Origin of the sequence: Faecalicatena contorta (assembly GCF_022835095.1) — a bacterium.
GTDB lineage: Bacteria > Bacillota > Clostridia > Lachnospirales > Lachnospiraceae > Faecalicatena > Faecalicatena contorta.
Map to the genome: position 1 here is coordinate 3114262 of NZ_BQNQ01000001.1, position 57671 is coordinate 3171932.

The 57671-nt window shown below is 47.0% G+C and carries 50 protein-coding genes, 1 pseudogene and 1 CRISPR repeat array (2 of these 52 only partly in view); of the genes and pseudogenes, 12 read left to right on the forward strand and 39 right to left on the reverse strand.

Going from position 1 to position 57671, the window contains the following annotated elements; translation table 11 throughout:
• The 10 genes in view from iolD to MWG26_RS13915 are tightly spaced (at most 52 nt apart) and all read right to left on the reverse strand, a layout consistent with a single transcriptional unit that may run on beyond the window.
• A protein-coding gene (gene iolD / locus MWG26_RS13870) for a 3D-(3,5/4)-trihydroxycyclohexane-1,2-dione acylhydrolase (decyclizing) (RefSeq protein WP_025656983.1) crosses the window boundary here: on the reverse strand, positions 1 to 122 show its start. 1810 nt of this gene lie to the left of the window's left edge; 122 of the gene's 1932 nt are visible here — the first part of the coding sequence; the start codon lies at positions 120 to 122; its stop codon lies off the left edge, out of view.
• Positions 119 to 1171 (reverse strand): 5-dehydro-2-deoxygluconokinase, encoded by a 1053-nt coding sequence (iolC, locus tag MWG26_RS13875; protein ID WP_025656982.1) that lies wholly within the window; start codon positions 1169 to 1171, stop codon positions 119 to 121. The genes iolD and iolC overlap by 4 nt, the downstream gene beginning before the upstream one ends.
• 14 nt (positions 1172 to 1185) lie before the next feature.
• Entirely contained in the window at positions 1186 to 2697 is a 1512-nt protein-coding gene (locus MWG26_RS13880; protein WP_117440794.1) for a CoA-acylating methylmalonate-semialdehyde dehydrogenase, read from the reverse strand.
• A 30-nt stretch (positions 2698 to 2727) separates the two neighbouring features.
• A complete protein-coding gene (locus tag MWG26_RS13885; protein ID WP_025656980.1) occupies positions 2728 to 3669 on the reverse strand; it encodes a sugar phosphate isomerase/epimerase family protein in 942 nt (313 codons plus the stop codon).
• 2 nt (positions 3670 to 3671) lie between these two features.
• The gene (locus tag MWG26_RS13890) at positions 3672 to 4601 is read right to left on the reverse strand and encodes a sugar phosphate isomerase/epimerase family protein (protein WP_025656979.1); all 930 of its coding nucleotides are present in this window, start codon (positions 4599 to 4601) and stop codon (positions 3672 to 3674) included.
• 15 nt (positions 4602 to 4616) lie between these two features.
• Positions 4617 to 5633 carry a Gfo/Idh/MocA family protein gene (locus MWG26_RS13895; protein ID WP_044927225.1) on the reverse strand — a complete coding sequence of 339 codons (1017 nt, stop codon included), beginning with the start codon at positions 5631 to 5633 and terminating at the stop codon, positions 4617 to 4619.
• Between the two features lie 12 nt (positions 5634 to 5645).
• Positions 5646 to 8036: a glycoside hydrolase family 95 protein gene (locus MWG26_RS13900; protein ID WP_117440795.1), complete on the reverse strand. Its 2391-nt coding sequence runs from the start codon at positions 8034 to 8036 to the stop codon at positions 5646 to 5648.
• Between the two features lie 6 nt (positions 8037 to 8042).
• A complete protein-coding gene (locus MWG26_RS13905; RefSeq protein ID WP_025656977.1) occupies positions 8043 to 8867 on the reverse strand; it encodes a carbohydrate ABC transporter permease in 825 nt (274 codons plus the stop codon).
• A gap of 14 nt (positions 8868 to 8881) precedes the next feature.
• Positions 8882 to 9760 (reverse strand): carbohydrate ABC transporter permease, encoded by an 879-nt coding sequence (locus tag MWG26_RS13910; protein ID WP_025656976.1) that lies wholly within the window; start codon positions 9758 to 9760, stop codon positions 8882 to 8884.
• 52 nt (positions 9761 to 9812) lie between these two features.
• Positions 9813 to 11171, reverse strand: a complete 1359-nt coding sequence (locus tag MWG26_RS13915; RefSeq protein ID WP_117440796.1) for an ABC transporter substrate-binding protein — start codon at positions 11169 to 11171, stop codon at positions 9813 to 9815.
• 297 nt (positions 11172 to 11468) lie between these two features.
• Between MWG26_RS13915 and MWG26_RS13920 the strand changes: the two genes are divergently transcribed.
• From MWG26_RS13920 to MWG26_RS23180, 3 genes are all read left to right on the forward strand, one after another.
• Positions 11469 to 12464 carry a LacI family DNA-binding transcriptional regulator gene (locus MWG26_RS13920; RefSeq protein WP_025656974.1) on the forward strand — a complete coding sequence of 332 codons (996 nt, stop codon included), beginning with the start codon at positions 11469 to 11471 and terminating at the stop codon, positions 12462 to 12464.
• A 10-nt stretch (positions 12465 to 12474) separates the two neighbouring features.
• Positions 12475 to 13452 (forward strand): LacI family DNA-binding transcriptional regulator, encoded by a 978-nt coding sequence (locus MWG26_RS13925; protein WP_025656973.1) that lies wholly within the window; start codon positions 12475 to 12477, stop codon positions 13450 to 13452.
• Between the two features lie 184 nt (positions 13453 to 13636).
• Positions 13637 to 13948, forward strand: coding sequence for a type 2 periplasmic-binding domain-containing protein (locus MWG26_RS23180; protein WP_416388523.1), 312 nt, complete (start codon positions 13637 to 13639; stop codon positions 13946 to 13948).
• A 77-nt stretch (positions 13949 to 14025) separates the two neighbouring features.
• Here MWG26_RS23180 and MWG26_RS23185 read toward each other — a convergent pair whose 3' ends face one another.
• Complete coding sequence (locus MWG26_RS23185; protein ID WP_416388524.1) at positions 14026 to 14163, reverse strand: flavodoxin; 138 nt, start codon at positions 14161 to 14163, stop codon at positions 14026 to 14028.
• 150 nt (positions 14164 to 14313) lie between these two features.
• Complete coding sequence (locus MWG26_RS13935) at positions 14314 to 14457, reverse strand: hypothetical protein (RefSeq protein ID WP_162149283.1); 144 nt, start codon at positions 14455 to 14457, stop codon at positions 14314 to 14316.
• Positions 14458 to 14683: 226 nt separating this feature from the next.
• Here MWG26_RS13935 and MWG26_RS13940 point away from each other — a divergent pair, with 226 nt between their 5' ends.
• The 4 genes from MWG26_RS13940 to MWG26_RS13955 all read left to right on the forward strand — a co-directional run bounded on the left by MWG26_RS13940 (position 14684) and on the right by MWG26_RS13955 (position 17549).
• Complete coding sequence (locus tag MWG26_RS13940) at positions 14684 to 14926, forward strand: hypothetical protein (protein WP_117440797.1); 243 nt, start codon at positions 14684 to 14686, stop codon at positions 14924 to 14926.
• 223 nt (positions 14927 to 15149) lie between these two features.
• Positions 15150 to 15812, forward strand: a complete 663-nt coding sequence (locus MWG26_RS13945; RefSeq protein ID WP_025656969.1) for a DUF3298 and DUF4163 domain-containing protein — start codon at positions 15150 to 15152, stop codon at positions 15810 to 15812.
• Between the two features lie 42 nt (positions 15813 to 15854).
• The gene (locus tag MWG26_RS13950; protein ID WP_117440798.1) at positions 15855 to 17120 is read left to right on the forward strand and encodes a DNA polymerase Y family protein; all 1266 of its coding nucleotides are present in this window, start codon (positions 15855 to 15857) and stop codon (positions 17118 to 17120) included.
• 102 nt (positions 17121 to 17222) lie between these two features.
• A complete protein-coding gene (locus MWG26_RS13955; RefSeq protein WP_025656968.1) occupies positions 17223 to 17549 on the forward strand; it encodes a hypothetical protein in 327 nt (108 codons plus the stop codon).
• 24 nt (positions 17550 to 17573) lie between these two features.
• On the opposite strand, the gene MWG26_RS13960 is transcribed toward MWG26_RS13955, so the two are convergent.
• The 5 genes and pseudogenes from MWG26_RS13960 to tnpA form a co-directional block, all read right to left on the reverse strand.
• Complete coding sequence (locus tag MWG26_RS13960) at positions 17574 to 18194, reverse strand: TetR/AcrR family transcriptional regulator (protein ID WP_025656967.1); 621 nt, start codon at positions 18192 to 18194, stop codon at positions 17574 to 17576.
• 26 nt (positions 18195 to 18220) lie between these two features.
• The gene (locus tag MWG26_RS13965; protein ID WP_330639560.1) at positions 18221 to 19336 is read right to left on the reverse strand and encodes a radical SAM/SPASM domain-containing protein; all 1116 of its coding nucleotides are present in this window, start codon (positions 19334 to 19336) and stop codon (positions 18221 to 18223) included.
• Between the two features lie 272 nt (positions 19337 to 19608).
• Positions 19609 to 20361, reverse strand: a complete 753-nt coding sequence (locus tag MWG26_RS13970; RefSeq protein WP_025656965.1) for a GNAT family N-acetyltransferase — start codon at positions 20359 to 20361, stop codon at positions 19609 to 19611.
• Between the two features lie 237 nt (positions 20362 to 20598).
• Positions 20599 to 21942, reverse strand: a complete 1344-nt coding sequence (locus tag MWG26_RS22815) for a GNAT family N-acetyltransferase (RefSeq protein ID WP_025656964.1) — start codon at positions 21940 to 21942, stop codon at positions 20599 to 20601.
• A 127-nt stretch (positions 21943 to 22069) separates the two neighbouring features.
• Positions 22070 to 22378 (reverse strand): annotated as a pseudogene (tnpA, locus tag MWG26_RS13985) (IS200/IS605 family transposase); the annotation flags it as partial.
• A 423-nt stretch (positions 22379 to 22801) separates the two neighbouring features.
• A CRISPR array of direct repeats spans positions 22802 to 23712; the repeat unit is 33 nt; unit sequence ATTTCGATCCACACCGCATACGCAAGCGGTGAC.
• Positions 23713 to 24271: 559 nt separating this feature from the next.
• Between tnpA and MWG26_RS13990 the strand changes: the two are divergent.
• From MWG26_RS13990 to MWG26_RS14000, 3 genes are read left to right on the forward strand one after another with little or no spacing between them, the layout of a single operon-like run.
• Positions 24272 to 24628, forward strand: coding sequence for a PadR family transcriptional regulator (locus tag MWG26_RS13990; protein WP_055150517.1), 357 nt, complete (start codon positions 24272 to 24274; stop codon positions 24626 to 24628).
• The gene (locus MWG26_RS13995; RefSeq protein ID WP_025656962.1) at positions 24618 to 25286 is read left to right on the forward strand and encodes a permease prefix domain 1-containing protein; all 669 of its coding nucleotides are present in this window, start codon (positions 24618 to 24620) and stop codon (positions 25284 to 25286) included. Before MWG26_RS13990 ends, MWG26_RS13995 begins: the two co-directional genes overlap by 11 nt.
• Positions 25287 to 25295: 9 nt before the next feature.
• Positions 25296 to 26228: a DUF4097 family beta strand repeat-containing protein gene (locus MWG26_RS14000; protein WP_025656961.1), complete on the forward strand. Its 933-nt coding sequence runs from the start codon at positions 25296 to 25298 to the stop codon at positions 26226 to 26228.
• 167 nt (positions 26229 to 26395) lie between these two features.
• Here the strand turns inward: MWG26_RS14000 and MWG26_RS14005 are convergent, their stop codons facing one another.
• From MWG26_RS14005 to MWG26_RS14040, 8 genes are all read right to left on the reverse strand, one after another.
• The gene (locus tag MWG26_RS14005; RefSeq protein WP_025656960.1) at positions 26396 to 27334 is read right to left on the reverse strand and encodes a DUF4037 domain-containing protein; all 939 of its coding nucleotides are present in this window, start codon (positions 27332 to 27334) and stop codon (positions 26396 to 26398) included.
• Positions 27335 to 27374: 40 nt separating this feature from the next.
• Positions 27375 to 28586, reverse strand: coding sequence for a MalY/PatB family protein (locus MWG26_RS14010; protein WP_025656959.1), 1212 nt, complete (start codon positions 28584 to 28586; stop codon positions 27375 to 27377).
• 98 nt (positions 28587 to 28684) lie between these two features.
• A complete protein-coding gene (locus tag MWG26_RS14015) occupies positions 28685 to 29065 on the reverse strand; it encodes a RidA family protein (protein ID WP_025656958.1) in 381 nt (126 codons plus the stop codon).
• Between the two features lie 98 nt (positions 29066 to 29163).
• Positions 29164 to 30075 carry an NAD(P)-dependent oxidoreductase gene (locus MWG26_RS14020; RefSeq protein ID WP_025656957.1) on the reverse strand — a complete coding sequence of 304 codons (912 nt, stop codon included), beginning with the start codon at positions 30073 to 30075 and terminating at the stop codon, positions 29164 to 29166.
• Positions 30062 to 31285 carry an iron-containing alcohol dehydrogenase gene (locus tag MWG26_RS14025; RefSeq protein ID WP_049915819.1) on the reverse strand — a complete coding sequence of 408 codons (1224 nt, stop codon included), beginning with the start codon at positions 31283 to 31285 and terminating at the stop codon, positions 30062 to 30064. The genes MWG26_RS14020 and MWG26_RS14025 overlap by 14 nt, the downstream gene beginning before the upstream one ends.
• A gap of 55 nt (positions 31286 to 31340) precedes the next feature.
• Positions 31341 to 32456, reverse strand: coding sequence for a YkvI family membrane protein (locus tag MWG26_RS14030; protein ID WP_025656955.1), 1116 nt, complete (start codon positions 32454 to 32456; stop codon positions 31341 to 31343).
• 178 nt (positions 32457 to 32634) lie between these two features.
• Entirely contained in the window at positions 32635 to 35004 is a 2370-nt protein-coding gene (locus tag MWG26_RS14035; RefSeq protein WP_025656954.1) for a glycyl radical protein, read from the reverse strand.
• Positions 35005 to 35148: 144 nt separating this feature from the next.
• Complete coding sequence (locus MWG26_RS14040) at positions 35149 to 36093, reverse strand: glycyl-radical enzyme activating protein (RefSeq protein ID WP_025656953.1); 945 nt, start codon at positions 36091 to 36093, stop codon at positions 35149 to 35151.
• Between the two features lie 459 nt (positions 36094 to 36552).
• Here MWG26_RS14040 and MWG26_RS14045 point away from each other — a divergent pair, with 459 nt between their 5' ends.
• Together MWG26_RS14045 and MWG26_RS14050 are read left to right on the forward strand one after the other, a co-directional pair.
• Positions 36553 to 37446, forward strand: a complete 894-nt coding sequence (locus MWG26_RS14045; RefSeq protein WP_025656952.1) for a LysR family transcriptional regulator — start codon at positions 36553 to 36555, stop codon at positions 37444 to 37446.
• A gap of 361 nt (positions 37447 to 37807) precedes the next feature.
• Positions 37808 to 38458: a helix-turn-helix transcriptional regulator gene (locus MWG26_RS14050; RefSeq protein ID WP_025656951.1), complete on the forward strand. Its 651-nt coding sequence runs from the start codon at positions 37808 to 37810 to the stop codon at positions 38456 to 38458.
• 913 nt (positions 38459 to 39371) lie between these two features.
• Here MWG26_RS14050 and MWG26_RS14055 read toward each other — a convergent pair.
• The 14 genes from MWG26_RS14055 to MWG26_RS14120 all read right to left on the reverse strand — a co-directional run.
• Complete coding sequence (locus MWG26_RS14055) at positions 39372 to 40937, reverse strand: FGGY-family carbohydrate kinase (protein WP_025656950.1); 1566 nt, start codon at positions 40935 to 40937, stop codon at positions 39372 to 39374.
• A 48-nt stretch (positions 40938 to 40985) separates the two neighbouring features.
• Positions 40986 to 42725 carry an FAD-binding oxidoreductase gene (locus tag MWG26_RS14060; protein ID WP_117441263.1) on the reverse strand — a complete coding sequence of 580 codons (1740 nt, stop codon included), beginning with the start codon at positions 42723 to 42725 and terminating at the stop codon, positions 40986 to 40988.
• Positions 42722 to 43114, reverse strand: coding sequence for a DUF1667 domain-containing protein (locus MWG26_RS14065; RefSeq protein WP_025656949.1), 393 nt, complete (start codon positions 43112 to 43114; stop codon positions 42722 to 42724). Before MWG26_RS14065 ends, MWG26_RS14060 begins: the two co-directional genes overlap by 4 nt.
• On the reverse strand, positions 43111 to 44463 hold the full coding sequence (locus MWG26_RS14070) for an NAD(P)/FAD-dependent oxidoreductase (RefSeq protein ID WP_025656948.1): 1353 nt from the start codon (positions 44461 to 44463) through the stop codon (positions 43111 to 43113). The genes MWG26_RS14065 and MWG26_RS14070 overlap by 4 nt, the downstream gene beginning before the upstream one ends.
• Positions 44460 to 46196 carry an NAD(P)/FAD-dependent oxidoreductase gene (locus MWG26_RS14075; protein WP_025656947.1) on the reverse strand — a complete coding sequence of 579 codons (1737 nt, stop codon included), beginning with the start codon at positions 46194 to 46196 and terminating at the stop codon, positions 44460 to 44462. The genes MWG26_RS14070 and MWG26_RS14075 overlap by 4 nt, the downstream gene beginning before the upstream one ends.
• A 497-nt stretch (positions 46197 to 46693) precedes the next feature.
• On the reverse strand, positions 46694 to 48064 hold the full coding sequence (locus tag MWG26_RS14080) for a sodium-dependent transporter (RefSeq protein ID WP_025656946.1): 1371 nt from the start codon (positions 48062 to 48064) through the stop codon (positions 46694 to 46696).
• Positions 48065 to 48345: 281 nt separating this feature from the next.
• Entirely contained in the window at positions 48346 to 49320 is a 975-nt protein-coding gene (locus tag MWG26_RS14085; RefSeq protein ID WP_025656945.1) for an ABC transporter permease, read from the reverse strand.
• A gap of 12 nt (positions 49321 to 49332) precedes the next feature.
• On the reverse strand, positions 49333 to 50331 hold the full coding sequence (locus MWG26_RS14090; protein WP_025656944.1) for an ABC transporter permease: 999 nt from the start codon (positions 50329 to 50331) through the stop codon (positions 49333 to 49335).
• Positions 50328 to 51824, reverse strand: a complete 1497-nt coding sequence (locus tag MWG26_RS14095) for a sugar ABC transporter ATP-binding protein (RefSeq protein WP_025656943.1) — start codon at positions 51822 to 51824, stop codon at positions 50328 to 50330. Before MWG26_RS14095 ends, MWG26_RS14090 begins: the two co-directional genes overlap by 4 nt.
• A 244-nt stretch (positions 51825 to 52068) precedes the next feature.
• A complete protein-coding gene (locus tag MWG26_RS14100) occupies positions 52069 to 53133 on the reverse strand; it encodes an autoinducer 2 ABC transporter substrate-binding protein (RefSeq protein WP_025656942.1) in 1065 nt (354 codons plus the stop codon).
• 108 nt (positions 53134 to 53241) lie between these two features.
• Complete coding sequence (locus tag MWG26_RS14105) at positions 53242 to 54237, reverse strand: VOC family protein (RefSeq protein ID WP_025656941.1); 996 nt, start codon at positions 54235 to 54237, stop codon at positions 53242 to 53244.
• Between the two features lie 3 nt (positions 54238 to 54240).
• Entirely contained in the window at positions 54241 to 55239 is a 999-nt protein-coding gene (locus tag MWG26_RS14110; RefSeq protein ID WP_025656940.1) for a Gfo/Idh/MocA family protein, read from the reverse strand.
• A 423-nt stretch (positions 55240 to 55662) separates the two neighbouring features.
• Positions 55663 to 56640, reverse strand: a complete 978-nt coding sequence (locus tag MWG26_RS14115; RefSeq protein WP_025656939.1) for a LacI family DNA-binding transcriptional regulator — start codon at positions 56638 to 56640, stop codon at positions 55663 to 55665.
• Between the two features lie 238 nt (positions 56641 to 56878).
• On the reverse strand, positions 56879 to 57671 hold the end of the coding sequence (locus MWG26_RS14120; protein WP_117441265.1) for a HelD family protein. It continues 1292 nt past the right edge of the window; 793 of the gene's 2085 nt are visible here — the last part of the coding sequence; the start codon falls outside the window, past its right edge — the gene reads right to left on this strand; the stop codon is at positions 56879 to 56881.

Sequence of the window (57671 nt, forward strand, 5' to 3'; positions counted from 1 at the left end):
TGCCCGAAAATTGTAAATATCCCTTCTACGAACTTGGTCTCTTTCCCATCCATCACTACATATTGATTATCCAGAAACCTCACAATCGCCTGTGCAACAGTCAGTCTTACTGTTTTTCTCATTCTTCTCCCCTTCTCTGCTCTCTCACAATCATTTCTCCATATCTTTCTTTTTTATCCCGGATAAACGTAGCCACCTCTTCGGCATCCGGCAGCGAATCCGAACAGTTGTTGCTTCTCACCATCATAGAAGCCTCTGCTGAACCAAATTCCAGGCACTTCATCATATCCCATCCCTGATAGATTCCATATAGGAATCCTGCTGCATATCCGTCTCCGCCTCCGAACCCCTTCCTGGCCTCTACGGGAAATGGTTTTACGAAAAAGCTCTGTCCACCGCTGGTATATGCTGCCGATCCCTGTATTCCATGTTTTATGACAACAATCTTTGCACGGTATCCCATCCAAAGTGCCGCAGACATACAGTCATCGTTATCCACATTCAAAAATCGCTCTGTCAGGTTAAATTCTTCTCTGGACCCCATCAGGATATCCGCTTCCTTTGCGGCAATCGAATAATACACTGCAATCTCGTCACTATTCTTCCAGTTATATTCTCTATAGTCAATATCAAAGATAACCCGAGTGTCATGTTTCCTTGCAAGCATCACCGCTTTAAGTGCAGCCTCCCTTGAAGGGCTCTCTGAAAGTGCTGTTCCCGATATCAGGATTGCCTTTGCACTTTTTATATAATCCTCATCTATATCATCTACTTCCAGCTGCAGGTCTGCTGCCATATTTCGGTACATCAGAAGGCTACTTTCTTTCGGAGAAAGCATTTCCGTAAATGTCAGCCCTAGCTTTTCTCCGTGGCCGCATTTTGAAATATAAGAGGTATCAATTCCTTTTTCCTTGAGATACTCTACCACATATTCGCCGAATTGATCGTCAGACACTTTTCCTATAAATCCCGCCTTCAACCCATGCCTTGAAACGCCTACTGCGATATTCGCAGGAGAGCCTCCTACAAATTTCTCAAAAACATGAACTTTTTTTAGAGAATTGAACCCCTCTTTAACTGAGTCATTGTAGGCAGGATTGAAATCAATCGTCACACGCCCCAACAATATCAGATCCAATTTCCGATTTCTGTCAAAATTGATATACTCCATCTGTATCCTCCGCTTTAGATTGTACCATCCCACGTACTCACAGTGCCGACCTTCTTCTCCTCCTCGTCAAACCAACGGGTCGTCACTACTTTTCTCTCTGTAAAGAAAAGGTAACCATCTTTTCCGAGTGTATGAAGATCCCCAAAGAATGAATCCTTGTGTCCGTTAAATGGGAACATGCCTACCGGAACTGGAATCCCAACATTGACTCCGACCATTCCGCCGTGGGTATTCCTTGCAAATTCCCGGGCATAGTGGCCGTTTTGCGTGAAAATGACAGAACCATTGGCAAAGGGATTCCCATTCATCAATCTTAATCCCTCTTCAAAATCTTTTACTCTCTTTATGCAGAGTACCGGACCAAAGATTTCCTGATTCCCCACCTCCATGTCCTGCGTGACAAAATCCAGAATTGTTGGTCCTATATAAAATCCGTCCTCGTATCCCGGCACAGCCACATTCCGCCCATCCAGAATCATTTTCGCGCTTTCTTGAAGCCCTTTTTCTATCCAGCCAAGCACTCTTTCCTTATGTTCTCTGTTGATAACCGGTCCTAGTCCGGTCTTTGGATCATAGGCCGGTCCCACAACAAGTCCTCCCGCTTTCTTAACAATCTCCTCCACAAGCCTGTTTGCAATGCTTTCCTGCACTACAACCACCGGAAGCGCCATACACCGTTCTCCCGCACACCCGAATGCAGCATTGACAATCCCGGCCGCCGTCCTTTCAATTGGTGCATCCTCTAATACAAGCGCATGGTTTTTGGCTTCGCACAGTGCCTGTACCCGCTTTCCATTTGATGCAGCCACTGTATAAATATGTTTTCCCACAGACGTAGATCCTACAAACGTAATTCCTTTTATAGCCGGATGCTCAAGAAAGATTTCCGCCTCATTCCTGGAACATGTAACGATATTAATTACGCCGTCTGGAAGTCCGGCTTCTTTGTATATCTCTGCAATCCTCATGCATGTCTGCGGAGTAAAGGTTGCAGCCTTCAATACAATCGTATTACCACATGCAACACAGATTGGCGCCATCCACCCCATCGGAATCATAGCTGGAAAATTGAATGGGACAATCCCTGCGAAAACTCCCAGAGGCTCTCTGTATGACACAGTATCAAATCCACTGGAGGCATCCATCAGGCTTTCTCCCATCATCAGAGATGGAGCTGAAATCGCCTGTTCCGTTCCTTCTATTGCTTTTAGCACATCGCCTTCAGCCTCAGCCAGATTTTTCCCATTTTCCTTAGCAACAGAGAGAGTCAGTTCATCCAGATATTTCACTAGCAGCTCCCGTACATTGTATAAGATCTGGACTCTCTTTTTTACCGGCGTTGCAGCCCAGCCCGGGAAGGCCTCCTTTGCCGCCAAAATTGCTGCTTCTACTTCCTCAGCTGTACAGCATGGAACCTCCGCAATTACATCACCGGTGCTTGGATCATATGCTTTTTTATAAATCTTCGTCCTGGACTCTTTTACAGTCCCGTTTACAAAGTATCCCAATCTTTTAATCTCACACATTTTTGTTTCTCCTTTCGCAATCTCCGCATTTTATCTGCTGATACTCTGTCCCAAAGCCTCAATGGATGTCTCCAGACCAGCCATCACACTCATCGTTAGATCCTCCATTTCCAGAGATACATAACCGTCATATCCCGTCATTCGGGCCACAGAGAAAAATTCTCTCCACCATTGCAGATCTTTTCCACACCCGACTGCCACATAATTCCACGAACGTTGTGAAGACTCCGTCACAGCCCTTGTTTCCAGCAGCCCGTTTACATCGCACAAGCCGCGCTCCACTCTCGCGTCCTTACCATGGATATGGTATACTGCACCCTCCAGATTTCTGAGTCCGGCAATCGGATCTGCTCCCATGACAATTAGATGTGACGGATCCATATTCATTCCAATCATCGGTCCCACTGCATCCCGCAACTGCCACAATGTTGCCGGATTGTACACAAGCTGAGATGGAAATTCCTCAATTGCAATCTTTTCAATTCCCTGTTTTTCACAGTGTTCTACAAACTTCTTCCACCATGGAATTGCCACATCTTCCCACTGGTAACGCACGCACTCTGGCATATAATCTGGCCAAGACACAGTGGATGTAATCCAATTCGGAGTCATATCCGTTGGCGCTCCCGCCGGAAGCCCCGACATCATCACCAATTTTTTTACTCCTAGCCTGCCTGCCAGCACAGCAGTCTCATATGCCCCCGCCGTATGCCTTTCTCCCATTTCACCCGGGCTGAGCTGATTGCCCGAACAGTTCAATGCAGCGATTTCTATTCCCTTTTTTTCAAATAACCTTCTGAATTCTTCAAGCCTTTTCTCGTCATGGAGCAGTTTTTCTGCCGGAGCATGGGCGCAGCTTCCCCAGCCGCCCGCCGTCATCTCTACGGCATGAATCCCAAGAGACTTTACTTTATCAAGCATATCCTCCACACTTAGACTGCTAAATACATCTGTACAGATTGCCAGTTCCATAGTTACCTCCCATCATCCAACAGTTCTTTTTCTATCCGCATTCTAGCTTCTGGAGCTTGCACGTCCATTTTTTCCGGAAATCCGAACATGGAAACACATGCAATCGTATCTCCGCCAGCTTTTGGCGCATCTGTCCGCATCTGCCTATATGCAAAGTCCATTTCCCTCAGGGTCTCGAAGATCCCGTCAAAATCCACATCCCCTTCTCCCATTGCAAGATGTTGATGTATCGTCACATCTTTCCGCCCATGCTGGTTAAGCCAAGGCGGGTTGGCAATGTAGCGGCAGTCCAGAGTCTGGTTATATGTATCCGCGAACAGCACATGTGTCAGCTCATTACCTGCATATTTCAGCATAGAACGGACATCCCCTTTTCCCTCATCGTAGAAAAAGCCATGAGGCGCTGAATATACATATCCCAAATTGGGCAAGCGGAAGGATTTGACCAAATCGCAGGCTTCTTGATTCTGTTCGCAGAAATCGTATGGATGCGACTGTATCTCTACGCGAATCCCTTCCTTCTCAATCAGCGGAAGCAGCTCTTCCATTGACCGAAACCACATCCCGTTGCAGATTTCCTGCTGGTTCGGGTCTCCCGACAGCTCTGTATTAATTACCTTTACCCCCATATCTGCCGCAATCTCAATCATCCGCTTCCAATTTTTTACTGCAAATCTTCTTTCATCCTCCGTAGGGCCTGACCATCGGTATACCACAATAAAGGAAGAAATCTCAAGACCGGTTTCACGCAGGGCCTTCCGGTATTCTCGCTCACATTCCTCTGAAAACAGAGGATGCTTGTAAAATGGGTTAATCCGTGGATGGGGAGACTGCTCAATATATTTATACCCCCAATCCGCCACCTGATGTACCATCCAGTTAATATCCAACGACTGTTTTGCCAGTACATCTACATCAAATGCAATCTTCATAGTCCATCTCCTATTCTATTCCCTATAAAATTTAGGCCTCTCTTCTATTTCTATCTCCACAGTTTCTTGTTTGTCCCTTGCTTTAGATGCCGCTCCTGCCGTAACCTGTCCCACATATCCATCCCACGCTGTAGGACCGTCAATCCTTCCACGCCTCACTCCATCAATCCACTCCTGCAATTCTGTATCGTATGCCGCTTCAAATCTTTCGGACCAGTCGCCGTGAACTGCATATCCTCTTTTTCCATCTGCACACACCCGGATATTCGCTGGTTCCGGAAGGTTTAATATCCCGTCCTCACAGCATATCTCGCACTTGATATCATAGCAATGCCCTGTGTTCACAAACGCTTCAACGTCAATCCTTACCCCTGACTTTGTAGTGAGGATCATAGTCTGTGGATCCCTTAGCCGCTCATGTGCCCGCCGCGTATTCTTTGAAAATACAACTTCCACTGTAGCGTAATCCTCCTCCAGAAGCCACCTCAGAACATCAATCTCGTGTATCATAGAATTTTCTACTGCCATCTTAGTCGTATAGGATTCATCTACCGCCGGATTCCTATGTGCACAATGCAACAGCAGAGGCTCCCCATATATTCCACTTTTTACCGCCTCCTTTAACTGGCGGTATCCCATATCATATCGCCGCATGAAGCCCACCTGGACCAGGTGTCTTTTGCCTTTCATCTCCGCTTCCACAATACGCCGACATGCCTCAGGCTCCGGTGCCAGCGGCTTCTCACAAAATACATACTTATTCTGCTTCACAGCTTCCAACACATACTTTTCATGTGCCATGTCCGCCGTTGTAACAATTACTGCATCAATCTCAGCCGATGCAATCAAGGCTTCACCACTCTCATATAATTTGCATCCATATTGTTCAGCCACCGTCTGTCCTGCTTTCAGATTAGCATCTGTACACGCAGTCACCCAGCCGCCGTGCAGTTTCTTGTTAATCCTTTCCATATGAGATCTTCCGATTGCTCCCGTTCCGACGACTCCAATTCTGATATTCTCTTTTTTCATGCCATCACCCTTTCAAATGTCTGCTTTTTTGGCTGCAAGCACCTGATAAATGCCTCCCTTTACCGTATTACACATATATAGCTCTTGTTCCTCATTCCAGCCGCCTACCGGCATCCCTTTATGTGTGATTTGTATCTTTTTACCCGTCATAATTACCAAATTGCTCCCCCTAAGAGATTTAACAACCGCTTGCTTCAGTCTGCCGTCCTCCCACTGGATGTCCACCTCAAATCCGCCCTCTGCGCGTAGCCCCTTTACCGACCCCTTCTTCCAGCGCTCAGGCAACGCCGGAAGCAGCTTTAGGATTCCGCCTTGGCTCTGTAGTAGCATAAATGCGATTGCTGCTGCCGCACCCAGATTTCCGTCTATCTGGAAGACTTCCGTCTCATTTGGCGTCAGCCCCAGCGGGGGATGCAGGTCAAAAAAATTCGGCGCCGTCAAATCGGATAACAATACATAAAGATATTCCAATGACTTATCCCCTTCCCGAAGGCTTACATACAAGTTAATCAGCCATGCACAGCTCCAACCCGTATGTCCGCCTCCCGCCTCTACCCTTCGCTGGATTGACTTCCGGCAGGCTTCTACATATGCTTGGTCTAACTTTTCTATTCCGTAGTCTCCTGGAAACAAGCCATACAAGTGAGAGAAATGCCGGTGCCCCTGTTCAGATTCCTCAAAATCCTCATTCCACTCCTGGAGCTGTCCATATTTTCCTACCTTATAGTCCGGCATTTTATTCAATGCCGCTTCTATCCGTCTGGCAAATACCGGATCCATGTTCAGCCTTTGTTCAATCTCCAGCAGGTTTTCAAAGAGCTCTCGAACCAGCGCCTGATCCATTGCCGATGAACAGCTCACGGAGCATACATCGCCATCTGGAAGCCGAAATGCATTTTCCGGCGACGTGGAAGGACATGTCTGAAGCACGCCTTCATGTTCAACCATCCATTCCAGACAGAATTGTCCGGCACTCTTCATGACGGGATACGCTCTATGCATCAGAAATTCCAAATCCTGCTCATATTTATAATAGGTATAGAGATGGCTACACAGCCATACGCCTCCCATCGGCCAGAATCCATGCCGTGGGTTCACACATACCGGAGTGCTCATCCTCCAGAGATCTGTATTATGATTTGCCGTCCACCCAGAACACCGGAATGTCTTTTCTGCAGTCACCATGCCAGATATGCTCAATTCTTCAATCATTTTAAATAATCCGGCGGCGCATTCATTCAGGTTACATATCCCTGTCATCCAGTAATTCATCTGCGTATTAATGTTTATCGTATAATTACAGCTAAAATCTGGCCTGACAGACTCATTCCAGATTCCCTGAAGATTCGCCGGTTCCGAATTTCCCAGAGATGACGCAATCATTAAATATCTCCCATACTGAAAATAAACTTCCAATAGTTTATCGTCTCTGCCTCCCAGCCTGATGCGCTCCAGTCTTTTATCCAACGGCAGTTCAGAATAATCTGCCCCCTCTAGCTCTAGCTTGACCCGTCGAAACAGTTTCGCCCATGCTTCTGCATGTTCTTTTTGCAGGTTTTTGGCCAAGTTTCCCGACACCTTTCGGATTTGCTCTTTACATCGCTTATTCAAAAGCTTAAAATCCTCAACCCTCTCTTCCCGAAAACCTTTATATCCTGATTCCATGCATACGTACACTGTCAGTTCGTTTATATTTTCAGCTGTGATTTCGCCTTTTTTCAGAAGAACCTTCCCTTCATCTGATATTGCTTTAATTCCAACGCTCAGACAGATTCCTTTCCGATCCTCAAAATACTGGATTGGATCGTTATGCTCGACATAATTAGGCACCACATGCCCTGGCGCTTCATTCTGGAGAAACAAAATCTCTTCCGGTTTGTCTTCCGTAATCTGATGCTTCAGCTCTGATTCCAGCCAAATCCGTATGCCCTCCAGTTTTGTATCACTTTTTATATGTAAGATGACCGCCTTTTGAGGTATGGATGCATATGTCTCATAAGATATTCCTTTGTCTCCAATTCGGAATTCCGTTACTGCCCGTCCACGCTCCATGTCAAGATAACGACGATAACCCGAAATTTCGCCATCATCTTCAAACCGAAACCTTAAATTTCCTACCGGCATATAGGATTCCGTATAGGTCAAAGTCATATTCTCCCGGATCAGCTGTTCTGCTTCCCGAAATCTGCCGCCAAAAATTTTTTGTCTTATTTTATAAATCATTTGGTCCGAAACTTCCAGTTCCTTTTTTTCTCCCGTTCCCGACCAAAATGTATCCAGATTCAAAGATATCTTCTCTTCCCGGGCTCCTCCATAGACCATCGCACCCATACTGCCATTTCCAACCGGCAGCGCCTCTACAAATTTTCCGGCAGGTTTCTCAAACCATATCTCATTTTTCATCTTGCATTACCCCTTTACTGCCCCTGACAACATCCCTGCCTCAACCCTATTGTGGAACAGGATATAAATAATAACTGTCGGGATTATCGCCATGATTATAAATGCAAACTGTGGTCCATATTCCGCGGAATGCTCTCCCACAAAGCTCAAGATTCCTCTCGAAACCGTATACTTTGACTGATCAGTAATAAGTACCAGTGAAAAGATCAGTTCACTGTACGCATATACAAAGACAAACACTGCCTCTGTCATGATAATCGGCTTACTGACCGGTACCAGAACCTTCCACAGCAACCGAAAATCACCGCATCCGTCAATAATGGCTGCCTCATCCAATTCCCTGTCGATTCCATCTAAATATCCCGCATATAGATAGATTGCCTGAGGGAGGTTAAATGTAATGTAGATTAGGAAAAGGAATATATATGAGTTCTTTGCATTTAATGTTACTGCAATATTAGAGATTGGAACCATCGTACAGTGCACCGGAATCATAATTCCCAGCACAAAAAGAAGGTTCACATATTTCAGCCACTTAAGCCTTTTCCTCGAAATCACATACGCTGCCATCATTCCTACAATCGTTACCGCAAACGTTGTCGCCAGCCCCAGAATCAGCGAATTAGTAATCGATGTAGCAGCATGTGCAATGTCATTGGCCTTGATATAGTTTTCCCACCTCCAAATCTGGGGAAGGCTAAACAGCCCAAGACTAATCTCGCTATTATTTTTCAAAGACGAGAAAAATGTAATGATAAGCGGCAAAACCGTTATAATCATCCAAAAAACAGCAAAACCATAACAGATAATACTTGTTACTCTTTTTTTCATGCCCTGCTCTCTCCTTATAATTCTTCCTGCTTCAAAGCTCTATTTACCACAAGGCTCAGCACGATTCCCAGCACAATCATGATTACTCCTGTCGCGCTGCTCTTGCCATACAGCTTGTACTGGAACGCTTCATAATAAAGGAGGATTCCCGGAGACTCGCTGACTCCGTTAGGCCCGCCTCTTGTCATTGCCCAGATGATGTCGAATACCTTAATGCAGCCCGTAATACAGATAATAGAAAAAACCTTAAATGAATTTTTACAAAGTGGAATCGTCACATACCAGATTTTCTTTAACCCAGAGCAACCATCAATCTCCGCTGCTTCATAAAGCGAGGATGGAATAGCAACAATGCCTGACGCAAAAATCAGCATATTATAGCCCGCATACATCCATTCGTTTACGAGAACAACACACCAGATATTTACTGTAGGAGTCGCAAGCCAGTCCTGCACCCATTCTTCAAGTCCCAGCCACGACAGAATCTGTGCAAATACTCCCCAGCTCGGGTTCAGCATATATACCCACATAAGCGCTACTGCAGTAACCCCCAGCATTACCGGCATAAAATATGCCGTCTTCATAATCTTAGTGAACTTCATCTTGGACGTTATAATCAGTGCCAAGATAAACGAGAGCGGCATCAGGATTATAAAACCGCCTACAAGAAAATACATACAATTCTTCAGTGAATCCCAGAACCCCTGGTTTGTCAGTACGTTCTCGTAATTTTTTAGTCCGACAAACAACTTTGGTACATTCGCAATTCCTTTCCATGAATAGAAGGATAGGTATATGGTCTGTATCGTCGGATATACAATAAACACTGCCAGTAATATGATTGCCGGCATTAAAAACAGAACCGGAACAGCTAACTTTCTTTTTTTCCTCATTTTTATGCCCTCTGATGCGAACTGCCCGCATCAACGGGCAGTTCCTGAATGATTATTCGTATTCCGCTATCGTATCTACAATCTGCTTTCCAACTTCTTCCGGTGAATTTCCCATTGCCAGCCCTTGCAGCGCCGCTCTGACAGTTGTAATCATATGGCTGGCTGTATCATAATTTTGAAGGTCAGATTTACAAGCTTCGGTCTCACTTAAAATCGTATTAATGTCATTCAGCAGATAATTATCCACCTCGTAATTACTCTTGATTGCCATTGTATTGGCGTTAGCCTCCAACAGACCGTCAACATACTCTTCCGAAGTCAAATACTTCAGGAATACGACAGAAGCAGCGATTTCTTCATCTGTAGCTCCTAACGTTGAAATAAAGAAAGCATCTGCCGCACCTCCCATATCCACATTTGCATATTCTTGTGTTATTGCCGGAAATCTTGCAACACCCATTTTCCCTTCCTTAAATATGTCACTGTCCGCAGCCGTTCCTGCAAACCAGCTCCCATCATAATGGAATGCCGCTTCGCCTGCTTTGAACTTTGCATCCTCCTGATCCATGTCCATGTTCAGCAGGTTATCGCCTAGATATCCCTTGTCCACCATCTCTTTAATCATGGAATAGATCTCTATCTGTTCTTTACTGTCATAAGCCATCTCGCGTTTGGCAAGCTGTTCTGCAACATCCGGTCCATACTTTTTAAGGGAGAGAACTGTATGCAGATGCCCAAATCTAAAATCAGACTTTTCTCCTACCTGAAACGGCGCAATTCCATTACTCTTCAATGTTTCGCATGCATCCATCAGCTCATCAAACGTGGTGGGGACTTCTAATTTATTCGCCTCCAGAATCTCTTTGTTATAGTAGAGAACCACCTGATAACAGCTCCACGGCACTGCATAAATACCATCGTATCCGTAACTTGAATATGTGCCCGGCTCCCAGTAATCCAAAAATCTATCTCGCCACTGTGGATCAGCTTCTAGATAAGGCTCCAAATCAAGAATAGCTCCTGCAGCTACATAGTCCAGATCTCTCGATCCACCAAAATCATAAAATACATTCGGCGCATCTCCGGCCGCAAAGTCTGTACTGAGTTTATCAATATAGTCCTGTTCCGTTGTGATGTTGGTCATCTCAACCGTAATGCCATTATCCATTTCATTGAACTTCTTCACCATGGACTCATAGTACGCTGAATTTGCATCCTCCGCACCACCTCCCATTTTAGTCGCTACCCGAATAGTCACATCCTCAAATGTCATATCATCTACGTTGTACTTATCCGTATCCGATACTTTACTCTGAGCAGAATCCCCACTTTTTGCCCCCTCTTTTCCTGCACATCCTGTCATCGTAAGAAGCAGACTAAGACTGACAGCTACACTTAGAAACCTTTTCATAAATCTTTCTCCTTTCGTTTAAAAATATTTATGTTTTATGTATTTTATTATACATAAAACGAAACGTTTTTCAATATATTTTATTATATTTTGTTATATTTTATTCTTTTCGTCATTTTTTATATATTTATTAGTATTCATTTGTGCATATTTACTTTTTTAATAATTTTACTTGTTTTTTAATCGCGAAACGTTTCATTCATAATAACACCTTGCAAATGCCTATAAATACAGATATAATGAAGATAGTTTTAATTCTTTCCGTCTTTATCCGGCAGAAATGAAAGGAATGTATAAATGAAAGCTACATTAAAAGATATCGCCAAAGACACTGGTCTGTCTTTGGCCACGATATCAAAATACATCAATAACAAGCCAGTATCTCCCCGCAACCGTGAAAAGATCGAGGAATCCATCGCTAAATTTGGCTACACCGTCAACACTGCTGCCCGCAGTCTGCGCACCCGCAGAACACGGACAATCGGAATCATCTCTCCTGCAATTGGGCATCCCTACTGGGGAAGTGTTATTTCTTATGTTGAACAGTTTTTATGGGAACACGAATATTCCACTATTATTTGCACTCATAATGTAAACAGTATTAACGAGCAGCAGAGCGTACAGTTTCTGATTGACAAGCGGGTAGATGGAATTCTTTATATCGCCTATTCTCAGGATGATTCTTCTATAAAATTGATACAGGAACAGAACATCCCTATTGTATTCCTTGATAATAAGCCCGATACTGTAACTGCTGATTTTGTAACCTCCCAAAACAAAAACGGTGTTTTCGGGGCTGTTGAGTATTTGATCCAGCACAATCACCAGCGTATTGCCCTGATTACCACAAACTCGCTGTACACGACCGCCGAAAGGCTTTTCGGCTACAAACAGGCTTTAAAGCATTATAGCATCCCGGTCAAGGATAACTATATTATATACAATACGCCCAATTCTAACCTCGAAAACACTCAGCTACCGGGGCTACTGGCTTCTTCACTTCCCCCTACTGCGATTATAGCCTCTACATACGATACGGGCGTCGATATCATTACTTATGCACACAGACATGGGCTTACAATTCCTGATGACATTTCGTTAATCATCTTTGACGACAATAATATCTTCAAAGCTCTTAATATCACTGTGGTGCGGCAGGATTTCTTTCATTTAGTCCAGAACTCTGTCCGTCTTTTGATAGAACGAATCAATGAAAATACAGAGCTGCCTGTCCAGCATATTCAAGTTGACACTGACCTAGTCGTCCGCGGCTCTGTAAAATTTGTTAAATAGAGGTATAATGATGTCTATAACAATCAAGGATATTTCAAGAGAAACGAACTTGGCCGTGTCTACCATTTCAAAGTATATAAATGGCGGCAATGTCCGCACAAAGAATGCGAAGGCAATCGAAGCTGCAATCGCCAAGCTCGGTTACCGCCCGAACATCATGGCCCAGAGCCTGAGGAATTCACGCTCATATACCGTTGGGATCATTGTCCCGACTATGAATGATCCATTTTGCTCTAAGCTGGTCGAACAGATTGAGCAGATGCTTCAACTCGAGGGTTACTCCTGTGCACTCTGTTGCTATCATTCAAAAACTGCTATCCGGGAAAATACTATCGAATTTCTTCTCCAGAAAAATGTAGATGCGATATTATTTTTGGCAGATTATCAGATTCAGAGCAAAGAATTATATATACCAGACACCAGAGTGCCGCTGATTATCCTAAACCGTTACCTTGAGGGAATCCCTGCAGATTTTATCCTTCCGGATATTGCAGGAGGGATCTACACATGTACAGAATATCTGATTAAACATCAGCATAAAAAAATCGCCTTAATGACCGCATGCCGGCAGAACGATTCCGAAGACAATATAGGATACCGGCGCGCCCATGAAGATTATCATCTGACATACCATGAAGATTACACCGTCCATTCCACAGACAGGTTTTTAGCTCTGTTAAACAGCGACACGCCCCCGGATTCACTGATAATATCAGATTATCAGCTCTATACCGACGCTGTGTCCACCTTTTTTTCTATGGGATTAGAAATCCCAGATGAGTTCTCCCTGATTGCTTGTGATAATTCTGATTTCGGTCAGATCATGATGCCGCCGATTACAGTGCTTGATTATCCAATTAAAGAGATTGTAAATAAGACCATCCGCATCCTTTCTCAACGGCTGAATGGCGACTTTTCAGCCTTTCCATGCCTGTTCCGTTTGAAGACACAGCTTCACGTACGAGACTCTGTGCTGGATTGCCGGTAATCATAATATGGAAAAAGAAGATTATGAGCCCATCTTTCCAAAGCTCATAATCTTCTTTATAAAATAGGATTCCAAAGATCCTCTCAGCCATTCAGATAAGATACGGAATGAGTTTCACACCATAGATAACATTACAGACGGGGATATTTATATTAACTGCGCAGAGTCCTATCTGATCAAATATCTGGCTACAGCCGTAAAAAGGCTAAACGGGCGCTATCCCGGGATTCATTATCACATCACCAGCGGCGATACATCGATTGTAGCTGAACATCTTGACCGGGGACTGATTGACATGGCTTTTATTGCCAAGCCGCATGACCTCTCAGAATATGTTTATCTGGGAATACCGGAAAGTGATACCTGGGGTGTCCTTATTTATGTACAGGGACTGTCCGCTGGAGCAAAATTCAGAAATCTCACTGGACGATTTGATCCCGTATTCCATCTTCTGCTCGGAACAATCCATAAAGGCAGACCTGTGGGAAAAAAGTGACCAGCTTCAGATCACGGCCATCTTTAGCCGCTCCAATAATGTTGTCGTTTTTGTCCGGGAAGGGCCGAGCATTACCATTACTTCCGAAAGGCTGATTGAAACACACTGGAATGAAAACGCTTACCTTCCTTTAGATCTGCACCCTTGCAGAAGTTTTTAAATTCTTCATTTGTTTTTTTCCATCCCGCTCCTCCGGATATAGCAAAAGGAACGATTACCTTTCACTGCAGATTATAAGATTCCAGAAATGTGTTAATAATGGTTAGCGCTACATACACCAATAGGGGACATCAAATAGGGGACACCTCTGTTATATCTTTTTATCTTTTAATAGTTGCACATATTCTATATCATCAGACCCCCCTCTATTTTTTAGAAACAACTTTTTTCTGCTGTAAACAAGCAGCTATCCTATCAACAAATCCTCCATCTATATTAGAAAAATATCCGCTAATTTTTTTCTCTATTGTTTCCGTAAAATAAGTACATCTTAATAGATAGAATTTCATAATCTTTTTCCTTCATTTCTTCGTTTATGAAACGTTTCCTCCTCATGGATGTCTGCCCGATCATCTGTAAAAGCTGGATCATTAAAATGCCACTTTTTTCTATTCCGCTTCTATAGTTAAGATAAAGATAACTCAGCCGGCCGAAAATGCAGAAAGCCCCCCGGGCGTATACGCAGCCCAGGAGATTGAAGACGCCAAGCAGATTGTCCGTGACCAATTTACAGAAATGTTCACCGGCTGTACCCTGACCGGCCTGTGGTATGACGGAGAAATCAGCCGCAAACAGGCCGATGAATGGGCCGAACAGTATGAAGCCAAAGAAGCGCTCGTCCTGCTGTCTAATTTCGATGTAGACGCTTCCGGAGGAGACGGAAGCCTGAATCCCAATTCCACCTACACTGACTGGAACTGGATTCTCGTCCGCAATTCCGATAGCGAAGCATGGACCCTAAAGACATGGGGCTATTGATAAGCATAGATCCTCTTAATATCTCCCCTGCAGCTCTGAGTCCCATGGGAGCAGGATAAATATCACAAAATACTGGGAAGTTTTCCCGGCTGCTGCGGGAGCCCGGCGCCGGTCCGGGCGCTCTTTGCCAGCTTGTCCGTTCATGTGCAGGCCTATTCTCTGAGAGGTATATTTCTCCGCATTTTGCAATATAGTATATTAATTTTATTTTTTCGAGGGCGCCATGCAGACAGTTTTCCAAAAAACATTGGAAAGTACAATGTACTACCACAATATCCCTGTTTTTATCTACAAGATCCGTTATCCCTTTTTTACAACCACATGCAGCTCAGCTGCCGCCAGGAAGATCAACCAATACTATATCTGCCATTCCCGGGCGGCAGAAAATTACTGCCAAACAGTTCTTTTCCCCCAGGCCGTTGAGAGTGCCCGGTACATTCAAGATGATCATATTCCCTTTAATTCTTATGAGATGGATACCCAGTTCAAAATTACACTGAATCATGATTCTATCGCCAGCCTTTATAACGACCAGTATACCTACATGGGCGGGGCCCACGGCATGACCCGCCGGAACTCAGATACATGGGACTTTTCTACCGGTTACCGCATCTGCCTTCGGACGATATATTCCGGAAATTCTTCTTATCCGGAGAACATATTGGAAGAAATTGAGAGGCAGACCGCAGAGCGTTTGGCGGCCTCCCCCTCTTCTTATTTTGATAATTATCCGGCTCTTATACGGGAGCATTTTAATCCTCAAAGTTATTTTCTTGAACCGCGCAGTATTGTCATATACTATCAGCAGTATGACATTGCCCCCTATGCCACGGGAATCCCCGAATTCAGGCTTCCTTACCCGGAAAATATTACCTCTTGTATATAGAACATATGTTCTGATACAATCATTTTAAAGGAGGTAGTACCCATGAAGACTGTTATCTACCACATTGATGTGAACAGTGCGTTTCTCTCCTGGGAAGCCGCATACCGTCTTCATCATCTGGGCGGCACCCTGGATCTGCGCACCATTCCTTCCGCGGTCTCCGGGGATATGGCGGCAAGGCACGGCATTATTCTTGCCAAAAGTACTCCTGCAAAACGCTTCGGCATCCATACCGGGCAGACGGTCCTGGAGGCCCGTCAGAAATGTCCCGCCCTTTATATGGTTCCCCCCAATTATGGGCTTTACCAGAAATGTTCCGATGCCTTTATCAAGGTCCTGAATGAATATACGCCCACGGTGGAACAGTACAGTATTGACGAGGCCTTTATGGATATGAGCAGCACCCTGCACCTCTTTGGAAGTCCTGCCGGAACCGCCATGAGGATCAGGGACCGCATCCGTGAAGAACTTGGCTTTACCGTAAATATAGGGATTTCCAGCAATAAACTGCTGGCAAAGATGGCCAGCGGATTTCGCAAGCCTGACCGGGTCCACACCCTTTTCCCGGAGGAAATCCAAGAGAAAATGTGGCCTCTGCCCGTCTCGGATTTATTTTTTGTGGGCAGGGCCACGGCCTCCAAGCTCCTGAAGCTTGGTATCCGAACGATTGGCGAGCTTGCGGCAAGCGATCCCGAGCTTCTCTCCTCTCATCTGAAAAAACACGGCAAGGTTATCTGGGCTTTTGCCAATGGAATTGATTTTTCCTCTGTGGAGCCTGAACCGCCGCCGCAGAAGGGGTTCGGCAATTCTACCACCATTGCCTTTGATGTGACGGATGCTGGGATCGCCCACCTGGTACTTCTGGGGCTTGCCGAAACGGTGGGTTCCAGGCTCAGGGAGAATCAGGTGCAGGCAGAACTGATGTCTGTAGGAATCAAAAGCTTTGATCTGAGTTATGCCAGCCATCAGATGATTCTGGATAACCCCACTAACATTACCACGGAGCTGTACCGGTCTGCGTGCCGCCTGTTTGACCAGCTCTGGGATGGCAGAACAGCAATCCGTCATCTGGGCATCCATACAGGCAGGCTGCAGGATGGAACGGCCCTTCGGCAAATGAGCCTTTTTGATACAGCGGACTACGCAAAGCTGGAAGCATGGGACAGCACTATCGATTCCATCCGGAAGAGATATGGCATGGATGCGGTCCGGCGGGCCGCCTTTCTGGATACGCCGATCGACCATCTGGAGGGAGGCATTTCCCGGGAAAAGCGAGATGTAGACTATTCCCTCCTCTGCATCGAATAATTTTACTCCGGCAGATAGTTTTATTTTTTAATACAGGAGATTTGTTAAGAGATGAAAAAGCTGATGTGTATCTTACGCTATAAGACAGGAGGTATATAAGTTATGGGTATGGGAATCGGAATTAATGTTCATACACCGGATGCCGGAAAGATCCGGGGACGCCAGGAACCAGTGGCCTGCGGTGTCTGGTATACAAGCACCGGAACCGCTATCCCAAAACTGATCAAATTCCAGGGGGAGGACGGCGAGATCCGCACACTGACAAATCTGCATGTACTTTCCTTTGAAAAAAAGAATTACTGCGGCATTCCCACCGTAGAATACGAATGTGATGCAGTGGTCGATGCCCGCCGCTATCTCTTCCATCTGCTCTACTATGTAGAGCATCAGAAATGGACGGTGCTCTGGAAGTCCTCCCAGAGCATATAACCCGCCGAAACCTTTTTTACTGTTTCAGTTTTCCACCTGATAAATGCGTGCAAACTCTCTCACATGCCGCTCAAGAACCATAAGCGCTTCCTCTTCTTGCTCCGGCTCCTGGTCGTATTTATTAAGGAGGAAAAAAATGGGGGAATAAAAGTGAAGAGCCATCACTTCCGGATCTGCCTCTCTGAAGATTCTCCTCCTGCACATTTCTTCAAACAGGGCGCTCTGATAGGAGATGCTGGCTTCCATAAAGATCTGGCGGTATACTTTATATATGTCTTTGCTGCGGTACTGCTCTATCGTCAGCATCCTTCTGAACCTGGCAGCGAATTCGTCCTTCAGATAAAACAGAAAGATGCCCCTGCTAAGTGCCAGCAATGCCTCAAGCGAGAGACCGCCATACAATGCGGCGGCCTCTCCCATATCCGATTCACCCGGAAGGCCGAAATCCAGAGAGATCCGTTCCATCCTAAGGGACATCTCCTGTACAATCGTATCAAAAATCTCCTGTTTGCTTTTATAATGTTTATACAGAGAACTGTCTTTGATCCCCACTGCATCCGCAATATTCTTCACACTGGTTCCCTGATATCCCTTTTCCGCAAAGAGCGTCAACGCTTCCTCTATAATCCGTTCTTTCGTTGTCATACGTGTCTCCTCTAAATGTGCATGATTTATTCGCATTGCAGCAGCGCCTGTACTTCACGCTCCCGTCCAAACAGTACACAGCCGCCGCTGTGCTCTGCATCCAGCAGCCCACCGGCCTGAAGCCTCGCAAACAGAGGGGAACGCAGCACTTCCCGCAGACTTTTCCCCCGGATATTTGTATCTGAATATGGGGAAAACGGGCACGGTTCTGCCCCTCCGTCCGCGTTGATGTGGAAAAATCCCCTGCCCGCCGCCAGACAGCCGCCCGATGATTTCTCGTCTCCCGGGAAGGATATGTACAGCATGGACGTATTCCGGCTTCGAAGTTCTGCAAGCCTTTTATCCATAAATGCCCGGTCTGTATCATCCGGCGCCAGTTCCTGCGTCTTCCCGTCAGCGGGAACATATTCTACATAAATCACGGCTTTACACCCGGCCTTATCGAGTTCTTCTGTGAAATCGCAGGAAGTCACTTCTGCTATATTTTCTTTTGTCACAGTAATAGATGTGCCAAACAGAATTCCCGCTTTTTTCATCCGTTCCATGGAATCTGACAATATTTTATAAACGCCGTCTCCACGCCTCGCATCTGTTCTTCCCCGCTCTCCTTCAATACTGAAAACCGGCACCAGGTTCCTGTGATCGGAAAATAACTGTTCATAGGACGCATCCAGCATAGTCCCGTTTGTAAACACAGGGAATAAAATCCGTTTATGTACTGCCGCCTCTTCCAGGACATCCCGCCTTAATAACGGTTCCCCTCCTGCCAGCAGAATAAAGCCGATTCCGGTCTCCTCGGCCTGTGAAAAAAGGCTGCCCCACTCTTCCCGGGCCATCTGCCTCTTTGTAATCTCTTCCTCACACAGATGGTTTGCCCGTGCATAACAGCCTTTGCAGTGGAGATTGCACAGACTGGTAATACTTGCTATTAAAAACGGAGGAATATGTTCCCCTCCCGCTTCCGCTTTTTGGCGCAGTTTCCGCGCTGCCCTCGAAGCCGCTGCATACTGTACCATAAACGCACTTTCCTTCGGATTGTCCAGGGAAGCTTTCAGTATCCCCTTTATAATATTTTCTACACCACCGCTTAAATATTCTTCTAATTCAAATGTCTGCATCCTTTCCCTCTTTTCTTTCTGCAAATATCAACCTGCTCTGCACAGTAAACGGACAGGCTAATAACCACTCGCTTTACATTCTCAGTATAGCTAGCGGTTATTAGCCTGTCAAGAGCAGATAAGAATCTTTCTTTATTTGCAACAATTTGGTTACTGTTCGCTCCCCCAACCTATCAGCGTAGTGATGGGCTGGAGCAACAACGTAAAACAACCGATGAGCCTGCCCTCGCTGAAGGCAGCTTTAAATGAGCAGGCGGTGTTACTGTTTACAGGCTTGCCTGTGAACAGTAACACAATTAATTCTTTTTCTGTATCATACTCTCAAACTTCTTTTCCGACAATATCTCGTTTGTTACAAATTCACCATCATAGAAAAGACTGAAAGAGGTAAAGGGCGCCGGTGCACTTTGAGCCTGTTCTGCTGTTTCGATTTTTACCGAGTGCCACGGCACCTGATTTTTGAGTGCTGCCGCCTCCAGAATCGGAATATATTTTGCCGTAAACGGACATTGGTTTGTATAGTATGCTACATATCCTTTCTCGTCCACATGCGGCTTTTTTGCATGTTTCATAAATGCCGGTTTGTCCACATTTTCAGTAAATGGCAGATACATCAGCTCATAAAAGGGTTCTGCCGTGTCCACAGTTTCGAATCCCTTATACTTCAAATATCCTGGATCCATCAGAAATGGCCGTTTCTTTGCGGAAGACAGTACAACAAGCCCTTTCTTCCCCTTTTCTCGGCTGTCCCGAATACACTCTTCCAGCAGCTGACTGGAATATCCCTGTCCCTTAAACTTACCGGATACCCAGAAGCAGTCAATATACATATATCCCGGCGCTTTGACCGGCACCCAGGCCGACTCCGCGGGAATATATTCTATAAAGCATTTCCCCCGCACATCCCCCTTCAAAAATACCAGGCCTTCGTCCAGCCTGTCCCCCAGCCATGCCTTCTTGGAGGCAACCTGGCAGTCCTTATTGTTGGAAATTGCACAGCAGATATGTTCCTTCTCCAGATTTTCCTTTGTCAATGCAATCAATTTCATATATGTTTTTCCTCTTTTCTCCGCCACATAACCTGCGCAACGATTATTTTCTATATTTAGGTTAACATATAAAACATGACATCTGTATGTCATATATAACCCCTGCGAGGTAAAATGATGATCCGGCCACCCCATCACCTTAAGCGCATCATTAGAATCTAAATCGAGCAGTGCCTGTGATATTTCAATCAAATTTCTTCCAAGATCAAGTCTTCCATATATTCCTTCGCTTCATTCTCATTCTCCATTATTGCATCCATATCCCCAAATCTCATAAGCACTATAGGCATGGTCAAAATGATACCCCAGCTTTTCTGCCAATGCGGCAGACCCTTTATTCTGAGCATCCCAGCTGGGATACCAGTCCCGTTCCAGGCATTCTAAAATCAGCTTTGCACCGGCAGCATAAGCGAGACCTTGTCTGCGATATTCTTCCTTTGTATCAATCTCTATTTCGATTCCGCCTATATAGCCTGCATAAGAAGATGCACCGGAAACAATCTCATCTTCTTTCAAAATCACCACTCCCAAACCATGGTCCCGATACTCTGGATATTCCTTATATTGAGATACCAGATCCCGGCTCCATTCGAAAAGACTGCACTGCCTGAAAATGGATTCATCTATCATCTCTATACGATAATCCGCCGGCAGCCCGGCAACTGCTGCTTCTAATGCCGCTTTGTTGAAGACCTCTTTTTCCTTTTTAAAGGCATAGCGCACAACCTTTTTCGCCTTTTCCCCGTAATACTTTTCAATCACCCCGCTCCACTGATCAGTCTGCGGAATCATAATCATAAACTCTTGTTTGCAGCAATCGGGCTTATATGCGGCTAATTCTTCATCTGGTTTTCCCGCCAGAAAGCAAAAGTCTCCTAACATAGCCATGGCAGAGTTGGGCGCGTCTGTATTATCCACATATATGTGCCCCATCACATTCTGCAGGCATGACCAAATAAGCGTCTCATCCCAGCCTGCAAAGAGCGGTTCTGCTTTGTGACGCTGCTGCAACATATATGCCTTATTCTGCCGCTCTGCTGCAAACCTGCCCGCAGAGCATGCACTGAGGGGTGCCCCTGTGGATACTTTTTTACTGGCATTACGCAAATAATCATCTGCTTCTTTTCTTGATTTAAAAATAATGATCTCTTTTTCCTTCCGATATTTATTCAGCAGTTCATATATCTGCGGCAATTGTTTATCCGGAAAATCAATAATCCATTGTTTAAGTTCTTCATCAAATTCCGATTCGACCCATGGCATATCTTCGCGTTTTTTTCCTATCCGGGATTCTGCACCTGAAAGGCAGGTTTCCAGCGGATAATCCATTAGAAAAACAGTGTCGCATGCTTTCAGACGTTCTGCAAGTGTTCTCTGATAATTACCGTCAATAATCCAGCTGTCTTTTTTTATAATATCATTCGACAGCGTATCAAACTCTTCTCTTGTGATATTTGTTTGATCCGGCTTATGCCACAGCATATCCAGGTAATATAGCGGTAATCCGGTCAAATTTCTAAGTCTCCGGGCAAATGTACTTTTTCCTGCACCAGGACTTCCAATAACGATTGCTTTTAACATAATATTGTCCTTAATAATTGTTTTTTTCTTCTAAAGGTTAATTATAGTGAAACAAACGTGACATGCTCCCACCACTTAATCATAGATTTGAAGTGGGGGCTTCTTTCTCAATCGCCCTAAATGGGTTCCATAGTTTTTCGCGAATCTGTGGATATTCCTTCTTCAGTAGTCTACTACTGGCACTCTTATAAGCATTGATAAATTTGCTGATTTCACTCCTAGGCTCTGCACGGAATATCACATAAACATGATCTATGTCATGATTCCATTCTTCCAACGTAATTCCATACTTAGGCGCAATATATTCAAATATATCCCTGGCCCGATCCGATATATAATCATGGATCACTTTTCTCCGAGATTTTACTACCATAATCAGATGGTAACAGAGCAAATATGCTGAATGTGCATTACGGTCTAATTCCGTTACATTCACCACTCCTTCAATTTATCGACTGGTTACATTATATCATGCTTGCCATAACAGAACGAGTGTTCGTCCATAGTTTAGAAAAGAATTTTATCAAAGAATTTGATATTAGATTTCAGAAAAAATCTTCTGTACCAGATATGGTATATAGCTATTTTCGCCGATAGGCTAATTGCAATTCATCCTCCACCTAAAGAGGAAGGGGAATTCTTGCCTATAACATGTTAAAAATAGCATGTAATATTTTTTACTGTGGCGTCTCATTTAACTTACGACAAAAGAATAGATGCAGAGGATATATCAAGAAGATTTTAAACCATACTTAGTACATCGAAAATTTATCTCAGCTTAAAAGCAAATTAATTATTATTCGAGGTACTTGGATGGTGACTATGGCTTTTCCCGGTGGGTTAGCTGGTAATCTTATTTTTTTCGATCCACACCGCATACGCAAGTGGTGACTAGAGGACCCCAATCTGACTTTAATCTACATGATTATTTCAATCCGCACCGCATACGCAAGCGGTGACCGCAAAAATCATATGGTCGTACAAAAATGTTGGAATTTCGATCCACACCGCATACGCAAGCGGTGACTTCTGAAACTGCTGACAGCGATATCATTGATACGATTTCGATCCACACCGCATACGCAAGCGGTGACGATCCAGTGGTTGTAAAAATAATTCTCACAAGCGATTTCGATCCACACCGCATACGCAAGCGGTGACAACGCTGGCACGGGTGCCAGATAAATTTAAGCAGATTTCGATCCACACCGCATACGCAAGCGGTGACTCTATCCTATGACGGTATGGGAATATGACACAAAATTTCGATCCACACCGCATACGCAAGCGGTGACGAGACGCTTGGGGCAACAAAACTTTTACACAAAATATTTCGATCCACACCGCATACGCAAGCGGTGACATAGCACCTAAATAATATGTCACATGTGACAATCTATTTCGATCCACACCGCATACGCAAGCGGTGACGTGTGCCCGGAATTAATGGAGGAGTTGATTGTAATATTTCGATCCACACCGCATACGCAAGCGGTGACCGTCTACTACGTCTCCTTCCTTAAGAGCCGCAGGAACATTTCGATCCACACCGCATACGCAAGCGGTGACATTTTTGATGAGAATTATCGTTCGAAACTAAACATTTCGATCCACACCGCATACGCAAGCGGTGACTGACAGAAATCTATAATCCAGAGGGATTATATTGATTTCGATCCACACCGCATACGCAAGCGGTGACATAAATTGTGGAAGTATAGTATATCATTAGATACAATTTCGATCCACACCGCATACGCAAGCGGTGACAGCAAAACTAAATAAATTTGCTTTACTTCAAGATCATAATAATATACATTTACCACAAAATCAATTGATTCATCTCATTAAATTTGTATTTTTTCCATCTGTATCCCCTTCCGCTCCTTATTTTTAAGGTGCGAATCTCCCGGGAAATTCCTGTCCGCTACTGATTCGCACTTTATTATTTTAACACTTACTGCATTTCTACAACGCCATACCCCAATGCTGTTTTAGCCCCTAATCCATATATTTCCACCATGCATTTTACAGCTTCATCTATCCTTGTTTTTCCTGCTTCTTCAAACAGCTGCTACACCATATCTACTATATCAATAAGTACGGCAAACTTCCATGTAAAAAACTGAAAACTTCTAACAATACTTCAATACCTTATCACGGCGTTTGCATCCCCCGCTAATTTTTATGATATTGGAAATTTCAAAAGAGGTTTCTATACCATAAAACCACATGACATTTGTCATGAATATATTTTATTCCCATATATACATTGACAGGCGAGGTATGCTATGGTTAAATGTAAGTACAGAAAAGGAGGTATGAATATATGTCAATAGCATCCGATTTGATTCGCGGACATACGGACACAATCATTCTGGCCCATTTGACCGAAGAAGACAGTTATGGATATAAGATCAATAAAGACATTCAGATAAAGACAGACAATCAGTATGAGCTCAAAGAAGCCACCCTGTATACGGCATTTCGTCGGCTGGAAAGCGCGGGATATATCTGTTCTTACTGGGGGGACGAGAACACAGGCGCCCGAAGGCGTTACTATTCCATCACGCCGGAGGGGGATCTGGCTTACCAGCGGATGAAAGCGGAGTGGGAGGAAGCCAAAGGGCTCATTGATATTTTAATCAGGAGTGGTGAGAAGAAGGAGGATACACATGGAAAATAAATTAAGGGCATATATGGATCATCTGTTCCGGGATGTCAAACCGACCAGGAAGTCCGTAGAGTTAAAGGAAGAGATTCTGCAGAATCTGGTCGATAAATACCACGACATGATCGCAGAAGGCAGAACCCCCGAGGCGGCATACAACATAGCGGTTGCAAGCATCGGCGATATGGATGAGCTCCTGGCAGGGCTTCACGGCGCGCCATCCTCCGAAGGCCTGCCTATAACGAAAGAAGCGCTGGATAAGGGACGCAGGAAGTCGGCAGTCCTGATTTCTGTTGCAGTGATGATGTACATTATGAGCGTTCTCCCTCCTATCCTGCTCTCCGATACTATTTTCGAGAACAAACTAGCACCGGCTCTCATGTTTATTATGATTGCTGTCGCAACGGCACTTCTTATTTACAACAACCTGACCAAACCGCGCTACCAGAGAACCGATGACTCAATCGTGGAAGAGTTCAAGGAATGGCAGGAGCAGACGGATTCCAGCCGCAGGGCAATGAGAGCGCTCAGCAGCGCACTTTGGGCTGTCATTGTGGTCATTTATATCGTAGTCAGCTTCTGGACAATGGCATGGCATATCACTTGGGTCATATTCCTGATCGGTGTTGCAGTGGAAGGAATCCTAAAGGCTATATTTGAACTAAAAAAATAGGAGGCAATCATGAATAGAAGGCAATCGGCAGTCATCAGGATCATAGCCTGGACAATCGCGGCTGTGGCACTGATTGTAATACTTATTCTAGGTCTGTTCGGAAAGATCAACGTCATTTCCATTGGAATCAACAACGGTTACTACTATGCTGATTCAGGAAAATATAAAACAGGAAGTGCCCAGATCGACGGAAATGAAATAAAAGACCTGGAACTCAACTGGCTTGACGGGCGGATCCATGTGGCGGCATACGACGGCGAGACCGTACAGTTTTATGAAAAAGCATTACAGGACCTGAGCGAAAAACAACAGCTTCAATATTATGTTAAAAACGGCAAACTGATCATTCAATATCAGAAGGCACAGAAAAGGGTCTTTTTTAACAACTCCACTCTTCATAAGGAACTTTTTGTTAAAATTCCGGAGAAAACAGCAGAATCCATGGGCTCGTTCCGGATTGATACGATCTCCGCAGATGCAGAAATAAGCGGAATAACGGCAAGCCAGTTCCGCTTGGATTCCACGTCCGGTGATTTTGATCTGACCGGCTGCAAAACCGATGGGCTCTCCATGGACAGTACCAGTGGAAGTCTGACCGGAAACACACTGTATGTGGACGGCAAACTGGAGACGAATACAACCAGCGGCGATGTACAAGTAGAAGGAAGCTTCCAAAATATTGATTCCGATACTGTATCCGGGCTCATCTCCGTAACCTCAAAAGTCTGCCCGAATAAGATAAGAACCGACAGTGTCAGTGGCAATGCATCCTTTACCATACCGGAGAACGACGGATTCACTTACAAACTGGACACCGTCAGCGGTTATTTTAACTGCGACTTCGAGATGACACATAAAGAAGGACGGGGTACCTATAAGGGTGGAGGAGCTTCCTTCCGCTTTGAGAGTGTCAGCGGAGGGGCTGAAGTGAAGAGACTGTAATGGACTTAAAAAAACCTCAAAGGGGTCAGACCCCTTTCACTAAGCAGGACACAGGAGCAGTATAACTCATACATGTTATACTGCTCCTTTTAACTTTATAAAGATGTTTCACGACACGCATTTATAAAACAACTGCTTCTTATCAGCATCTCCTAACATACTGCCGCTCATGACTCCCCTGCCATAACCGGCAGACTCCGCAGCACGGGATCTGTAATATGTTCCATAATCTGTTCCGCATGAAACTGCATAAAACTGTCGCCGGCCCGGGACCACCCCCGGCGGATAACTTCCTTACTAATCTGAATACACACCCGCTCAATCAGCAGAGCCTTTTTTACACTCTCATTCACATCCGACAAAAGTATCAGCTTCTTCAGTTCTTCAGCGCACCCCTTCGGTTCGGATAATTCCTCTGCTCCACGGAATACCCACTTATAAAAGGGCATATACCTCCCATTCAAAAGATACAACGCTCCAAGCGCCGCCGTTACAAACCTGCTGCACGTCAGGGCTGCCGCCGCAAAATCCCTGCGCTGGATACACCTGGCGTAATTGTACTGTCCCGCCTGCCCCATTGCCGCACACTTACCAGCAAGCTTCTTTTTTAATACATCTTCCGGAAAGAATCCAGCCAATATATTACGGATCTTAGTAAATTCTCCAAGAGGATCACAGAACACCTCCCCGTTCACCGACATAGCAAAATAATGTTCCGGTACCCTCAGCCACTCCAGGTTATGATCCGGAGCCCTTGGATACCCGATCAGACTGCTGTAGAACTCTTCGATTGAGTGTACGCCCACCCGTTTTCTTCGTTCCGGGGTATAGAAAGAATCTGTACAGCCGCCATTACATCCCGGCAGGGCATCATACGCCAGTTGAAGCGCCCCGCCGATCTCATCATAATACTTCTGTGGAAGCCAGAGACAAAAGCCGGGCCCCCAGTCATGATCCCGTGAAATCTCATCATCAAATCCAAGACATTCTGACCCCTGGCCCGCCAGCCCCGCGGCAATCACCTGGGTATAGTCACTGAACTCCTTTTGAAGCATCGGCAAACCGCAGGCTGTGAAGTATCTCTTTGAAATCTCCAGCCCGTTCATATCTGTTCCCCCTCTTCTGCTTTAAAGTATTCCTTTAATGTCACTTCCGTTCACGTCTATTCAGAGCCCCGCAGATTCTCGAAAGCCCCTCAGCAAGCAGGGCCCTTGGGCAGGCCACATTGAGGCGGATGTACGTGTCTGAATTCTGGACAAACATATTGCCTCCCTCCAGCAGTACTCCCGCATTTTCCGCAAAGAACAATGGCAGGTTCATACCGTCTTCCACATATGCCCCAATATCTACCCATCCAAGATAGGTTGCCTCAGGAATGCGAAATACGGCTTTCGGCAGATGCTTCTCCAGATAATCCCGCACAAATTCGAAATTCGCATCCAGATACTGCCTCAGTTCCATCATCCAGTCGTATCCGCCTTCATAAGCTGCCTGCGCACCCGCCAGCGAAAGCGGGTTGAGATCAAAGTTATGCCGTGCCAGCCAAAGTTTGCGTACATCCTCATTCGGAATGATAATATTGGAAAACTGCAGTCCGGCGGTATTAAATGTCTTACTCGGGGCCATGCAGGTGATAATTCTGTCACTATTGGGATACAGCTTAGCAAGGGGAATGTGTGAAAGCCCGCTGCGGATAAGGTCACAGTGGATTTCATCCGAGATAATTAACAATCCATTCTCCAGGCAGATATCTGCGAATGTACGCAGTTCCTTCTCTGTCCAGATGCGCCCGGAAGGATTGTGCGGACTGCAGAATATGCATAATTTCACATCCGGGTCTGCCGCCTTATTCCTGATATCCTCAAAATCCATTTCATAATAGCCGTCCCCTTTCCGGTTCAACAGGTCTGAACAGACATATTCCACATTGTTATATTCTGCGGCATACTTGAAGTATGCATAGGACGGAGTCAGAATCAGTACCTTATCGCCCGGCTCACATATATAGCCGGTCAGTTCATATAACGCAGGGATAACTCCATGGGATATGTAGAGATCTGACTGAGGAAATGTCCAGCCATATAGTTTTCTGGTCCATGCCTGAAATGCCTGAAAATACGCATCCCCGAAAAGTCTGGTATATCCGAAAATCTTCCGGTCAAGTCTTTTTTGTATCCCATCGATAATGCAGTCCGGTGTGGCAAACTCCATGTCCGCAATCCACATGCGGATAAACTCCTCATCCGCATAGGGGAATTTCATGTTTTCGTCCGCATGAAAAATGTACTGTCTGAACCCGTCCGTATTCATGCAGCTTGTATGGCGTCGGTCAATAATTTCATCAAAGTTGTACTTCATGTCTTTTTCTCCTTACTTGATGCAGTTGTCCATATATAGGGCGGTCTGTAAACCATGAGATAATGTGTAACAGTTCACGCCCGCCTGAACTGTTAAGATTATTCAATATAGGCAATTGCCTCAATCTCCACCAGTGCATCCTTGGGCAGCCTTGCCACTTCTACCGCACTGCGTGAGGGATACGCGCCTGTTGTGAAGAATTTCTCGTATACACGGTTCATGGCGGCAAAATGGTTCATGTCGCTAAGGAATACTGTTGTCTTTACAACGTGATCCATCGTACCTCCTTTGGCCTCAAGAATGGAACGGATATTGGTCAGTGATTTCTCCGTCTGTTCTTCTACGCTTTCCGGAAAAGCACCAGTCCCCATATCAACCGGAAGCTGCCCCGATAAAAAGAGCAGTTTCCCGATCTGATTTCCCTGAGAATAAGGTCCAATAGCCGCTGGGGCTGATGAAGTTGATATAATTTCTCGCATAAGCTCTCTCCTTAACTTAAAATATAATATGCTCTTTCGAGCAGCCGATCCCGTGCCCTGGCAGTGTGTCTGAAAATTGATTGCTGCAAGACCGGGTATCAAAAGTCTTGGGAAGACAGGTACTCTTCTATATTCTGTAATACCTTCTTCCTAAGCAGGACGCCTGACAGAACAGACTGCCCCGCTATGACATCCGGACAGATCACATTCGACATCTGATAGATTTCTCCATCCGTCCCTCCGATAGAAACCGCACTGTCCACTATATAATAGTTACCCGGCTGCTGAAGCCAGCCTTTTAGCGCATCCAGCGGGTAAGGCGGTGTAAAAGTCGTATTGATCAGCACTTTCCCATTTCCAAAGCGCTTAAAATCATTCTCCGTCATGATGACCGTATTCTTATGAAGATGTGTCGTGAGCACATCCACCGTTTCCAACAGCCTGTGAAATGGCAGATACCTTGCACCCTTGTCTTCTATACCGGGCTTGCGGGTCCGGCTGAAATAATAAACATCCATCTGAAATGCAAGCATTAATTCTGCAACTGCTGTGCCCACATCTCCCATTCCCACGATACCGAGCTTTACTCCTGTAAGCTCCATTTCCTCTTCCTGCCAGCGCCTCGGTCCAAATCCGTGGAACAGGCGCACCAGTTCACTCGAGATGAACTCTGGTACGCCCTGGTCACCATACTTCCGGATTCCAGTCACAGTGATTCCTTTTCCCCGGGCATAACTGATATCCACATTCGCGCTTGCCGGCGTATAAAGGCTGCAGCACATTCCGATGTACCGGAGATCCTTACAGGCCTCAATCACCTGTGCACCGATTTGGCTCGTATAGAACACAAGCACAGCTTCTGCATCCTTCATACGTCTGATTTTTTCCGCGTCATCAGGAGGAATGTCGCGGTAGATCCGTACATTTTCCGCATATTCAAACAGTGCTTCTTCTGCCGCTTTATCAAACCGGACAGGTTCCAGCACTACAAGCTTTTTAAATTTTCTCATCTTTCTTGAGCTCCATAACCTTCCTGTACAGGCGGATAAAATCATCCTTTGTCGTCATCCTCGCATTGTTGGGACGGTCGCCGCCCAGCATTGCATCGTCGGCCAGACGTTCCAGGCTCTCTTCTGTCACCCCGAAGGATGCAAGCGGCGGAACCGGCATATCCTCCAGAAGTTCATAGACACACGCAACGCCCTTTTTCGCTGCCTCCCTTACGGACAACCCCGCAGTATTGACCCCGAAGAAACCGGCAATATCTGCATAACGCTCCGGCCAGGCCCCCATGTTGAATTCCATCACCACCGGAAGGCACAGGGCATTCGCAACACCGTGCGGAACATGGTACTGCGCCCCCAAAGGATGTGCCATGCAATGAGAAATCCCAAGGCTGGCCGTAGTAAATGCATAGCCTGCCAGCATGGCGCCCATCATCATATCATAGCGGGCGTCCTTGTCGCTGTCACCGCGGTAAACTGCCGGACGCAGGGCGCCTGCAATCAATTTTACAGCCTGGCATGCCAGCGCATCGGAAATGGGTTCCGTACAGCGGGATGTGTAAGCCTCAATTGCATGGGTCAGTGCATCCATCCCCGTTGCCGCAGTAATACCTGCCGGAAGGGAATAGGTCAGTTCCGGGTCACAGATCGCAAGCGCCGGCATGATCCCGGTACCGCCGATCGGCATCTTCCATTCTCTCTGCCGGTCTGCAATCACTGCAAACGGCGTACACTCGCTTCCTGTCCCCGCCGCAGTCGGGATGGCTACAATGGGCAGCGGTGCGGTCCTGAATTTGTCACACCCCTGATAATCCCTGATGCTGCCGCCATTCGTGACAACAATTGCGGCGGCCTTGGCGGGATCCATAGAACTCCCGCCGCCAAGGCCAATTATGACATCTGCATCTTTGCTCAAATCTGCGATTTTTTCCACGGTCTCTACGGACGAATCCGGTTCACACTGGTCGTATACGTTCAGTTCGATGCCCGCATTTTCAACAGATTCCATGATCTTTGCAGCAATCCCGAACTTCACCAGCCCCTGATCCGTTACGAGCGTCGCCTTATTTACACCCAATTTTTTCAATTCTTCCCCTGTCTTTGCTGCAGCACCGTTTCCAAAAAGAATTGCTCCGGACGGCGCCCAAGAGAAAATGGACTTTTTATCTTTAAATACGCTGTAATCCAAAGGCAGCTGTGCAACTGGTCTAAACATGATAAAACCTCCTAAGCTTAGTAATTTTTTTTATTCCATCAGATTACCGGATGGATTAAGCCTTGATTCCCTCTTTTTCGTCCTTGGATTTTACCATAAAGTACCGGATCACAATCACAAAGAATACGATAAATCCCGTGTAGCCGCAGTAGGTCATAATAACACCCAGCAGCTTCTGATATGGCACGAAGAGGCACAGTACATAAGTGAGCACACCAAATCCTACAATCGCAATCTTGTATTTCGGGCTTTTATCATCTTTAATGAAAAAGTTAATGGTATTCCACAGTGACGGACAGATTGTGGAATATATGGCCAATATGATGACAACCGCAAACAGCGTGCCCACGGAACCCATGATATGGGAAGCCAGTGCCAGGTTAGGAATCGCAACTGTTGCAGCCTCTTCAATATTTCCCAAGTGGTTCAGCCCCATCAGGACAGAAACTGCGGAAATGAAGAATGCGCCTGTAAAAAGAATCATTTTGAAACGGCCAAATTTATATTCACGCTGGTCATATGCCAGGGTAGAAACAAAGTTGGAAACCAGAAGAAGGGAACAGCCTCCGAAAGAAAATCCTGCTGTCAGCCAATGATTGGTTCCCCGGGTAATCGTAACAGCCCCGCTGTCGAGAAGGGCTATGCCTTCCGAAATCCGTGGGAAGAATGTGAAAGCCGATATCAGCCCGACGATCAAAGTAAAGCAGACGATAACCGGCCCAAGCCATCCGATTACGTCAACCGTGCGCTTCAACCCGAAGATTGCGGTTGCTACAGCAGCCACTACCATGATAGCGGTAGCGATCGGCATCGGTACGCCCCACTGCTGGTTAAATGTAGATGCGCCGCCTGAACACATGAAGATAAAACAGCAGGCTACAAACAGCCACGCAAAGATCTCAAATAATTTTCCTGCATATTTCCCGGCGTAAAATGTAGCAACTTCGTTCAGGTTGGCCAGTCCGCGGGTCCTTCCCGCATATGCATACGCTACATAAGTCAGATACATCATCAGGAAGTTGATGATGCCCACCGCAATCCCCATATAGCCATAGCCTGAAAAGTACTGGATGGTCTCCTGTCCGGATGCAAAACCGGAGCCAATCAGGAATGCAAGCAGCGCACCGGCTAATTTAAAAAATGTGAACCAGCTCATATTTTTCTTATCCATATATTTGTATCCCTCTCTCTCTTATTCTTTTACTCTCTTGTTCTTTTGTTACGCTTCTTTCTATGCCGCCCGGAGAAACACCACTCTCCCGGGCGGCTTCCTGCATGATTTATTAGGGCATTCCGCCGCCCGGACCGGTGGCGCTGCCGCAGGATATGTGCGATAAAGCCCCCATAAATTAGCAGCAGTTGGTATGCTCTGTTCGCCCGATGATATTTTCCTGTACACGCGGGTCAAGCTCTACGAAAAATGCGGAGTAGCCTGCCACACGCACCATTAGGTTCTTATGGTTCTCCGGATGTGCCTGGGCATCACGCAGGGTCTCTGAATCCACCACATTGATCTGCACATGCTGCCCGCCTGCTTCGCAGTAACCTTTCACAAATGATTCCAGCATTTCCAGCCCTTTCTCGCCCTTTGCAACGGCAGGGTCAAACTTGTGGTTTACCAGAACTCCCTTAGGAACCATAATTGTATCCATCTTTCCGATGGAGTTGCCTACTGCGGTCGGGCCATTGCGGTCCATACCATTGGAAGGTGAAGCATTGTTCGCAAGCGGCTCCCCGTCCATACGGCCATCAGGCGTAGCGCCTACGACACGTCCCTGCCAGATATTATAAGTCTGGTTCAGAAGGATCAGTTCATACTGGCCAAAGCGGGAATCCTTATGTGCACGGTTTTCTTCTGCACAGTAGGTTACGACCTGGCGGCAGTAATCATCTACTAAATCTTCATCATTGCCGAAGTGCACATATTTATTTAGGAGCATCTGATGCCATTCCTCATGCCCCTCATAATTATTTGCAAGTATCTCAACCAATTCCGGCAGGGTCAGCAGTTTCTGGCGGAAAACAACTTGGTCAATCGCCGCCAGCGAATCGGCTGCATTAGCCACGCCGCTGATGAAGGTACCGGTACTGCTGTATTTTGCGCCATCCTTCTGCAGGATGCGGCCTTTTTCAATACAACCGTCCACAAGGGTAGATGCAAATACCGTCGGACAGATCTGAGAATGAAGTGCGGAACAGATTCCATATGCCTTCAGATGGTAATCAATGATATAAGACAGCTGTGTCTTATAGGCATCCATGAATTTTTCCATGGTATCCATCTCTTCCATTGTGCCTGTCTTAGGCCCAAACTGGCGGCCCGTCTTCGGATCCACGCCATTGAACATCGTCAGTTCCAGTACTTTCAGGATATTGATAAATCCGGCAACAGGACGGAAATCCGTTTTGCCCGGAACCTGTGCCTCTACACATCCCTCAATCGCGTAGTCACGGGCTTCGCGGATATCATTGCAGCCATTTGCCAGTACACGCGGAATATTAATATCATCATTGAAGAATGCCGGCTGTCCGAGCCCCTTCTGGGTAAGCTCAAGAGCTCTTCTGAAGGTTTCCCTGTCGATCTTTTTGTTATAACGGAAGGAGATCGCAGGCTGTGTCGTCTGTGCCCCGTCCGCTGCCTCTAAGAACAGGTAAGTCAGGCGGTTGCACGCATTCTTACCGTCTGCATCAATTCCGCCGATGGTAAGGTTCGTCCACATTGGGAATCCGGCATAGGCCTCTGCTTCAATATGGTCACGCAGCTCGAATATTTCGGTCCACTTGATCAGCATACATTCGATCATCTCAACGATATCGTCTTCCGTAGCGATTCCCGCCTCAATGTCATGCTGGAAATAGGGATACATAAACTGGTCAAAACGTCCGACCGAATGGTTGTGTCCCGCATTCTCTATCTGATAGATCAAATGAATGAACCAGAAGAACTGCATTGCCTCATAGAAAGTCTCCGGCGGATATTCCGGTACACGTTCGCAAGTCACGGCAATACGTAGAAGTTCTTCTCTGCGTTTTTCATCTTCTTCTGTCTTTGCCATCTCACGGGCGAGATCTGCGTAACGGTGTGCAAACATAATCGCTGCATTTAAAGTGACCAGCATCCCCTCCCATGTATCTTTCTGCTCCTGGGTAATAAAGTCATAATGCTCTATATGATCCAGCTTTTCCTGAATCTCTTCAATCAGTTTGCGGAAGCCCTTCTGGAAAATCACATCATACTGCGGCATATGGCTTGCTGTTGAAACGATACGTGAACCGATTGTAATTAAACCGTCCAGAGAGGCCTGCTTCATATCGTCTGGAATCTTACTGTCTACAATTTCTCTGAAACCATGTCCCTTCCATTCCGTACAAATCCGGATCAGTTCCTCTTTGTCTCCGGGGTTCACCCATTCCATATTGTCGGTGGAGCGGGTATCAAAGGTGTCGATATCCTCCAGTATCCAGTTTGAGCCCCATTCCGGATATGCGGGAACAGATCTGTATCTCTCACCATGATCTCCCACAAAAATGGACTGTGGATTGATGAAAATTTTCATGTTTTTCAACAGATATTCCAGCAAATGTGCCTTCCTGGAAATCGGAGATTCAACGGATGGAATCCGGTAAAACTCGGTTACCAGTCTGGCTCTGTCCAGGGAAATAGACGGATGGGTGTCGCGCAGCCGCGCCTTTAGGAATTCAACTTTGTTACTGCTCATTGTGTTTCCTCCTTTTTGAAAATTTGTTAATTTGTTTATCTTATTGAACTTTGGAGTATACTGCTGTACTTCCAAAGTTAGCAATCACTCACAAGCTTTTCTATGATGCCGTCCATCAGCATAGTGATGCACCGGGCACCCCCTTTACTCATCTGCGCTGTTGTCAATGTTATAAAAGCATTTCTTTCCTGCAGGAATTAGTATTTCATTAGCCGCTTCTACCAGATGAAGCATATGGCCGGTATCCGGCTCCTCAATATCCGGCAGCGGATATTCTATGTCCAGTATTTTATATTTGTTAATGCCGAGCCTGTGGTATGCAAGCAGTTCGTAACGCCGTACAGCAGGCAGAGTACTGATAAACTGTGCCGTGGCCCGGATATTTTCATCCGAATCATTCCACCCGGGAACAACCGGGGTGCGCACACAGATTTCATTGCCATGGGCGCTGATCTTTTTTAGATTCTCCAGAATCTCTTCGTTTGGCCTGCCTGTAATCTTCTGGTGCATTCCACTGTCCATATGCTTGATGTCAAAATAAATAAAATCTATGTAGTCCAGACAGGGGGCAAAAGCTTCATAATCCCCGCATCCGCAGGTCTCTATCGCAACATTGATGTGATATTCCCTGCATTTCTTTGCAATCGCATACAGGAACCGGGGCTGCATCAGCGTCTCGCCTCCGGAAAATGTAACTCCGCCTCCGGAATGTTCGAAATAAAAGCGGTCCTGATAAATACGCCTGAACAATTCATCTACCGTGTAATCTTGCCCAAACTGCTTTCTAGCCTCGGTGGGACACAACTGTACACAAAGTCCGCAGGCAGTACACTTTGCCCTGTCGTACTGCATCACGCCCTCTTCGTCCATAAAGACGGCGCCATTGGGGCATTTCTTCAGGCAGAAACCACATCCCATACAATTGACCGGATTCAGTGTGATTTCTGGCTTAAAAGAGATGCCTTCCGGATTAGCACACCAGAGACAGTGGAGCCCGCAGCCCTTAAAAAAGACCGTGGTCCGCATCCCGCGCCCATCCCTGTTACAACATTTTTGAATATTAAAAATCCTGCCTGTCAACTCTTCCATAATCTACTCTCCCTTGCACGTTTTTTAATAATTAATTATCACTTTGTTTCTCTGTTCTGCTGTTCACTTTTCATTCCGGCCTCAAAAAAGTAGTTGTAATTTCAAAACTTTTGATTTATAATTACTCAATAATTCAAGACTTTCATTTGTTTTTATTTGATTTCGGTGAAATAATCAGTCAATTTTTATAAAATAATCGTACCAATAAAATCGTTAAAAATCCAACAAGTAATTTTCATTCTGCTGTTCACTTTTTTTCATAGGGTAAATTTTAATAAAAAAATATTATCATTTTGTTCATAGTGCACGAAACACCAGATCACCTTCCGCGGGGTTATCAGAAATGAAATCGCATGCATGTTCATAAACATATACATCTAGTAAACTTATATGATTCTTTAGCCATTTGTAAGTGGCTTCCAAAAGTTTCCGTTATATTGCACAATTTAGGAGGTATTTATGGATACTGTAAAATACGAAATTTTTCTCAAGGTACTGGAGCACCGCAGTTTTTCAAAAGCTGCCAATGAACTCGGCTATACGCAGTCCGCGGTCAGCCATTCCATCTCTACCCTTGAAAAATCCTTTGGATTTAAACTTTTAAACCGTGAAAACAATGACATCAGCCTCACGCGGGCAGGGATTGATGTGCTCCCTCACATACGCAATATAGTAGACGCACAGAACACGCTGGACTTTACACTTACCTCTTACCACGAATTTGAATCAGGCACACTATGCATTGCCACAATCCCGAGCCTGGCAATCCAATGCTTCCCGGACCTTCTGCGCCAGTTTAATCTGCAGTATCCAAAGATTCATATTGTCATCATTGACGGCAATTATGAAGAAGTCGAAGAAATGCTTGCCGGCGGCAGGGTGGATTTTGGATTCTCATCCGTATCCGCTGAGCTTCCTTTTAAGACGATTCCTCTGTTCCGTGAGAGCCTGCAGGCCATCCTTCCCTGCGGCCATCCCCTCACCGAAAAAGAGGCACTTTCCCTGCACGATCTGGAATCAGAGGTATTTATCATGCCGGGTGAAGGACCAAACCATCAGGTTGGGCAGCTGATCCGCAAATATCACTTAAAGCTTAACGTCGTCTACTCCGTTTCCGATGACAACCTGACTGTCTCCATGATCGCCCAGAACCTTGGCGTCAGCATTCTCCCGGAGATGTCCTTTAAAAAATACCTGAACCTTCCCTTTACTGCAAAACCACTGATTGAAGAGCCTTTCAGGGAAATACGGATTATTTACAATGATCTCAATTCCATCTCTCCGATCAGCCGGGCATTTATCACGTTTGCCCAGAACTATTTCCGCCAGTTTCCTGATTCACGACCGGTATAGCCCAGGAAGCAGCGCTTTTCGCCCCACGAGGCATACGAATACCCGGCTGTTATACAGCTAGGAAAATGCCCGTAGAGCAGGCATCTTGTCTGCGCTCCGCTTCGGTCCGTGCTAAACGTGCGCCACTGGCGCACAGCACCCTTCGCTGCAGGCAAATTCAAATAGGCTGGATGCGCAACAGTTTGGGCTTGCCTGAACTGTTACACGAATATTTGACATTTTGGGATTATGAGATGCCTTGACCTTGTGTCAAATTCATGATAGGCTGAATTTACCATATGTTGGTAAGTAAATATACAAATTAACTATATATGGTTTTCATTAAGATAGTTAAAAGACAAATTTTATTAAGGTGATGCATATGGATGATCTTATGAATTATTACATGAATCTTGTTCCATTTTTGGGGGAGGCTCTTGGAAAGAGCTTTGAGGTGGCAGTTCTGGACTGCAGAACAGAGAGTATTGTCGCTATTACAAACAACCATATCAGCGGTCGCAGCGTAGGCGCTCCTATGACAGACTTTGCAAAAAAAATGGTCAGCAGCGGAGAATGGCGGAACCGGGATTACATAGCAAGCTATTCAGGTCATACAGAAAACAACAAGCTTCTCCGCTCTTCCACATATTTTATCAAATCCGGTGATACCCTTCTGGGAATGCTCTGTATCAACATGGATACGACAGACTACCAGCTGCTCAGCAACATAGCGCTTATGCTTGGTGGTCTTGAGACAGGAACAGCAAAGGTTGCCAACAGCAATAATTCAGACAGTGAGACCTTTCAGGACAGTGTCTCTAATGCGATTGCCCAGACACTGCACGGCCTGTACCATGAGGACATCCCCACAGAGTTTTCAAGAAATGACAGGATAGCAATCCTTTCTAAACTCCAGGAAAAAAAGGTCTTCCTGGTCAAAGGATCGGTTCCGCGGATTGCACGCATTCTGGGGTGCAGCATACCTACTGTGTATAGGGAACTTGCACATCTGAAAAACTTACCGAACCAATAAATCGGGATTTAGCAACGGGCTTTAGTCCCGGGGCGGATGGAGGGGGACGCTTACCGTGAGCCGGGAGATGCTGCGGCAAGTGCCTGCCCTGTTGGAAATGCATGTTAGCGAGCCAGGCAGCAGTAAGAGGAAATCCGCAAAACCAGCCGGAACCGAACACATTCACCGCTTAATCTGATGATTAAGCGCTTCAGGTGTTCTAAAAAGCTGCTTCGGGAGCAGCTTTTTTCCGGCTGGTTCTGCGGATTTCCTCTAACTGCTGCCAGGCTCGCTAACATGCATTTCCAACAGGGCAGGCACTTGCCGCAGCATCTCCCGGCTCACGGTAAGCTGGTTCATCCGGCCGGTAGGTTAGGACCCGTTACTAAGATGGGGCCTCAAACGGGGGGCAGCGGATGGTATTGAATTGGTGTGGATTTGATAGCCCCAGTAAGTTTTTTATAATTAGGTTGGCGGTAAAGTAATCAGTAAGGTATAAGAGCGTTTAAAACTTACGATCTATATGAAAGTCCCGCCAATTCTGTCCCATCCGCTGCCCTGGTCCGGGACCCTACCCGGTTGGCGAGCTTTCCTGCCGATTGGATGAGCCAGCTTTATGACAGGGAGGCCGGGGAGGTGCTGGGGCTGTATATGCCGTTGCGATATGCTGGAGTGCGCTTAGTGATTCTTGAACAGCCGATGCCAGATAGGCGGGGAAAAACTTGATCTCCAAATCAAGTTTTTGCTGAACCCAGCGCGGGAAATCATCAGATTTCCCGTGATGTGTTCAGCGTACCCGCCTATCCGGCATCGGGTGTTCTAGAATCACTTAGCAGCACGGGTGCATATCGCAACGGCATATACAGCCCCAGTGCCTTCCCGGCCTCCCTGTCATGAAGCGTCCCCGTCCGTCGACAAGTCTAAAGCTTGCCGACTAAATCCCGATTTTCTTGTGATATATTTCATGCAGCTTTTCGTATAGCGGCACCAGCTTCCCGTATATGTTTTGATACACATCATGGTACAGATCGTGATATATTTGGTGCTGCTCCATATCCGGTTCAAATACATCTTTCAGGTGCACCATAGCCTCCTGAGCTTCTTCGTAATTTTTAAACTCTCCCATGCCTACGAATGCCGCCATTGCACTCCCTATTCCAGTGGCCTCATGGCTCTGCATCCGTTTGACCGGTATGCCGAACATATCGGCCGTGATCTGGCAGATTTCATCGCTTTGGGATCCTCCGCCTCCCAGCCTGATCTCTTTGAATGTGTGGCCGGAGCGTTTTTCCAGTAAGCGCATGCCGTCCATTAAGGCGAAGTTGATGCCTTCTATGATTGCGCGGTACAGATGGATCCTTGTGTGCTGGTCGGAGAATCCTATAATGGCTCCTCTGGCTACCGGCATCGTCACGTTTGGCGTGAAGTAGGGCTGGAAGAGGAGGCCGCCGCAGCCTGCCGGGACCTCTTTCAGGCGCTTGTTCAGCAGCTGTTCTGCAGTTACGCCCAGCAGCTCCGCCTGTTTTACCTCTTTTTCTGCAAATTCTTTTTTGAACCAGGATATCAGCCAGTATCCCCTGTAAATCTCGATTTCCGGGTTGTACCAGCCAGGGATCACGGATGGATAAGGCGGAATAAACCGCTCCGGTTCTAGGTAACGGCTGATGTTGAATGTGATTGTGGCTGTGGTACCGAACCCAATGGCGGCTTTCTCCTTGGAAATGCAGCCCAGGCCCAGTATTTCACAGGCTTTGTCTGAGCCGGATGCCAGCACCGGAATTCCTTCCCTGAGGCCGGTATCTTCCGCCGCCTTCTTCGTGATATTCCCCAATAGCTCCCCAGATTCCCTGACCTCGCAAAGCTTATCCGGTTCCACATCGAATACCGGACGGGTCAGGGCCCCTTTCCGCTGCCAGTTCCTGCACTGGCTGTCTATTGGAAGGCGCCCCACCAGACAGGCTGCTGCATCCGTCATATTTCCCGTCAGGAGAAATGTCAGATAACCGCTGAGCAGAAGATATTTCTCTGTCCTGGCCCAGATATCCGCCTCTTTCTGCATGATCCAGTTACAGTGTGCTTTCTGGTACTGGACTTTTGCAGTCTCTTCCATCCCCACGGCCTTAAGCATCATCCGTGTGACCTGTGAAAACTTGGGGCCGCCTTCCGCTTTTCTTTTGTCCAGCCAGACGATTGCAGGGCGCAGGGGCTTTCCCACTTTATCCACACAAATGACCGTGTCGCGGATCGTCGTCAAGGAAACGGCTTCAATCCGATCCCACAGGCTGGTTTCGGTCTTTAATTTCTGCGCAGCTTCACAGATACTGCGGTAATAAAAGTCCGCATCCTGCTCCGCCCAGTCAGGTTCTCTGGAAATGTAGGGCGGATCATGCCTGATCTGTCCCTTTCCCAGTATCTCCCCCCGGTTGTTGATCAACAGAGCGCGGGAACTCTGGGTTCCCACATCAAAGGTCAATACGATCCTTTCTTCTTTTACTCCCATGGTCTTCCCTCCATAAGGGTGCGCTTATTTTCAGCAGTCCCGGATGCCCTAACGAATATCCTCTCTCAAAAAGCGCTTTTCTTCTTCCGGCAGATCCAGCCCCAGCGTCCCGCCCGGATTCATGTTATATCCGGGGTCAAAATAATTCTTCAGGGCGCGGATGACGCCGTACTCATTGCGTCCAATCTGGCCTTCCAGCCACGGTGCGAACATCTTTCCGATGCCGTGATGATGGCTCATGGCGGCCCCGGACTTCTGAATTGCGTCCAGAATTGTTGCATGATATGCCTTAAATGCCTCTGCATCGTCCATTCGTGTAATGAAAATAAAATACAGATTGGCGCCCTGCGGATAACAGTGGGACATATGGGTTGTTACAATCGTATTTGGCAGGGCATGGCAGACCTTGCGCACCTCTTCATGCACCCTGCCCATATTGGACCAGTTCACGGAACACTCCAGCGTGTCTGTCATAATACCAAAGTCCAGCAGCGTATCTCTGAGATACGGGTCTGTAAATCTGCCCTTTTCCCAGCTCTTTGTCACGTAAGAAGTCAGGCTCATCCCGCCGTACTCCTTTGCGATCCTGCGGATATTTTTAGCCACATTTTCGGAAAATCCCTTCTCCCCATCCGTAAATCCCAGGAACAGGCAGCGCTCCATGTCTGCATATCCCCGGGTATCCAGCAGTTTCCACAGGGGCGTCTCGTCTACATTATAAAGCCGGAGCATCAGATTCGTTTCTTCCGGGTCAGACAGGCGGAATACAGAGGAGTATCCGGCCTCGCACTGCATCATTTCCCTTGCCGCCTCCTGGGCGGTCTTCCAGTCTTTGAATATATAAGAAAACCGTTTTCTGTTCTCCGGCATATACCGGAACACTTTCAGCGTCACCTCTGTCAGTACGCCGAAAGTTCCTTCGCTTCCCATCATAATCTCATTCAGGTTCGGGCCGGTTGCCTCCCGTGGATAATGACTGGTCTGTATGTTTCCGATTGGTGTCGCATATTTCTGGGAAAGCACGATATCGGTAATACATCCATAATAGGTACTGTTCTGCCCTGCCCCCCTGGTAACGACCCAGCCTCCCACGCTGCTGTACTCAAAGGACTGCGGAAAATGACCGCAGGTATAGGCGCGCTTAGCTCCCATGAGTTTCTGGGCATGGTTCAGCGCTCTCTCCAGTTTCGGACCGGACATGCCGCTCTGCACGGTGATTGTCTGGTTCTTCTCATTAAAAGAGACGATCTTGTTATAGCGTTTGCGCATATCCAGGGAAATTCCGCCTTTTACCGGTTCCACGCCGCGGGTCACACTGCTTCCGCCGCCGTACACATAGAGAGGGATGCTGTGTTTTGTACAGTATGCTACGATCTCTTCGATCTGCTTCGTAACGCCCGGATATACAACCACATCGGGCAGATTTTCAATCTTGCGCTGTCTCAGCCTGGCCGCATCATAACCGGTCTTCCCGTACGCCACTGCAAGCCTTGGGTAATCCTCCGTGGTAACGAATTCCTCCCCCACAATTTTCTTCATCGCTTCAATATGCTCCTGCGCCAGATTACACGGAACGTCCAGCTTCACCGTATCCATCCCAATGTCTCCGTCATAAGAACTGAAGTCCTCATCTGTCATGCTGAATATCTGTTTCATCATTTTGTAAAGGGATTCCTTCGGATACTTCACGTATTCCGGATCCCCCCACCGGAAAATAGATCTGTAACTATTCTTTGGCGCAGGTGTTTTCACCCATTTTGGTTCAAAATCTTTGTACGGCTTGCTCATAGCTGCTCTTCTCCCTTCTGGCATATACTGTTTTCTTCTTTTAGAATACCGCTCGTCACGATCACGTCCGCACCAAGTCCCAGTACATTTCTAATGACCGGGACGCCCGCTGCACATCTTTCCCGGACCGTCACTTTATTAATTTCCCTCATCACATCAAAAATCCGTTCTTTCGGAATCTCTGCCGAAACCCGCACGGGGATCACAGGCGTTTTCGGAAAAACCGTGCTCACAGTGGAGCTGATCGTGCGCATGGGATGCGTCATTTCTTCTATGGCAAAGTGTTCTCCCCGTTTACACTGGTTGCCCCGGACAATCCATTTTCCGTCTTTCTCCTCTGCTTCAAGGCGGCATCCGTTCGGGCATACAATACAGGTTAACTCTTTCATGCTCCCGCCTCCTTTCTGACTGCTGCTTCAATCCTGCTGCCCGGCGCTGCCCCGAAGAGGCTCAGCTCCAGTTCCAGCCGTTCCATCTCCGGCGGCTTCAGATTCCGGTACCTTTTGGTAAAGACTTCTTTTCCGTTCACGGTGAACACAAAGTTTCCAACTGCAATGCTCTCCCTGCTGCGGAAATAGAAAACCACCTTCTCACCGCCTGTACCTATGCACAGCTTCTGTGGAACAATGTACTGCAGAGAAGAATCCACAGACAGCTCCAGCTCCGCAGCCTTTTCGGCAGTCACACTGCCTGCTGTCTCTGTCCTGCTGCCTGCCCCGCTGTCCGCTGTCCCTTCCGGTACTGTACCGTTACCGCCGCAGGATGCTTCAAATGCATATTTTGCGGCTGCAGTTCCAGCCAGTTCGCCGCTCTCAGACACATAGTCCACCAGATCATTGACATGCAGTGCGTTCCCACAGGAGAAAACCCCTGCAGTCTCCGTCATGAAATGATTATCACAGAGAGGACCCTTTGTGCGGCTGTCCAGCCTGATCCCCAGTTTTTCCGCCATTTCATTCTCGGGTATCAGACCCACAGACAAAATTAATGCATCGCATGCTATTCTTTTTTTGGTGGATTCTATTGGATTCATATGCTCATCCACTTCCGCCACCTCCACTGCCGTCAGTCTTCCCTCCCCGAATACTCTTGTGACCGTATGGGACAAATGAAGAGGAATTTCGTAATCCTCCAGGCATTGTACAATATTTCGCGTAAGTCCCGAGGGCTCCGGCTTCACTTCGTAGACTCCCAGCACCCGGGCGCCTTCCAGCGTCAGCCGCCTTGCCATGATCAATCCGATATCGCCGCTGCCCAGAATCACACAGCGCTCTGTCGGCATCTTCCCGTGCAGGTTCACAAAGTGCTGGGCCGTTCCAGCCGTCATAATCCCAGCCGGGCGGGTGCCGTGAATCTGCACCTGCTTTGCCGTTCTCTCCCTGCAGCCTGTGGCAAGCACCAGGGCTTTTGTCATGTACTGCTGCACACCCCGCCGGTTTACAGCTGTCAACGCAAACACTCCGTCCTTCTTTACCATCTTTGTTACAAAGGTCAGAAGCTCTGCTTCTATTTTCCTTTCCCGGAATTCGCCGAGAAAACGTTCCACATATTCCGGCCCGGAGAGCTTCTCTCCAAAGCGGACCAGCCCAAAGCCATCGTGGATACACTGCTTCAAAATACCGCCCAGCCTTGCTTCTCTCTCAATCAGCAGAACTTTTGCCCCCTGCTTATCCGCCGATATGGCTGCCGCCAGGCCTGCGGGGCCGCCGCCGATTATTATGACATCATACGCTTTCATATCTCAGCCGCCTCCCCCTGCTTTTGTATTTTCTTCGTATCGCGCAGAAGGATTTCGGTTCCCTCCCCTGCTTTTCTCACTTGCTCTTCCGGAACCTGCAGATATCCACTGATGATCTTCGTCACAAGAGGCATGCAGAATCCACCCTGGCATCTCCCCATCCCCGGACGGACCCTCTTTTTAATCCCGTCAACCGTGGGAACACATATCGGAGATTTCAGGGCATCCAGTATTTCCCCTTTACTGATTTCTTCACAGCGGCAGACGATCTCTCCATAATCAGGGTTTTCCCGGATCAGGTCGTTTCTTTCTTCCTCAGAAAGCCTGTTCAGAACCGGAGGCGCCTTGCGCACGGGATCAAAATCCGGATTGGGCTCTACTTCCCTCTTCTTTTCCAGTTCTTCCACCACCATCTTTTCGACGTCCAGCGCCACTGCCGGCGCCGTCGTCAGCCCCGGTGACTGTATGCCGGCACAGTGGATCAGATTCCGGGTTTTATGTCCTTTTTCTATAATAAAATCTTCCTCAAAGGTCGCGGCCCTGACGCCGGTAAAATATGTAATAATATCCCGTTCACTCAGCGCTTTCGCAGTCATTTTCTGTTTTGCAAAGACGGCATCAATGCTGTTTTTGCTTGTAGCATAATTCTCTTTTTCCGGCGTCTCTACCGCATTGGGCCCGACCAGCAGATTATCATGTACTGTGTGGAGGATTCCGCCTCCCTTTGTGTGAGAGGCGTTCGACTTCCATGTTTTTATGGATGAGATCCCCAGCACAAGAGAACCTGCTTTCTTATCCAATATGGAGTTCGTTCCCCGCCTCGGGTGAATCGAATAAAATCTGTCGCCCGCCATTTCCGCAATGTCTTCAGCAAACACGCCTGCTGCGTTGACCACGATTTCGGGATAAATCCTGCCCCTGTTTGTCTCCACGGAAACGATCTTTCCATCTGCCAGTTCCATTCCCAGCACCGCCGTGTTCAAAGATATCCTGGCTCCGTTCTCCACCGCATTTTCCCCATAGGCGATCGTGAGTCCGTACGGGCAGACACAGCCCGCCGAGGAATTGTACATGGCAAACTTAAATTCCGGGTTCAGATTCGGCTCTTTGTGCGCCAGTTCTTTTCTGTTCATCATGCGGGTATCCGTCACCTTACAAATGTGTTTTCTCTGCCAGGCATAGGCCCATACAGCCGGGTACATCCACCAGTCTGTGAAACCGACATACTGCCCGCAGCGCTCGAAAGGAACACTTAAGTCTCTGCAGACCCTGTCATACATCTTATTGCCAAGCAGGACATAATGCTGTTTTAGGCTGCCTTTATTCAGATCCACTCCCGGATGGACCTCCCCGTCATTTCTGCCGGACGCCTGCACAGCCAGATCCGCCTCTTTGTCTACAAGCAGAATGTCCAGTTTCCATTTAGACAGTTCTCTTGCAATACTTGTTCCCGAAATACCGCCCCCAATGATCAAGACATCCGGACGGCTCCCCTCCAGCGACTGATCCCGGAACGATGGAAGCCGCACGGGAGGTATTTCCGCTCCCTCCAAGCAGATATCATTGACAACATGCATTCCGGACTTTTTGTCTACACACATACAGCATGCCGCCACGATGTCATCCCAGCTCTTCAAATGACCGGAGACGACGATACATCCATCCTCCACCTGAACCGTGACGGCGGAACCATAACGGCTGCAAAGCTTCTTTCGAAGCGATTTAACATTCATGTAATCCCTTCCTTCCCCTTTTATTCCGATATCTCCGGACACCCACCCGAAGCCGTTTTATTTTCTGTATGATGATGTTTCTATGCATCTATTTTCATACTATTTACACCATATTGACATTATACGTCAAATTATCAGACATTTCCACCCCCACTTTTACAAAGGGAACGCCGGTGCAAAGTAAGAATTCTGCCGCACCACGGGGAGAATAGAAAGCGGGCTTACTGAGAGCTGTCCATTTGCGGAGAACGGCTAAAGGAAACGCCGGCCGGATTATAAAGCATCAGTGGCTTTCACAGCATAATCTTGATGATTAGCTACTCAGACCGCTTCGACTTCTGCTTCGGAAGCAGATATCAGCTTTACAATCCGGCCGGCGTTTCATTAAGCCGTTCTAACCGGGCACCCTATACTTTTTATGAAACCCGCTATCTTTCCTCCCCGCCCCGCGTTAGAACTCCCTCCTGGCACCGGCTATATCTTTCCTTGTATCTCCGTTATTTATGAAACAGTGACCAGTATCCTTGTACGAATATAAACAGTACAACCAGGGGCAGTATATAGGAAACATAGATTCTGGCCCATTTTGGAAATTTGATTCCGGCACCTGTATTGGCTTCTTTGCAGAAGTTTTTCCATCCCCATCCGATGCGGCTGGTGCAGAACAGAAGGTAGATCAGGCTGCCCAGGGGGAGGAGGTTGTTGCTTACGAGGAAGTCTTCAAAGTCCAGTACGTTTGTACCTGCACCCATGGGGGAGAAGCCGCTCCAGAGGTTGAAACCCAGTACGCATGGAAGGGAGAGGACAATAATCGCTCCCAGATTGGCGAGCACTGCTTTCCCGCGGCTGCATCCCGTCAGATCCATGGCAAAGGATATGATGTTTTCGAATACTGCAATGATCGTTGAGGCGGCTGCAAAAAACATGCAGAGGAAAAACAAGGTTCCCCAGATCCGCCCTCCGCTCATGGAGTTGAAAATGTTGGGAAGGGTAATGAAGATCAGACTTGGCCCGCTGTCCGGCTTTACCCCAAATGCAAAACACGCAGGGAAGATGACCAGGCCTGCAACCAGGGCCACACATGTATCCAGAACCGTAACGCAGACAGCCTCTCCTGTCAGTGTTCTCTTCTTATCTATATAACTTCCAAATATGGCGATCGCTCCAATACCAAGGCTCAGGGTAAAGAACGCCTGTCCCATGGCCGCGAATACCACATCCATAATCCCGGCTTCTTTTACCTTCGAAAAGTCAGGGGACAGATAGAAACGCAGCCCCTCTCCTGCGCCCTCAAGAGTTGCGGAACGTACTGCCAGTATAATCATCAGCGCCAGCAGAATCAGCATCATTACTTTCGTAATTTTTTCCACGCCTTTCTGCAGGCCCTTGCTGCAGATTCCAAAGCAAAGTGCTACAACAATGATCATGCAGACAGCCATAAGAACCGGACGGGCGGTCAACGCGCCGAACTCACCGGCAATCTCTTCTGCGTTCAGGCCCACGAATCTTCCGCCTGCCATTTTAATAAAATACAGCAGCATCCAGCCTCCGATTGTCGTATAGAACATCATCAGAAGATAATTGCCTGCCATTGCGCCGTACTTATACCAGTGCCACTTTGTCCCTTCAGGCTCCAACCTGTCAAATGATAAGGCAGCGCTCACCTGGCTTGCTCTCCCCACGGCAAACTCCATTACCATAATCGGGAGCCCCAAAACCAATAGGAAAAACAGATAAATCAATACAAACGCAGCTCCTCCGTACTGCCCCGTAATGTAGGGGAACCTCCAGACATTACCCAGACCGATGGCGCATCCTGCTGATATCAGGATAAATCCCAGCCTGGAACCAAACTTTTCTCTTTTCATTTCACTCCCAAACCTCTCTTTAGTTTTGCTTGTCACAAATCTGCATTTTCGCTGTAATGCGCTAATATACAGACTTTTCAATACATCAAGAATAATCTTACGGCATTGGGTTTTGTATGTCAAGCGGGATGTTTTTTAGCACAGCCATTCCATAAACTTCCCCGGCAGAACTCCCTAAAACTGGAAGGGCCATCCGCTGCTCCCGTCAGGATGCACCAGCTCTGTGCCTGGCTTGCCGGGAAGGCTGCGGGGCAAGCCTGGCGCAGAGCGTCTCCCTCTCATCACTCCCGCCCTCTCTTCCGGCTTCCAATCTGTCCAATTACAATAACAACTATGAGTATCACCCCCCAGACAAATGTTTTCAAAGAGGAATCGACACGCATGATATTGAATGCGCTGGACACCAGCTGCAGTACGATTACAGACAGCAGCACCCCAACTGCGCTGCCCTTTCCCCCATCCGGGTTTGTCCCGCCCAGGACGACAATCAGCAGGGAAAGCAATGTATAAGAGCTGCCATAATCTGTTTTTGCAGAATTGTATCTGGACACCATGATCAGTCCGGCCAGGCTTCCCAGCACCCCGGATACGGCATACGTCTTTACCGTAACCGTCAGATTATTAATCCCGCTGTACCGTGATGCCATAGAGTTTGTTCCCATATACCGCACATGCTGTCCATATACGGTTGAACGGAGCAGGAATGAAACCAGCAGGGCGCCCAGGATAAAGAGAATAAATGCAACCGGTACCCCAGCCAGTGTGCCGTTTCCCAGAATGCTGTAGCCTTCCGGCAGCCCAGTGATTGCGGGACCCTTTGTAATCATCAGCCCACAGCCCGTGTACAGCTGCAGCCCGCACAGAGTTACCAGCATGGCGGGGATCTGAAGGTATCCAATCATAAATCCGTTAAAACAGCCGCAGATCGCCCCCACTATAACAGCAGCAATGCACCCGAGGAGAATAGACGCAGGGCTTCCGCCCATTTTCACCATGATATAGGCTGCGGTGATCCCGGAAAAATTCGCAATTCCTACCAGCGACAGGTCAATCCCGCCTGAGATCATAGCCAGCATCATGCCAAATGAAATCAGGCCGAATTCCGGAAACTGTGTGCACATTCCCTGGATATTTTTTATGCCAAGAAAGGAGGAAGGCGCCAGGACTGCCATGATTCCAAAAATAAGGACGGCAATCAGCAATAGCATCATGCTGTTTTTATCTGAATTTTTCAGTCTGCTTTTTATATTTTCCATCGTGCCACCTTCCTATATTTTCACACTATTTTGTATTTTCTTAGTTCTCAGTGAGGTGATGGATGTACCGACTACAATCAGAAGCCCTACTACAAATGTCTGTGCATAGGTCGGAACCCCCAGCATGATCAGGTTGTTCTGAATCAGTGCTATCAGCGTGACGCCCAGAATCGTCCCCGGTATGGAGCCATGTCCTCCTGTGATTCTCGTGCCGCCCATGACAACCGCCGCAATCACCATCATCTCTGTTCCCATCAGAACCTGCGGATGCGCCTGCCGCATCAGGATCATATAAGTCACGCCGCCGACTCCGGCCAGCGCCCCCGCCAGTATGTACACAAAGGACTGAATAAATACAACCCCAAAGCCTGCAATTCTGGCCGCATTCTTGTCTCCGCCCACCGCATAGATTCCGCGGCCCAGCATGGTATATTTCAGGAGAATCCACAGGCCGATATAGATCACAGCCGGTATCAGGATCAGTGCCGTCAGCTGATATGTAATTCCGCTGTCTCCCACATATTCATAAATGAATACTTTAGACCATCTTCCAAAGCTCTCCGGAAGACGGTTGATCTCCCTGGAGCCAAGGAATGCCAGCGTGGCCCCGTTTGCCACACTGCTCACCCCGAGAGTCGCAATCAGCGGCGGAACTCCCAGTCTTGCAACCAGAACGGAATTGAGAAAACCGAACAGCATTCCGATCACGATCGCTATCATAAAAGCCAGCACCACACTGTTAAGCCCTGCCGCATTCATGATCATTGCCGTTGCATACATTGCAAAGCTGGCTACAGCCGGGAAGGATACATCGATTCCGCCGGAAATGATAACCATCATTTCAAACGCCGCGAATATCAGGGTTACCAGCATGGAACGCAGCAGTGAAACCACCGTGGATGCACTTGCAAATGCCGGATTGACAGCCCCAATAAGAATACACAGGGCGGCAATAATGTATACGACAATCATTTCGTTTGCAGTCAGCCCTCTTTTTATTCTGTCTTTCATACTGTCTCCTCCTCACCCGTAAGCAGCCGGGAAAGCCTTGTCTCATCCAGCTCTTTTGAACTGATGCTGCCTGCAGTCTTTCCGTTCTTCATAATCAGAATCTTGCTGCAGTTCTGTATCAGCTCACTGACATCATCCGATATCACGATAATTCCAACTCCCTGCTCTGCCAGTTCCCTCAGTATCTTATGAATGTCTGCCTTAGAACCGATATCCACACCCACGGTAGGACCGTTGAGCACAAGCAGAGACGGATTGGTATTCAGCCACTTGGCAATGACCATTTTCTGCGCATTTCCTCCGGAAAGAGTCCGGATGAGCGGTCTCGGCGACTTCGCATTACAGCCGATCTTCTGGATCCAGGCCTGTGTCGCATCATACATCTCCCCATAGTTCAGCCTGCCTTTTTTCAGGTATTTCCGAATGGATGCCGCCACGGTGTTCTCCTGGATTGTACAGTCCAGGAAAAGCCCCTGGGTAAGCCGGTCCTCCGGTACATATGCGATATTCGCTTTCATGGCATCTCCTATTGACTTGATGGATACAGGCTTACCATTCAGAGTAATCTTTCCCCCGCTGGCCGGAGCAATGCCGAACAGCGCATCTCCCAGTTCCCCGCGGCCGGAACCCAGAAGCCCTGTAATGCCAAGAATCTCGCCTTTTTTCAGGTCAAAGCTGACATCCTCAAATGACCCTTTTCTCGTAAGATTCTCCACTTTCAGAATGACTTCTCTGCTGCCCTCGGGGCGGTAATACACCTCATCCACATCGCGCCCGGTCATGCATTTAATGAACCGTTTTCTGTCAAACTCCTCAATCGGCCCGGTCGCCACGTTCTCACCGTTTCTTAAGATGGTCAGCCTGTCCGCGATCTCATAGATTTCATCCAGTTTGTGATTTACAATCACAATTGCCATGCCCTTAGCCTTCAGATTCCTTATTATGGTGTTGAGCATGCCGACCTCCTTTTGGGTAAGCGCCGTTGTCGGCTCGTCCAGAATCAGCAGTTTGGCATCATTTATAATCGCACGGCAGATCGCCACCATCTGTTTATTGGCTATGGAAAGCCTTTCCACCAGAACATCCGGATCCATATGGGCGCCAATCTGTTCCATTGCACGGATGGCAAGCTCCCTGGACCTCTTCCAGTTCATGGTCTTCGCACCAGTCAGAAGAGCATGATTCATAGCAATGTTCTCGGCTGCCGTCAGATTGGGGAACACCGCAAAATCCTGGTAAATCACCTGGATTCCCTTTCGGATCGAATCAATGGGTGTCAGTTTCCCTATTTTTTCTCCTTCAATATATATGGATCCTGCTGTCGGGTCATGGGCTCCGGAAATCACCTTGATCAGCGTTGATTTCCCACAACCGTTTTCTCCTGCAAGACAGTGGATCTCACCGGCCCTGATTTCCAATCCCACGTTTTTAAGCGCCTGAACTCCGCCGAATGATTTCTTAATGTTTTCTAATTTCAGAAATATTTTATCCATAATTTTCTTCCACTTTTCTTGAGTACTCCCGAAACTCTTTGTGCCCAGGATTCCGAAAGCGCTCCTTTTATAATCCCATCGGGGTATCGTATTACTTGACGTTTCCGTATGCAGCATTTCAGGCCTGCCTGAACTGTTACTCCGCATCTAAGCTATTAAGCAATACAGTCTGCTGACAGATATGAAAACAGGTGGGATGCCGCTCCATTGAGAACCTCCCACCCCTGTTTTTATAATCTATGAATCAGAAATCGTATGCCGGATCATCTACATTGTCTTTGGTCACATCAATCCATGCATTTCCAATCAGAATATTTCCGTCCAGCGTCATCTCATTGTAACCTTCCACACCAAGATCAACACCGTCTTCGATTGTTTCGCCATTGAGGAGCTTTACGGCCGTCTCTACCATGGCTTTTCCTGCCAGTGCAGGATCCCAGAAGCTGATCATATCAATGGTGCCGTTCTTTACATACTCGCCAGCATTAGAAACAAGAGCCGTTCCCACAATCTTAATCTTTCCTGACATCCCCATTTCTTCTACAGCCAGTGCGGCACCTGCAACATCCGGCATTGCGGAGCCCTGGATTCCCACGATACCCGGATTTGCCGTCAGTGCCTCTTTCACTTTGTTATATGCGGTATCCTGGTCGTCAGATGTTTCGATAAGGTCTCCGTATTTTTTCATGTCAGGATATTTCTCCTTTTGCAGTGCCTCCGCTGCTGCTACCCATTCCATATGAGACGCGCTTGTCAGTGCCCCTACCGTCTGCACATACTCGCCTTTTCCCTGGCAGGAGTCGCCAAGCGCTTCCATCAGATGATTACCGTACTCGTCGTTATTAAATGCCTCAATGTCATAGTCTGCGTTGGTCATGCCCGGAGCCTCATGTGTGATTACTACAATGCCCTGATCCCTTGCTTTCTTTAGTACCGGCTCCAGTGACTCCGTGGAAAACGGTACTACACAGATGGCATCCACGCCCTGTGAGATTAAATCCTCAATACACTGTGCCTGCAGCGCGCCGTCCGCCTCGGACGGCCCTGTGAAGAATGCATCCACCCCGTTATCTTTTGCATACTCATCAACGCCCTCTTCCATTCTCTCATACCATGCCAGCGCCGTCAGCTTTGGTACTACTGCAATCGTGTAATTTCCATCTTCTTTTTTCTCTGCTTTATCCTCTGTCTGGCCGCTCTCTGCCTGGCTGCCGGAATCCTTTCCGGAATCCTCGACACTGCCGCATCCTGCCAAAAGTGCTGTCGTCATTACCATGCTTAGTACCAGACTCACAATTTTCTTTTTCATATTTTTTCCGCTCCTGTTCTTTTACTTTTCTCCTAAAGACGCCATCCACGGGAGGCCCTTCCCCGTCCTCTTCTCCGAATCATCTGCGTTAAACCAGAGATGGCCCACTTATTTCCCGTTCTCCGCGTAATATACGTAATCCGGCGCTTCAATCCTTCCGCCATTGCCGAATTCTACAATCATGCGGAGGAGTTCCTCTGTGCTCATGTAATAATGGTTGTCTCCATCGATCCATCCCGTCTGCATGATCCGGACTTCGTATCCGCTCAGTCTCCTGCATTCCTCTTTGATCTCCTCATCCGGGTATACATCTTTGATATGATGGAACCCGGGGCCATGCTTTTCAAGGAAATCCCAGTAAATGTTATCCCCTTTTATGGGCTGTATGATCTCGATCTCCATGCCGCCAACCCATTTCACCGCACAGATAAAATCAAATCCTTTTGTAATGTGCACGCCGTTCACCTTAAAGTCTCTTAACTTCTCCGGTGTAAAATGCCTCACATCCCATCCGTCAATTCCAAGATAATAAGCGTAATTCTTCATGTATTTTTCTGCATCGTCCACGACAATTGCAATTTGTTTGATATTCTGCCTGTGGGACACTGGTCTCTTGGCATTCTTTGCCGGATATACTTCCGGAGCCTCGCCGATTCTGCCTCCGTTTCCAAGCTCGAGTGTCAGTCCCAGCTGCTCGTGAGAATCCACATAATAGTGGACATCGTTATCGATCCACCCCGTCTGCATCACCTTGAGTCCTTTCTCCTCCAGTTCTTTTACATATGCTTTCAGTTCTTCGTCATCCGGAATCACAATTTTAAAATGGTGAAGGCCGCTTCCGTATTTTTTCAGATAATCCCAATAGATATTCGGGCCTTCGACCGGCTGGATCAGTTCATACTCTACATCTCCCTCCCAGGTTACCGCACAGATAAAATCAAATCCCGCTTCAATGTGTTCGTTATGTACATAAAAATCTCTGACCGTATCCGGCGTAAAATGGCGGATATCCCATGGTCCTATTCCAAATTTCTCCCAGTAGTTTTTCATTGCTGTATCCAGATCATCTACCAGGACACAGATTTGTTTGATTGCGCCCTTCATGTCCTAAACTTCTCCTTCCGTGTCTGCCTTGTAATAGATGCCCCAGTCTTTTCTCGTATTTTCTATTAAGGCTGCAATCTTCCTGGTTTCTTCCCAGGTAAAATGCGGGCATTCCAGCGTTTTGTCTCTAAGGCACTTCTGTACTTCCCGAATCTCGAACTGGAATCCGGAGGCTGGATATGTCTCCATATACTTTTCCTTAGTACCATCATTCATGATCAGTGTAGCCGTAGTCGGATGCCAAAATTCTGAACCGATTATGATTCTGCCCTCTTCCCCGACAATTTCCGTCTCAGGTGTACTTACCTGATTAAATGCACCTCCAACAAATGCGGCCCCGCCATCTTCGTACTCCAGCAGCATATGGAAACTCTCATCCACTTCCCCGTTAGACTTCATTGTGGAATAAACCTGAACCGGTCCCTCCGGGAATGCAAGATATGCCATCGCAAGCGAGTAGATCCCCACGTCTCTGAGCGCTCCCGCAGCATGCTGCACACCGCCCTTCCACGGCTGCCAGTCGTCAATGTCCGGTTTGATATCAAAAGACGCGTGTACGGCCAGAGGCTTTCCGATCCTGCCCTTTTCTATCCAATTCCTGGCTTCTATTACCGCCGGGAAGCATCTTGTCCACATTCCCTCCATCACAAAGACCTGTTTCTCCTCTGCTTTTTTGAACACTTCATCCAGCTGACGCTGATTATCTACCATTGGCTTTTCACTCAGCACAGGGATTCCTCTGTCGAGCGCCGCCATGATATATGCATAATGGCAGTCATTCGGAGTAGCTATGTACACAATATCGATCTCTTCCTGTTCCAGCATACCCTCAAAGTCTGTATACACCTGATCGCAGCCATATTTCTGGGCAAATGCCCTTCCACTTACTATACTTCTTGAAACAACTGCCGCAAGTACGGCATCCTCTACTTCCTGCATCCCTTTTGCAAATTCATTGGCGATATAGCCTGTGCCAGCGACCGCCCATTTTACCTGTTTCATACTATGTACCAAGACTTTCAAGCACAAGTCCGCTTGTAATTGAAAGATGCATACACACAGGGTGATCGGTGTGCCTGCATTTTTTCCTTTCTTCTAAAATTATTTCACCCTTGATCCCTATCCGGATTTTTTTACTTTCGCATGCGTTGATTATCTCTTGTTCTGCAGCTTTGCTGCAGAACCGCCCGCCAGAGCATTCGTTACGGAACATTCTCAGTAACAAGTTCGTAATGCAATGTCCTGTCGACCATGTATTAATTTTATGCACTTTTACCAGTATTGTCAATGTATTTTTATCATTTTTTATTTATTTGTTACTAATAAACATTATAAAAACGTTTCCATAGCAGCATTATGCATAAAGGAAACGTTTCCATAAAACAGTAATAATTCTTATTTTAGTCATTTTTAACAATTCTATCTTTAAGCAGTTCCGCCCTTCTGAAGATACACGTCCGTAATCTGGTGGTACTCAATATCCTGATCTCCCTGTATCAGTTTCATAATTGTATCCACACATTTCTTAGCCAGGAGCGGAATATCCTGACAGACAGCTGTCACAACCGGTGTCACCATGCGGGTAAAATCTGTACCGTCATATCCCACTATTTTCAAATCCCGGGGCACCTTTATCCCCATGTCGGTCACAAAATGATACAGCGCGATGGCCCCCATATCAGAAGCAAATATCCCGTCTGCCTGCCGCACTTCATCTTCATAATTTTTCAGCAGATCTACATAATAGGAATAGTCCATCCGGTTCCACTCCATTTCCAACGTGCGGACTGAGATATGGTATTTATTCATCACATTTTCAAATTCCAGATACCGGTCATTAGATGGTGTATTTACCCGGAAAAATCCGCCGATCTGGATCACTCTCCTGCACCCCTGTTCCACCAGATATTCCGCCAGAATCCTTCCGCCCTTGCGGTGGTCAGAGTGGATCAGCGGTATCTTAGGCCCCAGATCATGGTCCATGCTGACAATCGGCTTGTCGATCTGCTGATACACCGTATCCTCCACAGACAGGGCGCAGGTAATAAGCCCATCCACAATATTCCGGTCCAGCATATCAATATATTCCTGCTCCCGGTCACTCGTCTTAACCGTATTGCAGACCATCGTCTTATACCCATATCTGTACAGTTCTATCTCTACCTGGCGGATAAACGAAGCATAGAACGGAGTCTGGAAATCAGGAATAATCACCCCTATGATTCCCGACTTTTTCCTTGATAAATTCCGCGCACGTTCGTTCGGAATAAAATTGAGTTCACGGATCGCTTCCTCAATCCTTTTTCTGGAACTTTCCGAAACATAACCGGTTCCGTTAATCATGCGGGAAACCGTAGCAATTCCCACATCCGCATGCTTTGCTACATCTTTAATGGTAGCCATACTGAAAGACCTCCTTGTATTTACTGCTTTCACTTTCTGCTGTTTTCTTTCGTGACTTTATGATTCAAGACTAACACAATACACAGCGATACACAAGAAGAGATATTTGGCTATGAGTAAATTGGGCTGTGGTGGCGCCTGATGGAAGGGCTTCATCTAGACAGGAAATTTGCTCATTTTTGGGGAAATTATGGGGAGCGGCGGATTGGGTTGGGGGAGTGTTTGGGTTTTTTGTCTTTTATTTCTTTGGCAGGTATGGGGATGGGGAGCCTGTATATAGTATTGTGAGCCGGTGCATGGCTCTGGTGGCGGCTATGTAGAGGAGACCTTTATCGTATTGGGTTTTGTAGGTTTCGGAGTCTGCATCCAGGATTATGACTTCGTCGAATTCTAAGCCTTTTGACATTTGGATGGAGGTGATGGATATTCCGTTGGTGAAGCTGGTGCTTTCGGGGGAGATCAGGTGGATCTCGTGATCCCGGGAGAGCTGTTTATGTACTGCAGCAGCTTTTTTGTTTGTTTTCAGGATGATTCCCATAGATACGTATCCGCTTTCTTGGAAGGTTTTTATTGCCTTTTTGATTTTTCGGATTTCGTCCCGGGTGTCTTCGCATGGGATCAGCTGCGGCGCAGGGCCGTGGCGTTCTATGGGCTCTAAGCGGGCCGTCTGCTGGATTTTCTTTGCAAATGTGATGATTTCGTATGTTGAGCGGTAGCTTTTGGTTAATTCCACCAGGCTTGCTTCGCAGTACTGGCGGCACAGGTCTTCTATAGTGTTGAGATGGTTGGGATTGATAAACTGCCCGAAATCTCCCAGGATGGTTTTGGGACATGAAAACAGGCGGTTGATGACAGCATATTGGATGGGGGTGTAGTCCTGCATTTCGTCGATTACCAGATGCTTTATCCGCTTACTTTCCTGCAGGCCCTCAAAGGACGCGTGCAGATAGAGAAACGGGTATACATCCGCCCATTCCAGGGTCTGCTTTGCAGGGAATACGAGCATGCCGGGTTGTCCAAGCCATTGATAG

What these genes read in the sequence shown, in the direction of transcription:
- iolC (WP_025656982.1), bottom strand. Translation starts at nt 1,171, where the DNA reads ATGGAGTATATCAATTTTGACAGAAATCGGAAATTGGATCTGATATTG.
- MWG26_RS13880 (WP_117440794.1), bottom strand. Translation starts at nt 2,697, where the DNA reads ATGTGTGAGATTAAAAGATTGGGATACTTTGTAAACGGGACTGTAAAA.
- MWG26_RS13885 (WP_025656980.1), bottom strand. Translation starts at nt 3,669, where the DNA reads ATGGAACTGGCAATCTGTACAGATGTATTTAGCAGTCTAAGTGTGGAG.
- MWG26_RS13890 (WP_025656979.1), bottom strand. Translation starts at nt 4,601, where the DNA reads ATGAAGATTGCATTTGATGTAGATGTACTGGCAAAACAGTCGTTGGAT.
- MWG26_RS13895 (WP_044927225.1), bottom strand. Translation starts at nt 5,633, where the DNA reads ATGAAAAAAGAGAATATCAGAATTGGAGTCGTCGGAACGGGAGCAATC.
- MWG26_RS13900 (WP_117440795.1), bottom strand. Translation starts at nt 8,036, where the DNA reads ATGAAAAATGAGATATGGTTTGAGAAACCTGCCGGAAAATTTGTAGAG.
- MWG26_RS13905 (WP_025656977.1), bottom strand. Translation starts at nt 8,867, where the DNA reads ATGAAAAAAAGAGTAACAAGTATTATCTGTTATGGTTTTGCTGTTTTT.
- MWG26_RS13910 (WP_025656976.1), bottom strand. Translation starts at nt 9,760, where the DNA reads ATGAGGAAAAAAAGAAAGTTAGCTGTTCCGGTTCTGTTTTTAATGCCG.
- MWG26_RS13915 (WP_117440796.1), bottom strand. Translation starts at nt 11,171, where the DNA reads ATGAAAAGGTTTCTAAGTGTAGCTGTCAGTCTTAGTCTGCTTCTTACG.
- MWG26_RS13920 (WP_025656974.1), top strand. Translation starts at nt 11,469, where the DNA reads ATGAAAGCTACATTAAAAGATATCGCCAAAGACACTGGTCTGTCTTTG.
- MWG26_RS13925 (WP_025656973.1), top strand. Translation starts at nt 12,475, where the DNA reads ATGTCTATAACAATCAAGGATATTTCAAGAGAAACGAACTTGGCCGTG.
- MWG26_RS13935 (WP_162149283.1), bottom strand. Translation starts at nt 14,457, where the DNA reads ATGAAATTCTATCTATTAAGATGTACTTATTTTACGGAAACAATAGAG.
- MWG26_RS13940 (WP_117440797.1), top strand. Translation starts at nt 14,684, where the DNA reads ATGTTCACCGGCTGTACCCTGACCGGCCTGTGGTATGACGGAGAAATC.
- MWG26_RS13945 (WP_025656969.1), top strand. Translation starts at nt 15,150, where the DNA reads ATGCAGACAGTTTTCCAAAAAACATTGGAAAGTACAATGTACTACCAC.
- MWG26_RS13950 (WP_117440798.1), top strand. Translation starts at nt 15,855, where the DNA reads ATGAAGACTGTTATCTACCACATTGATGTGAACAGTGCGTTTCTCTCC.
- MWG26_RS13955 (WP_025656968.1), top strand. Translation starts at nt 17,223, where the DNA reads ATGGGTATGGGAATCGGAATTAATGTTCATACACCGGATGCCGGAAAG.
- MWG26_RS13960 (WP_025656967.1), bottom strand. Translation starts at nt 18,194, where the DNA reads ATGACAACGAAAGAACGGATTATAGAGGAAGCGTTGACGCTCTTTGCG.
- MWG26_RS13970 (WP_025656965.1), bottom strand. Translation starts at nt 20,361, where the DNA reads ATGAAATTGATTGCATTGACAAAGGAAAATCTGGAGAAGGAACATATC.
- MWG26_RS22815 (WP_025656964.1), bottom strand. Translation starts at nt 21,942, where the DNA reads ATGTTAAAAGCAATCGTTATTGGAAGTCCTGGTGCAGGAAAAAGTACA.
- MWG26_RS13990 (WP_055150517.1), top strand. Translation starts at nt 24,272, where the DNA reads ATGTCAATAGCATCCGATTTGATTCGCGGACATACGGACACAATCATT.
- MWG26_RS13995 (WP_025656962.1), top strand. Translation starts at nt 24,618, where the DNA reads ATGGAAAATAAATTAAGGGCATATATGGATCATCTGTTCCGGGATGTC.
- MWG26_RS14000 (WP_025656961.1), top strand. Translation starts at nt 25,296, where the DNA reads ATGAATAGAAGGCAATCGGCAGTCATCAGGATCATAGCCTGGACAATC.
- MWG26_RS14005 (WP_025656960.1), bottom strand. Translation starts at nt 27,334, where the DNA reads ATGAACGGGCTGGAGATTTCAAAGAGATACTTCACAGCCTGCGGTTTG.
- MWG26_RS14010 (WP_025656959.1), bottom strand. Translation starts at nt 28,586, where the DNA reads ATGAAGTACAACTTTGATGAAATTATTGACCGACGCCATACAAGCTGC.
- MWG26_RS14015 (WP_025656958.1), bottom strand. Translation starts at nt 29,065, where the DNA reads ATGCGAGAAATTATATCAACTTCATCAGCCCCAGCGGCTATTGGACCT.
- MWG26_RS14020 (WP_025656957.1), bottom strand. Translation starts at nt 30,075, where the DNA reads ATGAGAAAATTTAAAAAGCTTGTAGTGCTGGAACCTGTCCGGTTTGAT.
- MWG26_RS14025 (WP_049915819.1), bottom strand. Translation starts at nt 31,285, where the DNA reads ATGTTTAGACCAGTTGCACAGCTGCCTTTGGATTACAGCGTATTTAAA.
- MWG26_RS14030 (WP_025656955.1), bottom strand. Translation starts at nt 32,456, where the DNA reads ATGGATAAGAAAAATATGAGCTGGTTCACATTTTTTAAATTAGCCGGT.
- MWG26_RS14035 (WP_025656954.1), bottom strand. Translation starts at nt 35,004, where the DNA reads ATGAGCAGTAACAAAGTTGAATTCCTAAAGGCGCGGCTGCGCGACACC.
- MWG26_RS14040 (WP_025656953.1), bottom strand. Translation starts at nt 36,093, where the DNA reads ATGGAAGAGTTGACAGGCAGGATTTTTAATATTCAAAAATGTTGTAAC.
- MWG26_RS14045 (WP_025656952.1), top strand. Translation starts at nt 36,553, where the DNA reads ATGGATACTGTAAAATACGAAATTTTTCTCAAGGTACTGGAGCACCGC.
- MWG26_RS14050 (WP_025656951.1), top strand. Translation starts at nt 37,808, where the DNA reads ATGGATGATCTTATGAATTATTACATGAATCTTGTTCCATTTTTGGGG.
- MWG26_RS14055 (WP_025656950.1), bottom strand. Translation starts at nt 40,937, where the DNA reads ATGGGAGTAAAAGAAGAAAGGATCGTATTGACCTTTGATGTGGGAACC.
- MWG26_RS14060 (WP_117441263.1), bottom strand. Translation starts at nt 42,725, where the DNA reads ATGAGCAAGCCGTACAAAGATTTTGAACCAAAATGGGTGAAAACACCT.
- MWG26_RS14065 (WP_025656949.1), bottom strand. Translation starts at nt 43,114, where the DNA reads ATGAAAGAGTTAACCTGTATTGTATGCCCGAACGGATGCCGCCTTGAA.
- MWG26_RS14070 (WP_025656948.1), bottom strand. Translation starts at nt 44,463, where the DNA reads ATGAAAGCGTATGATGTCATAATAATCGGCGGCGGCCCCGCAGGCCTG.
- MWG26_RS14075 (WP_025656947.1), bottom strand. Translation starts at nt 46,196, where the DNA reads ATGAATGTTAAATCGCTTCGAAAGAAGCTTTGCAGCCGTTATGGTTCC.
- MWG26_RS14080 (WP_025656946.1), bottom strand. Translation starts at nt 48,064, where the DNA reads ATGAAAAGAGAAAAGTTTGGTTCCAGGCTGGGATTTATCCTGATATCA.
- MWG26_RS14085 (WP_025656945.1), bottom strand. Translation starts at nt 49,320, where the DNA reads ATGGAAAATATAAAAAGCAGACTGAAAAATTCAGATAAAAACAGCATG.
- MWG26_RS14090 (WP_025656944.1), bottom strand. Translation starts at nt 50,331, where the DNA reads ATGAAAGACAGAATAAAAAGAGGGCTGACTGCAAACGAAATGATTGTC.
- MWG26_RS14095 (WP_025656943.1), bottom strand. Translation starts at nt 51,824, where the DNA reads ATGGATAAAATATTTCTGAAATTAGAAAACATTAAGAAATCATTCGGC.
- MWG26_RS14100 (WP_025656942.1), bottom strand. Translation starts at nt 53,133, where the DNA reads ATGAAAAAGAAAATTGTGAGTCTGGTACTAAGCATGGTAATGACGACA.
- MWG26_RS14105 (WP_025656941.1), bottom strand. Translation starts at nt 54,237, where the DNA reads ATGAAGGGCGCAATCAAACAAATCTGTGTCCTGGTAGATGATCTGGAT.
- MWG26_RS14110 (WP_025656940.1), bottom strand. Translation starts at nt 55,239, where the DNA reads ATGAAACAGGTAAAATGGGCGGTCGCTGGCACAGGCTATATCGCCAAT.
- MWG26_RS14115 (WP_025656939.1), bottom strand. Translation starts at nt 56,640, where the DNA reads ATGGCTACCATTAAAGATGTAGCAAAGCATGCGGATGTGGGAATTGCT.